The organism is Kribbella sp. NBC_01510 (genome assembly GCF_045040325.1).
GTDB lineage: Bacteria > Actinomycetota > Actinomycetes > Propionibacteriales > Kribbellaceae > Kribbella.
In genome coordinates this window covers 4,191,376-4,247,433 of sequence record NZ_CP109418.1, presented here as the reverse complement: position 1 = coordinate 4,247,433, position 56,058 = coordinate 4,191,376, and the positions used below count along the sequence as shown (strand labels likewise).

Here is a 56,058-nt window from a genome sequence, read left to right as displayed (position 1 = left end):
TGAGCAAGCGGCGGGTGACGTCGACCGATATCGCGAATGCGACCGGGGTCTCCCGGTCGGCGGTGTCGCTCGTGCTCAACGGTCGCGGCGACGGCATGGTCGACGCCGGGAAGCAGGCCCGGATCCGCGCGGTCGCCCGTGAACTCGGGTACGTGCCGAATGCCTCCGCGGTGAACCTGCGCCGCCAGCGGACAGCCACCATCGGTCTGGTCACCGACGCGATCGCGAGTGCCCCGTTCGCCGGGCCGCTGCTGTCGGCGGCCAGTGACGTGGCGCTCGAGGCCGGGTACATGATCCTGACCATCGACACCTGGCAGCACCCCGATTACGTCGATGGCGCGATGGCCACGCTGCGGGCCCGCGACGTCGACGGACTGATCTACGCCGACGCCGGTCTGCGTCAGATCGAAGGTCTCGAGGCACCACTGGGCATTCCGCTCGTCCTCGCCAACGCGTACGTCGCGGACGACTCGCTGCCGGCCTTCATCCCCGACGACGAAGGCGGCGGACGCGCCGCGGCCGAGCTCGTCCTGCGGGCCGGACACCGCCGCATCGCCTTCATCACCGGCAATCCCGACTCGCCTGCCACCGTGCAACGTGTCCGCGGGTTCACCGCCGCGCTGAACGACGCCGGCCTGCCGGTCGGCGACAGCATCGTCCCGGCCCTCTACAGCCTCAGCTCCAACCACGCGGCCGCGCTCGAACTGCTGCGCCGCCCGGACCGCCCGACCGCGATCCTCGCCGCCAACGACCGCGGCGCGACCGGGGTCATCCTCGCGGCCGCGTCGCTCGGCCTCTCCGTGCCGGGCGACCTCTCGGTGGTCGGGTACGACGACGAGCAGTTCTTCGCCGCCGAGGTCCCGCCAGGACTCACAACGATCGCGCTGCCGCACCGCGAGATGGGTCGGCGTGCCACCGCCGACCTCCTCGCCCGGATCGCGGGCGAGGACCGTCCGTACGGCGGCACCGAGCGCCTCCCCTGCGTCCCGGTGGTCCGCGGAACCGTCGCTCCACCGCCCGTCGCCTGAGCCCCGAGGCGGCTCTTGACAACGTTGACCTAACACCTGTTAGGTACTGCCCGGGGGCAAGCGGATGTCGGAGGATCACATGACTGACTGGGCGGCACTGACCCGATCTCCCGGCCGGCGCCGGAGCCGCTCGATCAACGCCGAGAACCCGACCGGCGCACCCGGACACGCCGCCACGACCGCCTCGGCCCTCGGCCCCTCCCGTAAGGGCCGCCCGGCCATCTCACTGGACTCGGGTGAGACGGCAACGCTCGCCGACATCGACGGCCCGGGCGTGATCCGGCACATCTGGATGACCGTGCCGGACAAGACGTCCGCCGGGCCTTGGGTACTGCGGGACCTCGTCCTGCGGATGTGGTGGGACGACGAGGAGCGGCCGGCTGTCGAAGTACCGCTCGGCGACTTCTTCTGCAACGGATTCGGCCGGCGGGCGCTCGTCACCTCGGAGCCGATCGTGGTCGCGCCGACCGGCGGGCTGAACTGCTACTTCCCGATGCCGTTCCGGCGGCACGCCAGGATCGAGCTGACCAACGAACACCCCGGGCCGGTCGGCGGGATCTACTACCAGCTCGACTACACGGTGGACGACGAGGTGGCCGACGACACGGCGCTGTTCCACGCGCACTGGCGCCGCAGCAACGCCTCGACGGCCTTGGGTGAGGACCATGTGATCCTCGACGGGATCGTTGGCAGTGGCAACTATGTTGGGACCTACATCGGACTGACCGCGCTGGAGCGGTTCTGGTGGGGCGAGGGCGAGGTCAAGTTCTACCTCGACGACGACGAGGAATACCCGACACAGTGCAGCACCGGACTGGAGGACTACGCCGGTGGCGCGTGGGCCTTCCAGGATGCGTTGCGCGTCAACCCGTCACCGGTGCCGTTGACCTTCAGTGCGCCGTACTGCGGGTATCCGTTCTACTCGGCGGAGGATCGCACGGGCCACTCGCCGTTCGTCACCGCCACACTGCAGTCGCATGCCATGTATCGGTGGCATCTGCCGGATCCGGTGATCTTCCATCAGCGACTGCGGATCACGCTGCAGCAGATCGGCGCCTGGGATCACGGGCACTTCGAACGCAGCGACGACATCTCCAGCGTCGCCTACTGGTATCAACTGCCCGGCGGCGGCAACGATCTGCCCGCCCTGCCGTCGCGCGAGTATCGCCGTCCCCGTTGAGAGGCTTCCGTGACCGACTACCACGAGACCAACCGCGGTCAGTTCCACTTCAGTCCCCGGCACGGGTGGATGAACGACCCGAACGGGATGCTGCACTACCGCGGCACCTACCACTTCTACTTCCAGCACGCCCCCGGCAGCCTGGTCTGGGACACGATGCACTGGGGGCACGCCACCAGCCCCGACATGGTCCACTGGACGCAGCAACCGATCGCCCTCGATCCCGCCGTACATCCGGGTGAGTTGTGGTCGGGCGGCGGTGTGGTCGACGTCGGCAACACCTCCGGGCTCAAGGACGGGGACCACGACCCGATCGCGGTCTTCACCGGCACGCAGGGCGTCCGGATGTTCTACAGCCTCGACGGTGGCATGACCTTCACGGCGTACGACGAGGGCCGGGTGATCGCGCAGCCGAGCGGTCACGAGAGCCGGGACCCGAAGGTGGTCTGGCACGAGCCCTCGCAGACCTGGGCGATGGTGGTGTGGTCGGACGAGAACGGAAACGGAACGGACATCTTCGTCTCGCCCGATCTGTGCACGTGGGAGCGGACCGATCGGTACGTCGGGGACTGGGTGTTCGAGTGCCCGGACTTCACGCCGATGGATCTCGACGGAACGCCGGTCTGGGTCCTGCGCGACGGACGCGGATCATACGTAGTCGGCGACTTCGACGGACGGGAGTTCCGTACGTCGTGGCCGGAGCCACGCACGGTCACCATGAACCCGGGTGGAGCGGCCGGTCACTACTACGCCGCGCAGTCCTTCGAGAACATGCCGGACGGCCGCGTGGTCACGATGGCGTGGCAGGGGCTCAACCGTGGCTCGACCTGGACCGGTAACGCGAGCTTCCCGGTGCAGCAGCGGTTGGTCTCGACGCCGGACGGCCCGCGGCTGTTCAGCCTGCCGGTCGACGAGCTGGCGTCTTTGCGCGAGTCGACGAAGTCGTGGGGCCCTGAGGAACTCACCCCGGAGTCCGCTCTCGTCCTCGACGACGCCGCCACGAGCTACGAACTCGAAGCAACCTTCGACCGTCCTGAGACTGGCACACTCGTCTTCCGCCTTCGGACCGGCGCCGACGGATCGTCCGCTCGTGACGTCGTCTACGACATCGGAGCCGGACTGCTCGACGGCCTGCCGCTGCCGGAACCCGATGGCACGCTCACGATCCGGCTCCTGGTGGACCGCGGTCAGCTCGCCGTCTTCGCCGCGGACGGCGCGTACTACACCTGCTACAACGTCGACTTCGACACGACCGCCACTGGCGAGGGTGTCCAACTCGTCACAACGACTCCCCTTCAACTGACGTCCCTCACCCTTCATCACCTGTCCTCCATCTGGCCGGCCGATACAGTCGCGCCATGACCCGAACTCTGCTGGTGGCGGCGCCGTCGTTCCGGGAGATGGTGTTCTCCGCGCGGAGTGTGTCGCGGCTGGAGCGTCTCGGGCAGCTCGTCGTACTCGACGATCCGGCGGATGCCGGCACGCTGATGGCTGCGCTACCGGAGACCGAGGTGCTGATCACGTCGTGGGGTGCGACGCCGCTCACCGCCGAGGTGCTGGATCACGCGGATCGGCTGCGGTTGATCGCGCACAGTGCCTCGTCGGTGAAGCATTTCGTCACCGACGAGGTGTTCCGGCGCGGCATCCGGATCACCCAGGCCGGACAGGCGATGGCCCGGCCGGTGGCCGAGGTTTCGCTGGCGTTCACGTTGGCGATGCTGCACCGGATCCACCGGTTCGACCACGCGCTGCATCGCCGGGCCGCGTGGAGGGACGCGATCGACGCGCCACCGCAGCACGGCATCGCCGGTTCCCGGATCGGGGTGGTCGGCGCCTCCCGGACGGGCGTCGAGTACATCGCGATGGTCGTTGCCCTCGGCGCCGATGTCGTTGTCTACGACCCCTACCTGACCGACGAGCGCGCGGCGGAGCTCGGCGTACGACGGATCGCCCTGGACGAACTGCTCCGGACCAGCGCCGTCGTCGCCCTGCACGCACCGACGTTGCCGGAGACCCACGAGCTGATCGGTGCGCACGAGCTGACGCTGATGCCGGACGGGTCGTCGCTGATCAACACCGCCCGATCCTGGCTGGTCGACTCGGACGCGTTGCTGGCCGAACTCCAGACCGGCCGGATCGACGCCGCGCTCGACGTCTTCGACGAAGAGCCGCTGCCGTTGGACAGCCCATTCCGCGGTCTGCCCAACGTCCTGCTCACCCCGCACCGCGCCGCCGGAACGGTCGAGTGCTACCTCGAGATGGGCGAGATCGTCGCGTCCGAGATCGAGCGCTACGCCTCCGGCTCGCCGCTGCAGTACGAACTGACCGAGGCCGCGCTCGCCCGCATGGCCTGACCCCACCCATCCGGTGACGGCGCGGCTCCGAAGGGTTGTTGTCAGCAACCACTTCGAGAAAGCGAACTCGTCATGCCCAAGAACCTTGTCCGCGTCGGCCTCGCCGTGTCCGCACTGGCCCTCGTCCTCGCGACGTCGGCGTGTGGCAGCGACGACAAGACCGCCTCCGACGGCTCCGCCCCGTCCACGACCACGAGCGCCGCTCCTTCGATGGACGCCGCCGCGGCCGGGCTCGTCGGCCCGGGCTGCGCCGACTACGCGAAGGCCAACCCGAGCGGCGCGGGTTCGATCGACGGCATGGCCGCCGCGCCGGTGGCCACCGCCGCGTCCGGCAACCCGTTGCTGACCACCCTGGTCTCCGCCGTGTCCGGGAAGCTGAACCCGAAGGTCGACCTGGTCTCCACCCTGAACGGCGGCGAGTTCACCGTCTTCGCCCCGGTCGACACAGCGTTCCAGAAGGTCCCGGCCGCCACTGTCACCACGCTGAAGACGAATGACGCACTACTCACCAAGATCCTCACTTACCACGTGGTCGCCGGCCAGCTCGACCCCACGGCCGTGGTCGGAACGCATCCGACCGTGGAGAAGCAGAACGTCACCGTGACCGGGTCCGGCGACAGCCTCAAGGTCAACGGCGCCAACGTCATCTGTGGGGGTGTGAAGACCGCCAACGCTACTGTGTATCTCATCGACTCTGTCCTGATGCCGCCGGCGAACTGACCGTGACCGATCCGACTTCACTGCCTTGGCCCACCGGGTCGCACCAGCGACCCGGTGAGGTCTCGGACGGCGAGCTGCTGGTGATGACCGCCGGTGGCGACACGGCCGCGTTCAGCGCCCTCTACGACCGGGTCACGCCCTCGGTGTTCGGCCTGGTCCGGCGGATCCTGCGCAACCCGGCCCAATCGGAGGAGGTGACGCAGGAGGTGATGGTCGATGTGTGGCGCACCGCGACCAGGTACGACGCCGGCCGCGGCTCGGCGCACGCGTGGATCCTCACCATCGCCCACCGCCGCGCCGTCGACCGCGTCCGCTCCGAACAGGCCGCGGCCGATCGCACCGAACTCGCCGGCATCCGGTCCGCCGAGGTCGACTTCGACCAGGTCGCCGACACGGTCAGCACGCGGCTCGAGGCGGAGCAGGTACGGCGCTGCCTCGGCGCGCTGACCGAGCTCCAGCGGGAGTCGATCGAGCTGGCGTACTACAACGGTTACACCTACCCCGAGGTCGCCCACCGGCTCGGGGCGAAACTGCCGACAGTCAAGGCGAGAATGCGCGACGGCCTGATCCGGCTCCGCGACTGCCTCGGAACCACCGAAGGGGGCGTACGCCATGACTGATCCAGACGTACACACTCTGACCGGGCCTTACGTCCTCGACGCCTTGCCGGAGGACGAACGAGCCGGCTTCGAGGCGCATCTCGCCGAGTGCGCGTTCTGCACCACAGAGGTCGCCGAACTGCGCGAGGCTGCCGTCAAGCTCGCCACCCCGGTCGCGACTCCGCCACCGCCAGCCCTCAAGGCGAACGTGCTGGCCGCGCTTGAGCACACCCGCCAACTGCCCCCGCTCGTACCCGGCCAGTCCCCGACCCCGGTCGTCCAGCGCCGGTTCAGCCGTCGATCCGTGCTAGCGCTGGCCGCGGCGGCTCTCGCGGTCGCCGGCGCCGGTGGTGTCGCCATCGACCAGTACCGCGAGAAGACCGACGCCGTCCAGGCCAACGAACGGATGGCCGCCGTACTCACGCAGCCCGACGCACGCACCGTCCGCGGTCCGGTCGCCGGCGGCGGTCAGGCCACGGTCGTCGCGTCCGCACAGGCCGACGCGGCAGTCGTCGTACTGCGGAATCTGCCGAAGCTCTCCGGCAACCGCACGTGGCAGCTCTGGATGATCGATCCGTCGCAGACCGCCCACTCCGTCGGTCTGGCCTCAGGTGACGAGGCACAGGTCCTCAACGGCGACGTCACCGGCATGGTCGCCTTCGGCCTCACCGTCGAACCGCCCGGCGGCTCGACCAAGCCGACCCTCCCCGCCGCAGCGCTGATCCCGATGACCTGAGGACGGGTACTGTCGCCCAAATGGAAGAGGCTTCCGCTGAGGTGCGGGCCCGGGTGCGGGCGAGCTTCGAGCGCCAGGGTCTGATGCACCACCTCGGCGCTCGCATCGCCCACATCGGCCCGGGCCGCGTGCACATCGTCCTGCCGAGCCGGCCCGAGGTCACCCAGCAACACGGCTACTTCCACGCGGGTGCGACGAGCGCGATCGCCGACAGCGCCGGCGGCTATGCGGCCTTCACGGTGTTCCGCGAGGACACTTCGGTCCTCACGGTCGAGTACAAGATCAACCTGCTCGCGCCGGCCGAGGGCGATCAGCTCGAGGCGATCGGGACGGTCCTGAAGTCCGGCCGCACCCTGACCGTCTGCACCCTCGAGGTCTATGCGAGCCAAGGCGCCGATCGAACCCTCGTCGCCAGCGGCCAGCAGACCCTGATCCAGATCCAGGCCCGTCCGGAACGGTGAGGAGGACCATGCGGGCGATCGTCATCCGGGGCAAGCTCGAACTCGTCGAGGCCGAGCTGCCCACTCCGGTCCCGCGGGCCGGCCAGGTCCGGCTGCGGATGGCGTACGGCGGGATCTGTGGCTCGGACCTGCACTACTACAACGACGGCGCGAACGGCGCGTACGTCGTCCGCGAACCGCTGGTGCCCGGACACGAACTCTCGGGCACCGTCGACCTCGACCCCTCCGGCGAGCTGGCGCCCGGCACTCCGGTGACCATCCACCCGGCCACCTTCGGCACGCCGGCGGCGGGGATCGAGGATCGCCCGCACCTGTGGCCGGACGGCGCCTACCTCGGCAGCGCGGGCACCTGGCCGCACACCCAGGGCGGCATGAGCGAGTTCGTTGTCGTGGGCAAGCACATGATCCGCACGCTGCCCACGACGCTGCCGCTGCGCCGCGCCACGCTCGCGGAACCACTCGGCGTGGCCCTGCACGCCGTCCACATCGCCGGTGGCGTCGAAGGGCGGCGGGTGCTGGTCTCGGGTTCGGGCGCGATCGGCCTGCTGGCGGCGGCCTCGGCGCTCTCCGCGGGCGCGACCGAAGTGGTGTCGACCGACGTTCTCCCAGGTCCGCTGCGGCGGGCCCGCGAGCTCGGTGTCCACGGCACAATCCAGGTCGGCACCGACGAGATCCCCTCGGAGTACTTCGACGTCGTCCTCGAGTGCACCGGCGTACCCGCGGCCATCACCGCCGCGCTCGACGCGGCCCGCCGGGCCGGCATCGTCGTCCTCGTCGGCGTCCCACCCAACGAGCCGCGCGGCGTGAACCTCTCCCCGTTGGTCTCCCGCGAACTCCAGCTCCGCGGCACCCTCCGCTTCAACGACGAGATCGACCGCGCGGTCCAGCTCCTCGACGCCGATCCGCGGCTCGAGCAGGTGATCACCCACGACTTCCCGGCCCAGCAGGCCGTCCGGGCGTTCACCACCGCCGCCGACTCGAACACCTCCGGCAAGGTCCTGATCTCCCTCTGGCCCTAGCCGTCCGGCTGCCTCGGTCGGTCACTTTGTGCACGAGATCCGTACCGCGCAAGGCCTCCGCGTACGGATCTGGTGCACAAAGTCGCTCTCTGCTGTGGCCGAAACCTATCCGCCGTACACCACCGGCTGGTGGGGTTGTAGTTCAGCCCTGGTTTCTTGCACCGGCCGAGCGTCGCAGCGGCTCGGTGCACAAACACAGGCGGGGCAGCCGACCCATGGGGTTGCCGCCCTTCCCGGAACATCCCGGCCACCTGGCGCTCTCTTGTTTCCGGAGACCGCCTGCGTCCCCACCGACCTCTTGACCGAGTGCGCCTGGTCCACGAAATTCGCACTCATCGCGGCGATGAGTTCGGCTGTCGCCGCTGGTCTGTACAGGTGAGAGCAATTTCCTGGAGGAACCTGTGCGGACGACAAGTGAACAACGATGGGTGCTGGGGCTGGCCTCGATCGGGTCGGTCATGGTGGCACTGGATGTGCTGGTGGTCGCGGCCGCGCTGACCACCATCCGGGCGGATCTCGGCGCCTCGGCCGAGCAGCTCGAGTGGACGGTGAACGCGTACGCCCTGAGCTTCGCGATGCTTCTGATGACGGCCGCCGCGATCGGTGACCGCCTGGGCCGGCGACGGACCTATGCCGGTGGCTTGGCGCTGTTCACCGCGGCGTCAGTGGGCTGTGCGCTGGCCACCTCGGTGCCCTGGCTGATCGCGGCCCGAGCCGTGCAAGGCGTCGGCGCCGCCGCGGTGATGCCGCTGGCGATGGGCCTGCTCGGGGCGGCGTTCCCGCCGGAGCGGCGCGGCTGGGCGACCGGCGTGTTCAGCGGGGTCACCGGCCTCGCCGTACTGGGCGGCCCGATGATCGGCGGAGCGGTGACGGAAGGGTTGTCCTGGCAGTGGATCTTCTGGATCAACGTGCCCATCGGCCTCATCGCGATCGCGCTGGTACTGCGCAAGATCCCCGAGAGCAAGGGTCCGTCGCGGCGGCTCGACCTGGTCGGTGCGATCCTGATCAGCCTCGCCGTACTCGGCCTGGTCTGGGGTGTCGTCCACGGTGAGACCGCCGGCTGGTCGAGCGCCGAGGTACTCGGCTCGTTCGCGGCCGGGGTCGTCCTGCTCGCCGCCTTCGCCGGCTGGGAGGGACGGACGGCGCACCCGATGATCCCGCTCGAATTCTTCCGGAACCGGACCTTCACCGCGGCGAACTCGGCCGGCTTCTTCCTCAGCGCGGCACTCTTCAGCGCTGTCTTCTTCCTGTCCCAGTACATGCAGGTCGTGTTCGGATCGGCGCCGTTGAAGGCGGGTCTGCAGCTGCTGCCGTGGACGGCGACCCTCTTCTTCGTCGGTCCGCTCGCCGGCCGGCTGATCGATCGGGTCGGCGAGCGCCCACTCGTGGTGATCGGGATGACACTGCAGACCATCGGCATGTTCTGGGTCAGCCGAAGCACCGGCCAGTACTACGAACTCGTCGCACCGCTCGTGGTCACCGGCTGCGGGATCTCGCTGGCGATGCCGGCCGCCCAGAGTGCGAGCATCGGTGCGCTGCCACGGGAGGCGGTGGGCATCGCGTCCGGGGTCTACGGCATGACCCGTCAACTCGGTGGCGCAGCCGGTGTCGCCGTCCTCGGATCGGTCTTCGTGTCCGCCGGTGGGTACGCGGGTCACGGCTTCACCCGGGCCCTCGCCGGGTGCGGCGTACTGTCGTTGCTCGCGGCGTTGTCGGGCCTCGGCATCACCGCACGGCGCCGTACCGCCCAGCCGGTCGCCACGAAGGTGGTGGAGGGAGTCGGATGAACCTGGAGGAGGAGTTCGCGCTGCATCGGGGTGGTCTGGTCGCGCACTGCTACCGGATGCTCGGGTCGCTGTACGACGCCGAGGACGCGGTGCAGGAGACCTACCTGCGGGCCTGGCGCGGACAGGCGGACTTCGAGCACCGTTCGACCGTCCGGACCTGGCTCTACCGGATCGCCACCAATGTCTGCCTCAACTTCCTGCAGCACAGCAGCCGGCGGATGGTCCCTTCCGCGCTGGGTGCCCCCGGCAACGATCCGGACGAGCTGCATCCACAGGCACTCGAGGTGCCGTGGCTGGAGCCGTTCCCGGACCAGTTGCTCGGCGCCGACCCGGCCACGGTGGTCGGCGATCGGCAGAGCCTCCGGCTGGCGGTGGTCGCCGCGATGCAGCACCTTCCACCGCGCCAGCGCGCCGTACTGATCCTGCGTGAGGTGCTGACCTGGCCGGCGGCCGAGGTCGCGACCTTGCTCGACACCACGACCGCGGCCGTCAACAGCTCGTTGCAGCGGGCGCGGGCCGAGCTGGCGCGGCTCCGGCCGAGCGAAGAGGACTTCAGCGAGCCGGACGAACCAGTCCGGCGGGCGGTGCTCGATCAGTTCTCGGCGGCCATGGAGAGCAAGGATCTGGTCACGTTGGAGGGACTGTTCACCGCGGACACCCGGTGGGAGATGCCGCCGATCCCGACCTGGTTCAGCGGACGTGGCGACGTACTGCGGCTCCTGGACGCGAAGATGCGGTCCGGTCCCGACCGACGGATCCTGGTCGAGACCTCGGCGAACGGGCAGCCGGCGTTCGCGCTCTACATCCGGGGCGAGGACGCGCTGTACCACGCGCATTCCGTCAAGGTCCTGACCCTGACCAAGGCCGGTATCTCGGCCGTTCTGTCCTTCCACCAGCCCGCGCTGTTCCCGGCGTTCGGACTGCCCATCATTCAATCCCGCTAAGACGGAGATACCCATGTCACTCGCAACCTCACTCCGCGCCCTGCACGTGCCCGGCACGCCCCTGGTCCTGCCCAACGCCTGGGACGCGGCCTCGGCCCGGATGGTCGAACAGGCCGGCTTCCCCGCCGTCGCGACCAGCAGCAACGCGACCGCCGCGATCCTCGGGTACGACGACGGCGAACAGGCACCGGTCGACGAGGTCCTCGCGGCAGCGGCCCAGGTCGCCCGCTCGGTGTCCGTCCCGGTCACGATCGACTTCGAGCGCGGCTACCGGCTCCCGCCGGGCGAACTCGTCGAACGCTTCACCGCGACCGGCGCCGTCGGCCTCAACCTGGAGGACTCGGATCCGGCCACCGGCGGCCTGGTCGATCCGGCCGAACAGGCGGACTTCCTGGCCGCGATCCGCGCCGCGGCCGGCACCGAACTGGTGATCAACGCCCGGATCGACGCGTTCCTGCGCAAAGCCGGCTCCCCCGAGGAACAACTCCGGACCGCGCTCGACCGGGCCGCCCGCTACCTGGCCGCGGGTGCGGACTGCGTCTATCCGATCGGCGTGGGCGATCTCGACCTGATCGGGACACTGGTCAAGGAGATCGGCGGCCCGGTGAACGTCGGCTACGGCCAGGGTGCCAACACGCTCGCCGACTACACAGCGCAGGGCGTCGCCCGGATCAGCTTCGGCCCGATGGTCCAGCGCCACCTGTACGGCAAGCTGGCCGGAACATTCCTCCCGGCGGTCGCCGGGGACCGGAATCCCTTTACCGAATGAACGCTGGGCCAACACGCCCACCGGCCCTTGTGTGTGATCGTCGCGATCGGGTACGAAGGGATAGGTAGTCCAAGGCAACCATCGAGAGAGACGGGGAAACGACGATGGGCATGTTCGACAACCTGAAGGACAAGGCGACGGAAGCCGTCGACGAGCACGGCGACAAGATCGGTGAGGGCCTGGACAAGGCCGGCGACTTCGCCGACGAGAAGACCGGCGGCCAGTACGGCGACAAGATCGACCAGGGCACCGACATGGCCAAGGACCAGCTCGACAACCTCGACGGCCAGGACGACGACATCGAGTAGCCGGACCCCGACCAGAACGCCGAGCGGCCGCAGGCACCACGCCCGCGGCCGCTCGCGGCCTGTGAGAGCACGATCGCGGCGAGCCGGTGAGGCAGTAGCGTCGGTGTATGAGTAGCGATCTTGGGTTCTTGCGGCAGGCGGTGGAGCTTGCGCGGGTGAACGGGGCCGCGGGGCAGTTGCCGTTCGGGGCGGTCATCGTTGATGGCGATGAAGTCGTCGCAACCGGAGTCAACACGGCACTGCGCGACAACGACCCCACGGCTCATGGCGAAGTGGTGGCGATTCGCGCCGCGTGCCGAGAGCTGGGCGCGATCACCCTGGCCGGTACGACGCTCTACTCCAGCTGTGAACCGTGCCCGATCTGCCACACCGTCGCGATCGTGGCGGAGGTGGACCGCGTCGTCTACGCCGCGCCGAAGGAATGGGTGCCGGACCTGCGTACGCCGTACGCTCCGATTCTCACCAAGATCCAGGCTGCCGCGCGTGAGCTCGACCCTGGACGGATCGAGCAGCTGGAGTTGCCCGAGGCCCGCGAGCCGTTCACCGTCTATCTCGAGCAGCTCAGGTGAAGCTCGGGCTGAGCCTGCTCAACTACGGCCCCGACACCACGCCCGAGCTGCTGCTGGCGTGGGCACGGTTCGCCGAGGAGTCCGGGTTCGCGCTCGCGATGATGTCCGACCACGTCGCCATGGCGCCCGAGGTGCAGGCGCTCTACCCGGTCCCGTTCTACGAGCCGTTCACCGCGATCACGTGGCTCGCCGCGCACACCACGCGGCTCTGGCTCGGCACCTCGGTCTCCGTCCTCCCCTACCGGCACCCGTTGCAGACTGCGCGCGTCGGCGCCAACCTCGCCGACCTCAGCCACGGCCGGTTCGTGCTCGGCGTCGGTTCGGGCTGGTCCCAGCAGGAGTACGCCGCACTCGGCGTACCGTTCGACCGCCGCGGCCCCATCACCGACGAGTATCTGGCCGCGATCACGCACGCCTGGACTCACGACATCACGTCGTCCCCCGGGCCTCATGCGCCGTACGACGAGATCCACACCGGACCGCCCTCGGCGCACCGGCCACCGATCTGGGTCGGCGGGGCCGGCCGGGCCGCGATCCGGCGGGCGATCCAGTACGGCGACGCCTGGCATCCCATCAACCCACATCCGCTCTGGCTGCGTGACAAAGGCATGCCGGCCCTGCGTTCCGCCGCAGCCAACGCGGGTGTCGCCGTACCCGCACTCTGTCCGCGCATCCGGGCTCATCCGACGACGCAGCTCGCCGACGACGACCGCGTGCTCGGCGAGGGGACACTCGACCAGATCCGGGCGGATCTGGAAGGTCTGGCCGAGCTGGGTGCGGAGTACGTCGTACTGGACACCTACATCAGCCCGGACGTGCGGCGCACCGCCGAGGAGGACTGGCGCATCCTGGAGCAGGTAGCCGCCCTCAAGCCCTAGCCCGCCTGGCGCGAACGCATCAGGTAGGGGACTCTTGGACTCATCGCCCAGTCGTCTCGTCACCAACCGGCGATGTTCTGGCCGCACCTTCAGGGGGGACGATGCCTGACCGGACGGATCTGCTGGTCGTCGGTGCAGGCCCCTACGCGTACTCTGCGGCCGCCTTTGCCCGTGACAACGGCATCGAGACCCGCATCGTCGGCCATCGGATGGATTTCTGGCGGAGGCACATGCCGGTTGAGATGTTCCTGCGTTCGGGCCCCGACTGGCATCTCGACGGACGCGGCGAGCACACGTTCGAGGCATTCTTCGAGGATCGGGGAATGCGACCCGCAGACTTCGAGCCGATCCCGATCTCGGTCTTCCTCGACTACACGGAGTGGTTCCGCGAGCGCAAGCGCCTCGACCTCGACGAGCGCCTCGTGACCGGCCTGACCACGTCGAACCCAGGCTTCGTGGCAACGATGGACGACGGTGCGACGATCACCGCGGACAAGGTCCTCGCCGCCCCCGGCATCGGCTACTTCCTCAACCTGCCGGAGTGGTACGCCGACGTCCCCGCGCCTCGCCGGTCGCATACCTGTGAGCTGGTCTCGTTCGACTCGTTCGCCGGAGCCCGGGTCGTGATCATCGGCGGCCGGCAGAGCGCCTACGAATGGGCGGCCTTGCTGTGTGACCACGACGCCGAGCACGTGGAGGTGGTGCATCGCCACAGCACGCCCAGGTTCGCCAAGGTGAGCTGGGGATTCGTCGACCAGTACGTCGACCAGACGCTGGCGCACCGGGGATGGTGGCGAGGACTCTCCGTCGAGCGGCGGCGAGCAATCGCTGCCGAGTTCTGGCAGGTCGGGCGTCTCACCCTGGAACCCTGGCTTGTGCCGCGGATCCCCGACACAGTCGTGACCAGTCATCCTGGGTGTGCGGTGGTCGACACGGCAGTCGGCGAACACGACGTGACGCTGACGCTCTCCGATGGCGAGGCGCTGACCGCCGATCATGTGGTCTTCGCTTCCGGTTACCGGGCTGACCTTGCTCGCGTGCCTTACCTGGGCGGTGTCGTGGATCGGGTCTCGCTGACCGAGGGGTTCCCCGACCTGACCGAGGGCCTCGAGACCTCCCTGGCCGGGCTGTACATGACAGGCTTCGCGTCGACCCGCGACTTCGGCCCCTTCTACGGGTTCACCAAGGGGTGCCCGTCCGCCGCCCGCATCGCCATCACCGACATGATGCGCTGACCGAACCCGAGCTCCTGCCGGAGCAGCTCGATCCGGCGGCTCATCGCTGCAGGTACTGGTCGGCTTGATGACTGTTGCCTCACGCAACGGACTGTCGCCGACCGGCACTGGCCCGACCGGGCCGCGTTTCCCTACGGCTCACTGGCGTCAGCGCCAGATGACGGCTTCGATCTCCCGGCGGCGCTCGGAGAACAAGCCGTTGTCGGCGGCCTTGGTCAGCAGGTCGCGAAGGTCGGCCTCGAAGGCGGCGAGGTCCGGGCCGAGCAGGTGGGGGGTCGAGCTGGACAGCGAGAACACGGACGCGACGATGTCGTCGACGCTGCGGTCCTCTATCTCGTTGCCGCCGACGACGATCCGGGTCGGGCCGCGGTAGCCGGCCGTGCGCATGACCTCCTCTTCGCCCCCGCGGGTGCCGGTCGGCAGCACGCTCTGACCGGCGCGGCGGACCGGGCCGAGGTAGCGGACGACGAGCTTGTCGATGTCGTCCCAGGGTGGACGTGGATGCGGGAGCTCGTCGGTGCCCTCCACGCCGCGATGAGTGGTGGCGCCGACATGCACCCAGGCACCGTCCGACGTCAGCATGCCGCGAGCCCGGTCGGCGACGAGCGCCTGATCCATCCAGTGGAAGGACTGCGCGAACGTGACCACCCGGAAGGTCCCGAGATCGGCCGGCAACTCCTCGGCTCGCAACTGCCGCCACCGCACGTTGGTCGACTCCGACCGACTCGCGGCCACCTCGAGCATCCCGCCGTCCGCGTCCACCCCGACCGCTTCGGCGAACAACGGCGCGAGCAAGAGCGTCAGCGACCCCGGACCACAGCCCACGTCCAGCAGCCGCCCGCTCCCGTCGAGCCCGAGCTCGTCCCGTACGGCGTCGGCCAACGCAGCCGGGTAGGCCATCCGCCCGACCGCGTAGTGCTCGGCGCTCCCGGCGTACAGGCTCGGATCCCACTGCCAGTTCCACTCGGTCGAGTCCATCCCGCGATGCTATCGACGGCTCCTGGTCTGCCGTCGACCGAATTTCCGGCGCACACTCGAGGTGGGGGAAGGAGCGTGTCATGTGGCAACCAGATGGATGGGATGTGCGGGCACGGATCGGCGTACTGACGCCGCACGGTGACGTCGGCCCCGAGTCGGAACTCCAGGCGATGGCTCCGGAGGGTGTTCGGGTGCATGCGACCCGTGTGCCGTTCGGGGGGATCAGGTCGGGCGGCCAGATGGACCCGACGATCCCCTTGGCGCCGGTGCAGGCGTTCGTCGAGCCGCCGGACATCGACGAAGCGACGGCCCTGCTGGCCGCCGCCCCACTGGGTGCCATCGGCATCGGATTCACCAGTTCGGCGTACGTGATCGGCGCCGACGGTGAACGCAAGGTCGTCGAGCGGCTGATGGAACACAGCGCCGGCATCCCCGTGGTGTCCACGTGCGCCGCGGCGGTGGCCGGACTGCGGACGCTGAACGTGCAGCGGCTCGCGCTCTTCAACCCGCCCTGGTTCGACGCGGAGCTGGACCGGCTCGGTGCCGGGTACTTCACCTCGCTGGACCTGGACGTCGTCGTCACGGACCCTGCGAGCTGCCGAGCAATCAGCGGAGCATCGGCCCGGCCGACCTGTTCGCGTGGATTGTTGCCCACACACCCGACAGCGCCGAAGCCGTCTTCATCGGTGGCAACGGCTTCCGCACGGTCGGCGTGATCTCCACCTTGGAAGCAGACCTGCAGCGCCCGGTCCTCACCGCCAACTCCGTCCTGCTCTGGGCGCTCCTCCACGCCGCCCGCACGGCCGCCCGCCCGACGAACTACGGCAGGTTGTTCGCGCTCTGAGACAGCCGGCCGAGCCATTGCCACCCGCAACTGGTCGATCAACCCGCCGGCTCCCCCAACCCGAAGGCGCTCGCGACCTCAGCAGCCGTCGGTACATGCATGGACCGACGCTGACACAAGTGTCCTGTAACAACCTCCGACTCTGAGTGTCTGCTGAGAACTCCGTGTGTGGTCAGGGGGTTGCGAGGGGTCAGAAACGCCGACAGGGGTTCGATCTGAGCACTTCACGACGTAGGCTGCTCCTGCATCGGGGGAACGGTGGGGCGCTGCAGGGGGGAACTGCATGATGCTGGACTTTGGCCTGCCCTTGGGCAGGTGCACGCGATGATTCCGTTGCGACGGATTCTGGTCTGGATCTCCGGTGCATCGGCCGGGCTCGGCGCCGCTCTGGCGGCGACCCTCCCGTTCGACGCGGAACTCGTCGACATCTCTCGCCGCGGCGGTACGCCGGGAGCCCACCACGTCGCGGTCGATCTGGCCGACCCGGACTCGTGGCCGGTGGTCGCGGCGGACTTCAGGCAGCGACTGGACGAGTACTCCCCGGAGATGGTGGTCTTCGTCCACAGCGCCGGCACGCTCACACCGCTGGGTCCGGCCGACCGCGTCGACACCGCGGAGTACACGCGCAACGTGCTGCTGAACTCGGCCGCGGCCCTGGTGCTCGGCCAGGCGTTCCTCAGTGCAGTCTCCGGCCGTGACTGCGAGCAGCACCTGATCATGATGTCGTCCGGTGCCGCCAGCCGACCGCACGAAGGCGAGTCGAGCTACTGCGCCGCCAAGGCCGCGATCGACCAGTGGGTCCGCACGGCCGGCCTCGAGCAACAGCGGCGAGATCCTGGCTGCCGGGTGATCTCGATATCACCGGGCGCGGTCGACACCGACATGCAGGCCGAGTTGCGCGCCTGCAACGACGACCAGGTGCCGGAGGCCAGCCGCTTCCGCGAGATGGACGCCCAAGGCCTGCTGTCCAAGGCGGAGGACATCGCCCGGACGATCTGGTCGACGCTCGACCGCGACCTCGACAACGGCAGCGTCCTACACATCCGCGATCTGACCTGAGCGCGCCAGCCGGTGGATCTGCGCACGAGTCGCCGGATACAGCTCCGTGTAGGTCTGGAAGAGCTCCCCGTACGTCGAAGCCGTCGACGGATCGGGACGGACCACGTGATCGGGTCGGGCCCAGTCGGTGTCCGGCGGGACCAGCCCGATCCCGATCGCCGCCAGCAGGGCATCGCCGTACGACGCTCCGATCGTCTGCGCAGGCACCTGCTGCTCCAGCCCGCACACGTCACTCACGATCTGCGTCCACAGCCCACCCTGCGTACCGCCGCCGACGGCAACGATCCGCTCCGGCCGCCCGGCCGCTTCCTCGAGAGCGCCGATGATCTGCCGCACCCCACAAGCGATTCCTTCGTACGCCGCTCGCAGCAGGTGACCACGCCCGTGCCGCAGCGTAAGTCCGGCGATCACACCACGGGCCAGCGGATCGTAGATCGGCGTACGCTCCCCGCTGAAGTACGGCAGCAGCACCAGCCCCTCACTACCAGCCGGAACGGCGGCCGCCTCCGCGACCAGCGTCTCGAACGGCACTCCACCGGTCAGATCCTGCAACCACGTGGTGATCGTCCCGGACGTCGCCATCCCGGCCGCCAGGGTGTGGGATGAGGGCTCGACGCCTGACGTCGTCCAGAGTCCACTGACACTGGTCGGTGCGGTCAGCACCTGGACGAAGAACATCGTCGAGCCGTACATCAGCATCAGGTCGCCAGGACGCCGCACCCCAACGCTGAAGGCTTCCGCCCAGGCGTCGACCGTGCCCGCAACCACCGGAGTCCCCTCGGCCAGTCCGGTCTCCGCAGCCGCGACGCCTCGCACCACGCCGACCTGCTCGGACGGCCACACCAACCGTGGCAGCGCCAGACCCGGCAGCACAGCTTCAACCCAGTCCGTGGCCCAGTCCTGCGTGCGGATGTCGTAGAAGGGATCGCACTGGCTCGCAGTGTGGTGATCGAGCACCCACTCACCGGTCAGCCGGGCCACGACGTACGTATGCGCACTGAACCATCGATCCTGCGGTTGCCAGTCCTCCCCTGCCTCCCGCCGCAACCACGCCAGCTTCGGTCCGATCGCCTGACTGGACAGGTCCTTGCCACAGCGTTCGAGGATCGCGTCCGCGCCGAGTTGCCCGGTGATCTCCTCGATCTCCCGGGTCGCGCGGGTGTCGACGCCGTACAGGATCGCCGGCCGCCGCGGCCGCAGCTCGGCATCGGTCTGTACGACGCATGGTCCGAGGCCCGAGACACAGACGGCGGCGATCTCCGCGTCCGGATGCGCAGACGTCAGCTCGGCGAGGACGTCCACGACGTCACCCCACCAGTCGCGGTCCGGGTCCATCTCGGCCCAGCCCGGCTGCGGCAGGCTCGGCGCGTGCTCGCGCCGGGCGACCACCCGCACCGTGCCGTCGAGCGTGGTCAGAACAGCCTTGGTACTGCCCGTGCCGATGTCGACCCCGATCACGAAGCTCATCCGGCAACCCTAGAGTCCGGCCGCCTGGTCACGGTTTGGACATCTGCCGGGCGAGGTCTTGTCACGGGTTATTCCAATGGTTAGTTTAACCGCCACTCTAATCATGCTGGGCTGGGCGGAAGAGGTGTGCGATGGGAACAGCGTTCTCGCGGCGGGGGTTTCTCGGGATGGGACTGGCGGCCGGCGTCATCACGCTGACGGCCTGCGGATCGGACAGTGACAAGAGCTCGTCATCGGGGAACGCCACCGCCGCCGACCTGGTGATGACGGTGTGGGGCGGGGAGAGCGACAAGACGGCGTACCAGAAGCGGATCGACCTGCTGGTGAAGAAGTTCCCCGAGCTGAAGGTGACGCTGCAGCTGATCCCGAACGACGGGTACGCCCAGAAGGTCCAGACGATGATTGCCGGCGGCAAAGGCCCGGACATCATGCAGGTCGCCGAGAGCGTCAACGTCTACTCGAGCAAGAACCAGATCCAGCCGCTCGACGACCTGGCGACCAAGGCCGGGATGGACCTGGAGAAGCGGTTCGGCGCGATCGGCAAGCTCTACTCGTACCAGGACAAGGTCTACGCGATCCCGGACCGCTCCGGCGCCATGATCGTCTTCTACAACAAGGCGCTGTTCGCAGCGAAGGGCATCAAGGCGCCGACCGCGGACTGGACCTGGGACGACGCGCTGTCGGCGTTCAAGGAGCTGTCCGTCCCCGGGAAGCAGTGGGGCTACGCAGGCGGTGGCTGGTGGGCGCAGTGGTGGAGCTTCGTGTACCAGAACGGCGGCCGGATCATCGACGACAGCGGCAAGCCCGCGGTCGCCACCGACGAGGTGATCGACGCGCTGCAGTGGACCGGCGACCTGATCTTCAAGCACGGCGTCGTACCGACCCAGAAGCAGTACGCCGACATGGGCGCGGACGTCGGCGGCGACCAGGCGTTCGCGAACGGCAAGGTCGCGGTCAACACCACCGGCTTCTGGGGCATCAGCGGCCTGACCAAGACCAAGATCGACTGGGACATCGCGCCACTGTGGCGAGGCAAGGAGCAGGCGGTGACCGCGTTCGGCAGCGGCCTGGCCATCTCCCGGACCGCGAAGAACCCGCAGGCGGCGTTCAAGGCGATCGACTTCCTCACCTCGCCGGAGGCGCAGCAGCAGATCATCGCCACCGGCCAGGACGTTCCGGCCAGCCTGGAGGTGCAGAAGAGCGACGCGTTCCTGAAGCCGGCCTGGATGACCAAGCCGGTGAACATGAACGTGTTCGGCGAGTCCAGCGACTTCATCTACCGGGCCCCGTTCATCCCGGCCTGGAACGAGATGCAGAAGGCGTTCGACGACGGGCTGGCCGACTTCTGGCTGGGCAAGCAGGACGCCCGCGCCGCGCTGACCGCGATCCAGCAGCGGCTCGAGTCGATCGTCAAGCCCGGCTGATGTCGACGCTGCGCCGCCGGGAGGCGCTGTGGTTCTACCTGTTCGCGTCACCGTGGATCATCGGGTTCGTCGTGTTCCTGCTCGGGCCGATGCTCGCGTCGGTCTACATCTCGCTGACCGACTGGGACTCGTTCACGCCGCCGAAGTGGGTCGGACTGCAGAACTACACCCGGCTGCTGACCGATGACTCGGTGTTCTGGAAGGCGTTGTGGAACACGTTCTACTACGCCGCGATCTCGGTGCCGCTCGGGCTCGGGATCGGCTTGTGGCTGGCGAACCTGCTGAACAAGCAGGTTCGCGCCCGCAAGGTGTTCCGGACGCTGATCTACCTGCCGACGCTGGTGCCGCTGGTGGCGACCGCGATGATCTTCAAGATGGTCCTCGCGCCGTCCGGCCCGCTGAACGACGTCCTGGGCTGGGCCGGGATCCCCGGGCCGTCCTGGTTGCTGGAGTCGGTCTGGGTGAAACCGGCCCTCATCCTGCTGTCCGTGTGGGGTGCCGGCGGCGCGACCGTACTGTTGCTCGCGGCAATGAAAGGCATCCCGCGGGAGCTGTACGAGGCGGCCGAGGTGGACGGCGCCGGGCCGGTCCGGCAGTTCTGGAGCATCACCGTCCCGCAGTTGACACCGATCATCTTCTTCAACCTGGTGATGGGACTGATCGGCGCGTTCCAGGTGTTCTCCCAGGTCTACATCCTGACCAAGGGCGGGCCGAACAACGCCAGCCAGATGATGGTGCCGCTGCTGTTCGACGAGGCGTTCTCGTTCTACCACCTTGGGTACGCGTCGGCGATCTCGTGGCTGTTGTTCGCGGTGATCCTGGTGTTCACCCTGCTCGCCTTCCGCACCGCCCGGCGCTGGGTGTTCTACGAGACCGAGGTGAAGTGATGGCCACCGCACTCTCCACCGCTGCCGCACCGGTGCGGGAACGAACCACACGCCGGGATCGGGTCGCGGGCGTGTTCCGAGCGACGCCGTTCAGCTATGCGACGCTGATCATCGTGTCCGCGGTGCTGTGCGTGCCGCTGGTGTTCGTGGTGTCGATCGCGCTGTCCAGCGATCAGACCGTCAACGCGAACACCTTCACGATCCTTCCGCGCGAGTTCCACTGGGACAACTTCACCCGGGTGTTCGGCACCGACCTGCCGATGCAGCGGTTCCTGCTGAACTCGGTGATCATCTCGGCCGGCGCGGTGCTCGGCCAGGTGCTGTCCAGCGGACTCGTCGGGTACGCGTTCGCGCGGCTGCGGGCGCCGGGCAAGAACGCGCTGTTCATCATCGTGATCGCGACGATGATGATCCCGGCCCAGATCACGATGATCCCGCAGTTCATCCTGTTCAAGGACCTCGGCTGGGTGAACACCTACCTCCCGCTGATCGTGCCGAACTTCTTCTCCAACGCCTTCAACGTGTTCCTGGTCCGGCAGTTCGTGTCCCGGCTGCCGAGCGAGGTCGACGAGGCGGCGATGGTGGACGGGCTGGGCTTCTTCGGCATCTACCGCCGGATCATGCTGCCGATGCTCGCGCCGGTGCTGATCGCGATCGGCATCTTCACGCTGACCGCGACCTGGGGTGACTTCATGGGCCCGCTGATCTACCTGAACGACGAGGCCAAGATGCCGCTGGCCCTGGGCGTGCAGTACATCACCAGTACGTCGGCCGCACTGCAGGCGCCACCGTGGAACCTGGTGATGGTCGGCTCGATCCTGCTCACTGTGCCGATGATCCTGGTCTACTACCTGGGTCAGCGGTATCTGTACGAGATGGACATCAACGGCGGTAGTGCGGGGGTCAAGTGAGTTCGGTTGCGTTGAACGGCCAGGGCATCGTCATCGACGGCAGGCCGCAGGTCGTGCTGTGCGCGTCGCTGTTCTACTTCCGGCTGCCCCGGGAGCAGTGGCGCGCACGGCTCGAGCAGGTCCGCCGGTCCGGCTATACCTGCGTCGACGTGTATCTGCCGTGGAACTTCCACGAGCTCGCGCCCGGGCAGTGGTCGTTCGACGGCCGTCGGGATGTGGCCGCGTTCCTGGACCTCGCGGCCGAGACCGGGTTGCACGTCATCGCCCGACCTGGGCCGTACATCTGCTCCGAGTGGGACGGCGGCGCGCTGCCGGCGTGGCTCGGGCTCGATCCCGCCGTGCGGGTCCGGCAGAACGAGCCGCGGTTCCTCGCGGCCGTGACGGCCTGGTTCGACCACGTGCTGCCGATGATCGCGGCTCGTCAGCACGGCGCGGGCGGCTCGGTGATCATGGTCCAGCTGGAGAACGAGCTGGACTTCTTCGACTGCGCGGACCGGCCCGGGTACCTCACCGCCCTGCGGGACCAGGCTGTTGCTCACGGCATCGACGTACCGCTGATCGCGTGTGCTGGGCAAGGAGATCTGTTCGGTGCCACCGGCGACGCCGAGGGCGTCGTACCGGCGTGCAACTTCTATCCGAACGACGATTCGCCGTTCATCGAGGAGGAGGTACGTCGCTATGCGGCACTGCTTGCGGACCGCGGGCTGCCGCTGCTGATCACCGAGACGAACCGGCGCCACCGGACCCTGCGGCGGCTGCTGGCCAGCGGTGCGTCGTTGATCGCGCCGTACCTGCAGTCTTCGGGGTGGAATTTCGGCTACACCCCGTCGAGCGGCAACTGGGGGAAGCCGGGCAACTTCATGAGCCACGGCTACGACTTCGGTGGTTATGTGTCGTCGACGGGTGCCGAGCGGCCGGAGTACGCCGAGGCCCAGCTCTTGACACGCGTGCTGGATGCGCTGGGTCCGCGGTTGGCGCTGGCGACACCGGGTGCAGCGGTCGAGGTGACGGCCGACTTCCCGACCAGTTCCGTTCCCTCGGTCCTCGACCTCGACGGTGGCGGGCGGGTGGTTGCCGTACCGAATCTGAACGACACCGACGGGCGTGCGGTCGTCAACGGTGTCTCGGTCGCCGTCGGTGCGGACTCGTGTCCGTTGATGCTGCTGGCTCTGCCGGTTGGCGACCAGACCTTGCGGCTGGCGTCGGCGGACTTGGTGTCGTTGGACGACGGGCTGGTGTTCTGCTCGTCCGTGCCGGTGACCGTTGTCATCGGCAACACGTCGGTGGAGATCGCGGTCGGTTCGTCGCTCGTGGTCGAGGGAGTCCAAGTCACCGTGGAACCACGATCGGAGGTCGTGGCTCCGCAGACGCCGGCGGCGGCGTCGGTCAGTCAGGTGCGGCGACGGTCCACTGTGCCCACGGAGAAACCGGCAGGTACCCATGACCTGCCACCCACGCTGGAATCGCTTGGTGTCTACCGCGGACGCGGCACCTACACGACGACCGCGGAGCTGACCGACGAACTGCTGCTCGTAGGTGCGGCCGACATCGTGGATCTCTCGGTCGGCGGCCGAGTGCGAACACTTGCCGGCTTCGGCGCCGTGGAGCGCATCGACGTCCGTGGCCTCAGCGGCGAGATCCACGCCACTGTGGAGATCTGGGGCCATGCGAACTTCGACGACGCCCGGTTGCCTCCGCTTCGCCTCGGAGCACTGCGCGGCCTCGGCACGCTGTGGACTGTCATCGAGACCCGGGACATCTCCGCATTGTGGACAGTCGACGGCCACTGGGCGGGCGATCCGGCACCGGTGCGCAGCCTGACCGGCTGGAGCAGCACCCGCATCGGTACGCCGGTCACGTACACGCGCCGCCTCGACACGGACACGCCGACCGCGCTGCATCTGGACGGCGTCCGCGAGCCGGTCACCGTGACGGTGGACGACGGCGAGCCGATCGTCGTCCACACCGAGGACCCATGGGCGCTGTTGCCCGCGGGCACCAAGCAGCTCTCCGTGACGATCCCCCACAATCCGAGTGGCGGCGGTCTCCGCGCCGAGTTGCTCACCCTGAATCCGGTGCGCGACTGGACGTGCGCCGTACAGGACGACGACATGCTGACCGCCTTCGCACAGGCCCGCGAACTAGGCGCCGGGATCGACCTTCCGCTGGCGCTGGCACCGGGTGAGGAGACCTGGCTCGACGTCGAGCTTCCAACGTTGGAGAATGGTGTCGTTCTCCGGCCGGAGGGGACCCAGCTGCGCGTCACCGGCTGGGCGTCCGGAGAGTGTTTGGGGCGGGTGTGGGTCGGCGACCGGCCCGCGTTCTCCGGTGGCGATCCCGACGTACTGTGGATTCCGCCGGGATGGTCCGGGCTGACGCTGCTGGTGCGGGGCGTCGACGGGCCGGCCACTCCGGAGCTACGTACGCTACGGCTGGAGCCGACCTAGAAGGGGGACAGAGTGCCGCGGCAGACATCCCGTGACCTGCGCAACGAGAGCCGGTTCGAGGTGCTGCACGCACTGTTCACCCTCGGGCCGTCGACCCGGCAGGAGATCGCCAAACACACCGGCCTGAGCACGGCGACCGTGGCCACCCTGGTGACCCAGTTCCTGGCCGAGGGCGTGCTGCGGATCGCGACCGTCGAGCAGAACACCGTCGGCCGCCCGTACGAGCGGCTCACCATCGACCCCGACCGCGGCCGCATCCTCGGCATCGACGTGGCCGAGACGTACGTCGACGCGACCGTGTACGACGTCACCCTCGGCCCGCTCGGCCAGAGCGAGGTCGCGCTCGACGAGCACCAGAACGGCCAGGCGTACGTCGTCGACGGCATCGTCCGCGCCATCGACGCGGCGGTCGAGGCCAGCGGCACCGACCGCAAGCGGATCATCGGGGCCGGCGTGAGCATGCCCGGCCAGGTCCAGCCGGACGCCGGCGTCTCCGTGTTCGCGCCGAACTGGGACTGGCACGACGTCAAGATCGAGGCCCTGCTCGAGGAACGCCTCGGCATGCCTGTGTACGTCGACAACCCGCTGAAGGCGGTCGCGCTGTCGGAGATGTGGTTCGGCGTCGGCCGGGTGACCAAGAGCATGGCCGTGGTCAACCTCGGCACCGGGGTCGGCGCCGGCATCGCGATCGACGGGTCGTTACTGCGCGGCGCGGCCAACAACGCGGGCGAGTGGGGACACACGCTGCTCCAGCTCGACGGCCGGCAGTGCCGCTGCGGCCGGCGCGGATGTGTCGAGGCATATCTCGGTGTGCACGGCCTCGAGACGACACTGGCGGAGATCGACCCGGATCACCCCGCGCTCCAGCAGCCGCAGCAGCGCGGGTTCGTCGAAGCGGTCGCGGTCGGTCTGGCCGGCGACGACCCGGCTCTGGTGGAGCTGGCCCGCCGTACGGCGCACTATCTCGCGGCGGGGCTCGGTGATCTGGTGAACCTGCTCAACATCCCTCACATCACCCTGACGGGCTGGACCACGGTCGCGCTGGGCGAGTGGCTGATCCCCGCCGTCACCGCCGAACTCCCCGACCACGTCCTGCCCGGCTCGCTGCCGGGCCTGACGGTCGAGGCCTCGCGGGTCGCGGGCAACCCCGTCGCCCTCGGGATGGCCGCGTTCACGCTCGAGCAGTTCCTCGGCGCCCTGGGCCTCGCCAGCCCGGCGAGCGCCCCGACCACGCGCCGGCGGCTCCGGTCGCCCGCTTAGGCTGCCTTCTCGAACTGGGTGGAGTAGAGGTCTGCGTACAGGCCGCCCTTGGCGAGGAGTTCCTCGTGGGTGCCGCGTTCGCGGATGCGGCCCTCGTCCAGGACGAGGATGACGTCGGCGTTGCGGACGGTCGACAACCGGTGCGCGATCACGAGCGACGTACGGCCGACGAGTGCGTTGGCGAGTGCTGCCTGGACAGCGGCCTCGGACTCGGAGTCCAGGTGCGCCGTGGCCTCGTCGAGGATCACGATCGACGGCGACTTGAGCAACAGCCGCGCGATTGCGAGTCGTTGACGCTCGCCACCGGACAACCGGTAACCGCGATCGCCGACGACGGTGTCGAGACCATCGGGCAGGGTGCCGACCAGCGTCGCGATCTGCGCGGCGACGAGTGCTTCGTGCAGCTCGGCGTCGGTCGCTTCCGGGTTGGCGAGCAGCAGGTTGGAGCGGATCGTGTCGTGGTACATATGCGAGTCCTGCGTGACCACGCCGATCACATCTCGCAAGGAGCGTTGGGTGACCTCGCGGACATCGCGGCCGCCGACGAGTACGGCGCCACCGGTCACGTCGTACATCCGGGAGACCAGCGACGACAGCGTCGTCTTGCCGGCGCCGGACGGGCCTACGACAGCGACCAACTGTCCGGGCTCGACGGTGAAACTGACGTCCTTGAGGACGTCCTCGCCGGTCTCGGCCGACAGGGTCGCGACCGACTCCAGCGAGGCGAGCGACACCTCCTCGGCGGACGGGTAGTGGAACGACACGTGGTCGAACTCGATCGACGGCTCGGCGTCGGCCGGCAGCTCCTTCGCGTCCTTGCGGTCGGCAACCATCGGCGGGAGGTCGAGCACCTCGAGCACCCGCTCGAAGCTGACCAGCGTCGTCATCACGTCGACCTGGATGTTGGACAGCGCGGTGAGCGGTCCGTACAGGCGGGTGAGGTACGCCGTGAGCGCGACGACCGTGCCGATCCCGAGCGTTCCCTCCACCGCGAACACGCCGCCGACGCCGTACACGAGGGCAACGGCCAGCGCGGCGACCAGGGTGAGCGAGACGCGGAAGATACTCGCGTACATCGCGGTGGTGACGCCGATGTCGCGGACCCGGGCCGCCTTGCCGGCGAACTCCTTCGACGAGTCCTGCGTGCGGCCGAAGACCTTGGCGAGGACGGCGCCGGCGACGTTGAAGCGCTCGGTCATCGTCTGCGCCATGGTCGCGTTCAGCTTGTAGGTCTCGGCGGTCAGCTCGCGCAACTTCCCGGCCATCAGCCGGGCGGGGATCACGAACAGCGGCAGGACCACGAGCGCGAGCAGAGTGATCTGCCACGACATCACGAACATCGCGCCGAGCACGAGGGTGACGCTGAGCACGTTGCTGACCACGTTCGACAGGGTCGAGGTGAAGGCCTGCTGGGCGCCGAGGACATCGCCGTTCAGGCGCTGGATAAGCGCGCCGGTCTGGGTGCGGCTGAAGAACGCGACCGGCATCTGCTGCACGTGGTCGAACACGGCGGTGCGCAGGTCGTAGACGAGTCCTTCGCCGATCCGCGCGGAGAACCAGCGCTCGCCCAGCGTGACCGCGCTGTTGACGACCGCGAGCAGCGCGACGACGAGGGCCAGCCACACGACCACGTCGGCGCGGCCCGGGACGATGCCGTCGTCGATGATCGCGCGGAACAGCAAGGGGGTGACGGCGCCGGTGCCGGCGTCGAGGGCGACGAGGACGAGGAAGAAGGCCAGGTAGCCGCGGTAGGGGCGGGCGAAGCCGAGGATGCGGCGGAGGGTGCCCGCGGTGAGCTTGTGGTGCCGGACGGAGGAGTCCTTCATCAGCGATCGCATCGCGCGACCGCCACCGCCTCCCCCACCCGGGAGTCCGGAGATCTGTGACATGCAGATACTTTCGGTCGGGGATCAGATATACTGAGCTTACCTCACTATGAGCTAACCTCACAAGATCCTCAACCACTAGGCTCTGGTCGTGCACGCTCCGGATGACTCCGCGGAACAGATCGCGGCCCTGCTCGACGGCATCGTCCGCCGGCAGCGGCGCGCGTCCAGGGAAGGGCTCGGCGAGAGCGTCACCCACGGCCAGTTCCGCGTCCTCCGCACCCTCGACCGCGCCGACCGCGCCCTGCGCCTGAGCGAACTGGCCGCGCAGCTCGGCATCGTCCCCCGCTCGGCCACCTCGGTCGTCGACGACCTCGAGGCCGCCGGCCTGGTCGCCCGTCACCCCGATCCCAACGACCGCCGCGCCACCCTCGTCACCCTCACCCCGGCCGGCACCCAGATCCTCACCACCCTCCGCCACAACCGCCGCGAAGCCATGGCCACCCAACTCACCCGCCTCACCCCCACCGAACAATCCACCCTCATCCACCTCCTCCAACGCCTCACCGACGACTGAGGGATAGCCGGCTCTACTGACATATCCGTGGGTGGTCCCGTTGTGCCGGGTGCCGCAGGGTGGGGAGGATCGGGATCCCGGATCGGGTGGGAGATCCTCCCCAGCCTGGACAGGGCTGCCTCGACCTGGGCGGACGTGGGGCACTCACCAACCCGGTCCGTCGGCCGCCGGGTGCTCGCGGTTGAGCGTGGCGCCTGTGGCGTCGCGTTGTTTGGTGAGTGGTGCGGGTCCGGTCAGTGGCCCGGCATCGCCAAACCGGCCACCGTCTCGGGGCCGGGTGTCGTGGACTTCCAGGCCATCACAGTCACCGAGCCGCTGCGACCGCCTGCGGGGGCGGCGTCGCGCGCGCCTCGTTGTGATGGCCTGGCGGACCGGCCGACGGTACCGGAAAACACCCACCGAACCGGCAAGAGAGCCGGATATGCCATCGAGCGCTGGGTCCTCACCGGCCTCGGTCTGGGGTAGCCGCGCTGAGGTGAGTCAGTACGGCGAGCACCCGGCGGTGACCGTCCTCGGTCTCGGGTAACGACAGCTTGGTGAACACGTGCCGGACGTGCGCCTCGACCGTTCGCTCGCTGAGGTAGAGCCGCTTGGCGATGCCACTGTTCGTCAGGCCTTCGGCCATCAGCTCGAGGACGTCGCGCTCGCGGTCCGTCAGCATGGCCAGCGGATCCCCAGCCCCACGCCGCGCCACCAACCCGGCCACCACCTGCGGATCCAGCGCCGACCCACCCCGCGCGACCCGCTCGGCCGCGGCCAGGAACTCGCCGACATCGAGCACCCGATCCTTCAGTAGATACCCGAACCCACCGAGCGACACGAGCTCGACCACGTGATGGGTCTCGATGTGCTGGGACAGCAGCAGTACGCCGATCTCCGGGTGCGCACTCTTCACCGCCTGAGCCGCCCGGGCACCCTCGTCGCCGAAGCCGGGCGGCATCCGGATGTCCGCCACGACCAGATCCGGCCGGTACGACGTGACCGCCGCGAGCAGCCCGTCCGTGTCGCCGAAGGTCGCCACCACCTCGTGCCCGCCGTCGACGAAGAGCATCTTCAGCCCTTCGCGGAGCAGGACCTGATCCTCGGCGATCACGACCCGCATGGCAGCTCCGCGACGAGCGTCGTACCGGTGCCGGGCCGGCTCTGGATGTGGAAGGTGCCGCCGAGCGCCGCGACCCGATCGGCCAGGCCGGTGAGCCCGGTGCCGCGACGGGCCGCGGCTCCACCCACGCCGTCGTCGACCACGCGCACGACCAGCCGCTCGAGGTCCTGGTCGGCGATCAGATCGACGCGCGTGGCGTTGGCATGCTTGACCGCGTTGGTGAGACCTTCACAGCAGATGAAGTACGCCGCGGCCTCGATGCCGGTGTCGAAACGCTGGTCGGGCATCCGCACCGACACCGGCAGCGGAGCACGACGCGCGAGTTCCTGACAGGCGGGGGCGAGACCGGCATCCAGTTGCGCGGGCGGCAGACCGCGAGCCAACTCGCGGAGCTCACCGATCGCCACGGTCGCCTCGGCGACCGCGCCGTCCAGCGTGACCCGGACGTCCGCGGGTGGCGCCGCTCCGAGTTGGTGCTGCGCGTGGCGGAGCGCGAGGCCGATAGACACCAGCCGCTGCTGGGCGCCGTCGTGCAGATCGCGTTCGATCCGGCGGCGTTCCGCGTGCCCGGCGGCAACGATCCGGGCCCGGGAGGCCTTCACCTCCACGAGTTGGACGTTGAGCTCGGCGCGCAGCCGCGCGACCTCTACGGCGAGACCACCGTCCTCGACAACCCGGCGCAGCAGGTCCGGGCCGATCCCGCCGGTGCCGTCGTACAGAACCACGCCGATCGGCTGGTCGCCGCGTTCGATCGCGATCCGGTGCCGGCCGTCGGCGTCGGCGCGGGTCGTGCCGGCCAGGTCGACGTACCGGCGGCTCTCCGGCAGGAAGACGAGGAGGTCGAGACCGGGGTCGCCGAGGATCTCGCGCAGGACGGCTTCGACGTCCTCCGGTGCGCGGCGGCCCGAGCGGACGTCTTCGAGGAAGCCGGCCATCCGCTGCAGGGCGTCGTACCGGGCCCGGTTGAAGCGGCGGTCGACGGCGTCCTGGATCCGGCCGCGCAACGGGCGGAACAGCACGGCGCACACCAGCGTCGCGATGGCTGTGGTCCAGGCCGAGCCCCGGCCGAGAAAGGCGCCCAGGGCAACGGTCACGACGGCGTACGCCGAAATCAGCAAGACCGTCAGGCCCGCGTACGCGACGGTCCGGCTGATGAACAGATCGATGTCGTAGAGCCGGTAGCGCAGGATCGCGGCACCGGCGGCGAGCGGCAGGCCCGAGAGTGCGAGGGCGGCGATGACGCCGGCCAAGGGGGTGACGTACCAGAGCAGGAAGGCCGTCGGCAGAGCCACGCCGGCGACGGACGCGGCGAGCACGAACCACTTGAGTTGCTGGCGTTCCAGGCCGGTCGAGCGCCGGAAGCGGACGGCAAGTGAGACGACCGCGCCGATCAGCGCGCCGAGGAACAGCGGCATTCCGATGGCGAGAAGGGCACCGGTCGGCAGCGACTCGACCGCCCACGGGTTGTGGCCACTACTGAAGTCCCGGCCCCTGGCTGGACTCAGCGACCAGGCGACCATGCTGAGCACCAGACCGGCCGCGGCGATCCACGGCAGCGGACGCCAGCGCCGGCTCGGCAGCTGGCCGGTCGGGAAGAGCAGGAAGGTGAGTGTCCAGCCGAAGCCGCTCGGCAACCAGCTGACAGCGGAGATCCCCTCGCCGACCGGACCGCCGGCCCAGCCTTCGGCGGCGGCCCGGAGTCCCCAGCCCTGGGCCAGGTCCGCGGCGAGTGCGTTGAGCAGTCCGAAGCCGCAGAACAGCCAGCCGATCGCGTTCTCCGGATGCCGCCGGGCGATCAACGCTCCCGCGCCGACGGTGGTCACACCGATCGCCGCGTACAGCAGCGTGTCGTAGACGGGTTCGAGCCGCCACGACAGGGCGATCGCGGCGATCTCCGCGACCACGGTCACTCCGAACAACACAGCCGGTAACGGCCGGCGCCCACGCACGCCACCATCGTGGCAGCGCCGGACGATCCCGCCAACAGTGCTGGCACTGACGCGGTTTCGCGCGCCGATCGGCGTACTGACGCCGATGCGCCGGGCAACCGCCGAAACCTAGCGTCGAAGCACACTTCGAAAGGTGGGAATCATGAACCGCAAACTCGCAGTCATCGGTCTCGTCGGCGCCGTCCTGACGACCCTGTCCGGCATCGCCGTGGAGGTGCTGGTCAAGCCGGCCTCCGACGTCTCCGACACGATGTGGAGCTACCCCTGGAGCAGCGACGCCATCGTTCCGGTCTCCATCCTGTACGCCGGGTTCCACCTGCTCGTTCTCCTCGGCATGCTCGCCGTGGTTCGCGCGATGGGGAGCCGCGGCGGCCGGATCGGCGCGATGCTCGCGGTGGCGGGGACCTTTGTCCTCCTCGTCGCGGAGCTCGCATCGATCCCGATCGCCGGCCAGCGGCTGGACGACACCGGCCCGCAGATCGTCGGCCCGGTGTTCGGCCTCGGGGTCGCGCTCACCGCGGTCGGGTTGCTCGTCGCCGGCGTGGCGGTGCTGCGCTCAGATGACTGGACGGGGTGGCGTCGTTACGCGCCGCTGGCCGCTGGCATCTGGTCCTTCCTGTTGATCGGCGTGAGCATGACCAGCGCCATCGCACTGGGCGTCGCTATCTACGGCGTCACGCTGTGCGTCCTGTTCGCAGCCGTCTACCCACACCAGTCGACCGTCTCCTCCGAACCTCAGCTCCGGGCCCGCATCGATCACTGAGGGGTGGTCCGCGCGGCGGCCAGTTCGTAGAGGAAAGTGTTGACCGGAGTGGGGACCCCGGACTCGCGTCCAAGGCGGACTACCGCTCCGGTCCACGCCTCCAGCTCGGAGGGCCGGCCGGCGATCAGGTCCCGTTGAAGAGACGTGGTGCCGTCAGCCGGCAGCTGGTCGATCCAGGCAAGGGTTCTGGGTACGACGTCCGCCGCGAGAGCGATGCCGCGTGCCAGGGCCACGTCGCGGATCTCGGTGGTTGCCTCGGTGAGGAGCCGGCGGGTGCCGGGTCGCGTGCGGAGGACGCCGTACCCGGCTCCGGTCGCCGTACCGAGGCCGCCGCTCGGAACGACGGACAGGAACTTGGTCCACAGGCCGGCCCAGATATCGTCAGGGACGGTCGCTTGGAGGCCGGCGTCGACGAAGGCGTCGCGCAGCCGCTCGGAGCGGGGTGTCGGCTGGTTGTCCCACTCGCCGAAGGTCAGCTTGCCGTTGCCGAGGTGGCGGATGATCCCCGGACCATCGACGTACGCGATCACCTCCGCGGCACCCGGCAGGACCGCGGCGCGGCCGTAGACCGCAGCCACCTGGTCCGGCGCCTCAACACCGTTCTGGACCGTGACGATCGGCGTCGCATCGCCGACCAGCGGACCGATCGTGGTGATCACCTCGGGCAGTTGCCAGGTCTTCACACAGACGAGCACATAGTCGGCCTCACCGAGCTCGGCCGGGTCGGCGGTGGCTCGCACCGGCGAGAGCTCCAGGTCACCGGCCGGACTCCGCACCACCAGCCCCTGGGACCGCAGCGCCTCCAGGTGCTTGCCGCGCGCAACAAAACCGACGTCCTGCCCGGCCGCGGCCAGCCGGGCACCGAAGTACCCACCGACGCCACCCGCTCCGACGATCGCGATCTTCACAACCCACTCCTCGGTTACCGGTTTATCTGGTAACACCGATGATAGACTAAGTCGCATGAGCTTCACCTGGGTGGGCGGCCGGCCGTCGGTCGACTTCACCGCGACCCTCGGCAAGCGCCGGCAGACCCCGTTCGAGCGAGTCCCGGGAGCTTCCGACCTGGGCCGCTGGTTCCACGCCGCCGGCCTCGCCGATCACCCCGTCGCGGTCTCGCCCCGCACGTTCACCCGGGCCCTCGCACTCCGCGAAGCCCTCTACCGCCTCTTCACCGGTACGACGCTCGCCGCGGACGTCGACCTGGTCAACCACTGCAGCGCCCGCCCGCTCCCCGGCCCCCGCCTCACCCGCGACCTTCGAGCCGAGAGCACCACGACAGACGCCGCCGGCCTCCTCAGCGTGCTCGCGCGGGACGCGGTCGACCTCCTGACCGGGCCTCTCGCAGACCGGATCCGCGCCTGCGCCGCCGACGACTGCTCCCTGCTGTTCGTCGACGAGAGCCGGGCCGGCCGGCGGCGCTGGTGCTCGATGAACACCTGCGGCGCCCGCGCGAAGATGGCGCACTATCGCGCGGCTCGGGTGGATTGACGACATTCTGCAGTCCAACCGGTAGACGACCCGCGGCATGGTTCAGTGGGCGCATGCGTACACCGAAGACTTCTCCGGTCGAGGCGGCACAGCTGCTCCGAACCGACCAGGAGCTCCTGCTGACCCGCATCGACGGACGGACCGAGGCCGAACTGCGAGCGCCGTACCGGGTGACGGCCGGCCCGCTCGGCCACTTCTGCGACTCGTTGCACGACCTGGTCGCGCACATCCTGATGTGGGACGAGATCACCCTCGCCGTACTCCGGGACGCCAACGCCGGTCGCCTGCACTGGAGCATCGACCCGCGCTGGGAGACGGCCGAGATCGGCAGCGCTCTCAACGTCGGCGGCGTCGAGGCCGGTCGCCACATCCCGTCCGACCTGCTCCGGCACCGCTTCGACAGCGTCGGCGCGGCACTCGTCGCCGAGATCGAGCAGTACGACGAGAAGTCGTGGTCGGACCCGTCGACGGGCGGCGGGTTCGACGGCGGCGTCGGCGCGCTGGCCGAGTACGCCTCCACTCCGCCCGACGGCATCGTGTTCGGCCACGCCGCCCGCCACCTCCAGCCGGCGCCGGTCTCCGCATGACGGCCGAGATCGTCGACAGCCCGCAGTTCGCGGCCGAGACCGACCAGCTGCTGAAATTCTTCGCGAACCAGCCCGGAGGCCCCGACCTCGACCCCTATCAGGCCCTGTTACTCGATCGCGAGGAGCTCCCGGACCCGGAGCTGGCCGGCGAGTGCGATCCGCGGACTCACCCCGAAGACCTCACCATCACCTTGCCGGACCGCCGCCTCGAGGCGCGCGTCTATCGTCCGCTCACCTCCGGTCCACGGCCAGTTGTGCTCTGGTTGCATGGTGGCGGTTTCATCGGTGGAGATCTTCGCGACATCGAGTACGCGACCTCGGGAATCGCTGTCGCAGGCAACGTTATCGTTGTCTCGCTCAACTATCGGCTGGCGCCCGAGAACCCTTATCCAGCAGGGCTTCACGACGTTCGCGACAGTCTCGACTGGCTCCGCGAGTACACAGCTGAGCTCAAAGGTGACGGCAGGATCGCGGTCGGCGGTCAGAGTGCGGGCGCCGCACTCGCCGCCGGCGCCTGCCTGCTCGCGCGCGACGAGGGCACTCCGCTCCCCGACCGGCAGATCCTCTGCTACCCATCCCTCGACCTGGACCAGGACACCGAGTCGTACCGGTCGTTCGACGGCACATTCCTGAGCATCGCCCCGGGTGGTTGGTCCTCGACGCAGTACTTCCCCGACGGCGACCTCCCCGCCGCGGCCGTACCGCTACGGGCAGCCACGGTCGCCGCCCTGCCGCCCGCACTCGTCCTCGCCGCCGGACGTGATCCGCTGCGTGACGATGCGCGCACCTATGCGAACCGGCTCGGGCAGGACGGCGTACCGGCGCGGCTGGTCGAGTACGCGGACACGATGCACGCGTTCCTCAACTTTCCCGCGGCCCTGTCGGCCGGGCGGCACGCGGTCGAGCTGATCGGCGCCGACCTGCGGACGACGTTCAACGGACCCCGCCCATGAGGCCGGGCCGCCAGGGCGAGCGCCCCACCTCAGCTGGTGTGCGGGATGAAGAACTTGGCCGGATCGCCGGCGGCTCTGGCCCCGGACTGGATCCAGGCGGCGAACGCGTCTGGACTGCGTCGCTCGAGCTCGTCGAGGTACGCGCGGCGGACGTCGGCCATCGCGGACCGGTGGTCGGCCGTCGAGGAACTCTGCAGCCGGGTGAAGCTCCGCCGCCACGCCAGGCAGATCTCCTCGTCACTCAGCTCGCACAGGCTGCGCGCCACCGCCGACAGATATCGAGGTGTGGGTAGCGGTGGTGGGGGCACGTCCTGCGACTGACGCTTCGGCTCGGCCGGCTGGCGGGCGGCAGGCCGCAGCCGGGCGAGCACCGGCGGCGACAAGGTGATGATCAGCCCGACCAGGACCAGCGTCTCCAGGCCCACCGCCGCGGCGAACCCACAGATCGCCAGCACCAGCAGACCGCCGAGAACGGCCAAGCGAGGTGTCGATCGGATCAAATCCGCCGACGGCAACTCCCGCGCGAGGCCGACCTGCAGAGCGGCCGCCCCGGCCACCGCGGCCGCGACCAGGAAGGCCACCAGGTTGGTCGACAGGCCGACGAACACGATCGCCGAGGCCAGCCCGATCGTGGCCAGCAGCACGACGGCCGCTCGCCAGATCCGGTCGTAACGCGATGCTAGGCGCTCCCGCATGCGGACCTAGTGCCCATTGCACCGGATCTCAACACGCCCTGCAACGCCTCGACGAAGGCCGTGGTGGCCGGCGGGTCCGGTGGGTCGCCGTACGTCGCGAGGTAGATCCGGCGTACGACGGACAGCTCGGTCGCCTGCACTCCGTCCAGATGGTGTGAGCGCAGCGCCAGACCCGGCATCGTGGTGACTCCGAGACCAGCCGCGACGAAGGCCTGCTTCACGATGATGTCGTCGCTGGTGTAGGCGATGCGCGGCGTGAACCCGGCGTCCGCGCAGTGCTGGAGCAGTTCCTGCCGGCAGTTCACGCACCCCGCGATCCAATCCGAGTCCCGGTGGTCGGTGAGGGTCTCTCCCGTACGGCGACTCAATAGCTGCACGGGATCGTCGAGGAGATAGGTGTACCGAAGCCCGTCGTCCGGGACGTCGTCGTCGTACCGAAACAAGATCGCAAGGTCGATGTCGCCCGCGCGCAGCTGTCGTGCCGCGACGACCGGGTGGGCGTCGGCCAACTCGAGCTCGAGGTTCGGATGCTCGCGGCGCAACTCAGCGGCGGCCGGCGGCACCAGGACGCTGAGCGCTGAGGAGAACGCCCCGACCCGGACGCGCCCGGACTGCAGACCGACCAACGAGGCGAGCTCCGCGTCGGCCGCATCGACGCGGCCGACGATCTCGGCCGCCCGACGCGCGAGCACCTCGCCTTCGGGCGTGAGCCGGATGCCACGGCCGACCCGCTGGACCAGCTTCGCGCCGGTCGCGGCCTCCAGCCGGGCGAGGTGATGACTGACGGTGGGCTGGGTGTAGTGCAAGGCCTCGGCCGCCGCGGTCACCGAACCGTGGGCGGCGACCGCGGCCAGCACGCGCAGCCGGACGAGATCGAGCATGGATCGATGGTATCTATGCGTTCGAGCCGAGATTGGCATTAGACGCATGCACTTCCGGACCGGCAGGGTGGTGGTCGAACGAGAGGAGAACAGCATGACCGGCAAGGTTGTCTGGCACATGACGATGTCCCTCGACGGCTTCATCGGCGACCGGGACGACAAGCTGGACTGGAGCTTCGGCGTGAACGAGCCGTCCGAACTGGCGGCCGAGGTCATCCGGACCACGGGCGCGTTCCTGTGCGGCGGGCGACTCGTCGACGCGGTCGGCGACAACCGACCGTACGGCGGTGTGTGGACGGGCCCGGTCCTGATCTACACCCACAAGGACGCGGCGACCAATCCGGTCCCGGAGTTCACCTACGTCTCCGGCGACATCCGCGACGTCATCGCCAACGGCCTGAAAGCCGCCGACGGCAAGAACCTGGTCGTCACCGGCGGAGCCGTCCCCCGCCTGACCCTGGACGCCGGCCTGGTCGACGAGATCGTCCTGCACATCGTCCCCGTCCTCCTCGGCGAAGGCGTCCGTTTCTACGACAGCCCCGGCGTCGAACCGACCAACCTCAAAGTCCTGACCACCGAACGCACCAACTTCCGCTTCGAGGTCATCAAGTAGATGGTCCAGCGCTTCGTCGTCCTCGATGCCATGGGCGTCCTGTACCGGCACGGCAACGTGGTGAGCGGCGTCCTCATCCCGTACCTCCACCGGCACGACTGCCCGCGCACCGAGGCCGAGATCCGCGACGTGTACCGCCGTTGCACCCTCGGCCAACTGTCCACAGACGAGTTCTGGGCGGCGGTGGGCGTCGGCCGGACAGCGTCCGACAGCGACTACTGCCGCAACCATCAGTTGACGGTTGGCACAGTCGACATGCTGCGGGGTCTCCACGAAGCCGGTGTCACGGTGTTGGTGCTCACGAACGATGCCGGGCCATGGTCCGCCCACCTCCGGCGACGCTTCGGCCTCGAGCCGTACGTCGACCACTGGTACGTCAGCGCCGAGATCGGTGCCCGCAAACCCGACGCGGCCGCGTACGACGCCGTACTGGCGCACCCCGGCCTCGACCCGGCTCACACGGTCATGGTCGACGACCGGCCGACCAACCTGGCCGCAGCCCGGGCCGCGGGTTTGTGCCCTGTTCTCTTCCACAGCGAGGACACCGCCGCCAATCCGGCTCCCGACCTCGATGTGGCCGGTGCCCGCAACATGCCGGAGCTGCTCAAGCTTCTGCTCGCGGACGGCTGATGCGGTGGCGGTAGGTCGCCTGGGTTGGACTCACAGAGTTGGGGTCTGGCGCGTTCCCTGGGTATGGACAGATACGCGCAGCGAGTGGCGAAAGCCGACTGGGACGCCGTGACCGCCGAGGTGAACGATCTCGGGTGCGCGCTGCTGCCCCGGCTGCTCACGCCCGCCGAGGCGGCCGGCATCGCCCGGCTCTATGACGACGTGAGCCGGTTCCGGGCCACGATCGACATGGCCCGGCATCGCTTCGGCGAGGGACAGTACCGGTACTTCGATCGTCCGTTCCCCGAGGCGATCGAGGCGTTGCGGCAGGCGCTCTACCCACGATTGTTGCCGATAGCACGCGATTGGTACGCCAAGCTCGGCCGCGACGCGGAGTGGCCGGACACGCTCGACGAGTGGCTCGAGATGTGTCACCGTGCCGGCCAGACACGTCCCACGCCGATTCTCCTGCGGTACGGCGCGGGCGACTGGAACGCACTCCATCGGGACCTGTATGGCGACAAGGTGTTCCCACTCCAGGTCGTGATCAACCTCAACGACCCCGGCGTCGACCACACCGGCGGCGAATTCCTGCTGGTCGAACAACGCCCCCGAGCCCAGTCCCGCGGCACCTCCACCCTCATCCCCCAGGGCCACGGCCTCGTCTTCACCACCCGAGACCGCCCCGTCCCCTCAACCCGAGGCTGGTCCGCCTCCCCCGTCCGCCACGGCGTCTCGACCATCCGCACCGGCCACCGCCACACCCTCGGCCTCGTCTTCCACGACGCGAAGTAGCCGGTGGGGCAACTTCAGGGGAGAACCTCGCAGATGCACCCTTCTACCTACCGCATCCCCGTGGTGAAGGGTCCAGATCAGGGGTGAACCCCTGATCTGGCCGCCGGGCCGGCTTCGGGGTGGGTGGCACTCCGGATTCCCCCAACCTTGCTTGACGCTGCGAAGGCGGTGTCCTTCTACTCGGCGGAGGCCAGTTGTTCGCAGATGTTCCAGGCGGATCGGCGGAGGAGGGCTGCGGTGTCAGCAGGCAGGCCCTTGACTGGTACGTCGGTGCCGACTGGGTCCTCGTTCAGTAAGGCGATGAGGAAGACGCAGGCCGCGAGGTAGCTGCCGGCGAGCGCGGGGTGACTGTTGTCCGCGTCGTGGAGGACGGGTTCGTCGTACTGCGCCAGGAAGCGTTCCCAGACCATCCCGACCGGTACGAGCGTCGCACCCAGCTCCACCGCGCTAGCGGCGTACGCGTCGGTGAGGGCCTGTTGGGTCTCCGGGGCGTTCCGCCTCGCCCAGGTCTGGTAGAGGGCGGTCCGGAGGCCGGCGGCCGAGATCGCGGCGTGGAAGTCGCGGGCGCTGTCCCGGAAGCGCGCCGGGCTCTTGATCGGGAGCGTGCTCTGCTCCTGCAGTACGACGGTGTCGAAGTCGCCGGTCGCGATCGCCTCGAGGGCCTTCCCGGCGTTGAGGTGCTGGCGCAGGGACGCACCGCCGGCCGAGATCAGCTTGTGCTCGAGATCGATCCCCCGGGCGCCGGCCAGACCCTTGAGCAGGCCGGGCAGATTGTTCCGGGCCGTGAAGCTGTTACCGACAAAGAGAATCCGCACACCCGGACGCTACTACGCTGGGGAAGTGACTGAACTTCGGATCGTGCCGGTGACGGACGACGCGACGGTGCTGGACTGGCAGCGGGTGCACAACGAGATCATCCCGACCGCGCCGCTGTCGGTGGACGACATCCGCGAGCGCGCCACCCGCAACGTGCTCGAGGTCGCGTACGCCGGCGACGTACTGGTCGGCTGCTCGACCGTGCGGCCGCCCTCGGAGGAGACCGAGGCGGTCACGGTGATCGCCCGCATCCTGCCCGAGCACCGGCGGAAGGGGTACGGCGAGACGCTCTACCAGCACTGTCTCGCGAAGGGCCAAGAGCTCGGCGGGAAGGGCGTCGAGACCCACATCCTCGCCACCAACGAGGATGGCGTGCGGTTCGCCAAGGCCCACGGCTTCACCGAGGTCGAGAGCTACCTCCTCCCCGGCGATACGGTCCCGTTCATCGAACTCCACCTCGCCTGAGTGTGAAATGACGTCAAGCGGCAGGACCAGCGAGACCGGACACCGGTACGGCGTGCTCGCCGCGAGCGCGGTCGTGGTCGTGGCCGGGACGCTCGGGCTGATCGTCCTGGCCGACGCGGCGACCGAATCCGACGGGTTGGCGGCGTTCGATCCCGAGCTGACGGCAGATGCCGTGTCACACCGGACGACGGTCCTCACCGCGATCGCCCGCACGTTGACCTTCATCGGCAGCGCGGCGGTCCTCATTCCCCTGACAGTTGTCGCGGCGCTGGTCCTGTGGCGCTGGACCCGATCATTGCGAGCCCCGGCCGTGCTGGTCCTCGCGATGATCGGCTCGACAGTCTTGACGAGTGTGTTGAAGGCGCTGATCGGGCGTGCGCGACCCGATGCCGCGCTCGTCCTGGGTCCTGTCACCGAGACGTTCGCGTTCCCGTCCGGCCACACCCTGAACTCGACGGTCTTCTACCTCACCCTGGCCGCGCTGGTGTGCGAGAGAATCGACTCGCGCCGGACCCGGACCGCCGTTCTCGGGGTCGCGGTGGTGATAAGCATCGGCATCGGCCTGAGCCGTGTCTACCTCGGCTACCACTGGGCCACCGACGTAGTCGCCGGCTGGACCGTCGCGATCGTCTGGCTGGTGATCGTCCTGAACGCCGCCGCCTTCATCCGCAACCGTCTCGACCAACGCCGCGACGGGCCTGCGCCCGCGGCGGAAGGTTCACCCCCGCACTGACCGCAGTCGTCCGGCTCCTGCGGTGGCAAGTCGATTGCCCGGGCCCAGCGCGATGGGTGAGGATGCTGGGGTGCGCTTTTCGATCAATGTGCCGAACTTCGGGGACTTCGCTGACGCTCGTACGGTCGCGCGGGTGGCTGCCTCGGCTGAGGAGGCGGGGTGGGACGGGCTGTTCGTGTGGGATCACGTGGTGCACAGCAAGGAGCAGCGGCGGGGGCAGGCGTTCGGCGATCCGTGGATGTTGCTGACCGCGGCCGCGCTGGCGTCGTCGCGGATCACGGTGGGGCCGTTGGTGACGCCGGTCGCGCGGCGGCGGCCGGAGCAGCTGGCGCGCCAGGTGGCGACGCTGGATGCCCTCAGCGGTGGACGGGTCATCTTCAGCGCGGGGCTCGGTGGGCCGATCGCGGACGAGTTCGGCAGCTTCGGCGACGTGACCGATCCGAAGGTGCTGGCCGAGAAGCTCGACGAGGGGCTCGACCTGCTGGCGGCGTACTGGTCCGGTGAGACCGTGAACCACGCCGGCAAGCACTACCGGGTCGACGACGTGACATTGCTGCCGGCAACGGTTCAGCGGCCGCGGCCGCCGGTGTGGATCGCGGGCTACTGGCCGCGGAAGGCACCGATGCGCCGGGCCGCGCGGTGGGACGGCGCCGTACCGCTGTTCCAGAACGCCAACCACGGCGAGGCTCCGCCGGTCGACGAGCTGCGTGACCTCGTCGGCTTCCTCCGTGACCAGGGTGGTGACCGGAGTACGCCGTACGACGTGATCGTCGGCGGCATCAGTCCGGGCGATTCCGCGAAGGCCCGGGCTCTGATCGAGCCGCTCGCGGAAGCCGGCGCGACCTGGTGGGACGAACGCCAGCTGATCATCGGCACCGACTTCTACCGCCTGGAGCCGGTCCTCCGCCGCATCGAGCAGGGCCCGCCCAGCCTCGGATGACCGACCGGGACTCGATCACGCCGGGCCTGCGACTGGCAGATCGTCGTCTACCTCAACCATCAGGAGCTGCGGTTACTCGCGTCAGCGTGACTTGAGAGATCCTGGAGGTATGAGCGACGAGCATCCGTCCTGTTGTGCCCCACCGCGACCGGTGGCTGAGGCCTCGACTCCGCCGCCCGTGTCTTCGGAGACCGGGCAGCACGGGGTGGAACAGGTTGTGCTCGACGGTGGCGAGTTCGCCATGGGTGACGGGACCGGGGACGGGAACGCCGGAGATGGCGAGACACCGGTTCATCGGGTCCGGCTGGCGCCGTACAGTATCGATGCGTCGAGCGTGACGAATGCGGACTTCGACCGATTCGTCGAGGCGACCGGGTATCGGACGGAGGCGGAGATCTTCGGCTTCTCTGCCGTCTTCCACCTCGCGTTGGCGGCCGAGCCGGACGAGGTGATGGGGCCGGCGGCGGGTACGCCGTGGTGGGCCGGGGTGCGAGGCGCGGACTGGCGTCACCCGGGTGGGTCCCAGTCCGACCTCGACGGACTCGACGACCATCCCGTCGTCCATGTGAGCTGGAACGACGCGGTCGCGTACTGCCGGTGGGCCGGACGCCGCCTGCCGACAGAGGCTGAGTGGGAGTTCGCGTCCCGGGGCGGCCTCGAGGGCGCGCGGTATCCGTGGGGCGACGACCTTCGTGACGACGGGGCTTGGCGCTGCAACATCTGGCAGGGCCAGTTCCCGGGCGTGAACACAGAAGACGACGGTTACCTCACCACTGCGCCGGTCCGCAGCTTCGAGCCGAACGGATTCGGCCTGTGGCAGACGGTCGGCAACGTCTGGGAGTGGTGCGCCGACTGGTTCGGCCCGCGGTACTACAAGTTCTCCCCCGATGCGGACCCGCAGGGCCCGTCGCTCGGCGCGGCCCGGGTGATGCGCGGTGGTTCGTACCTGTGCCACGACTCGTACTGCAACCGCTACCGCAACTCCGCCCGTTCCTCCAACACCCCCGAGTCGTCGATGGGCAACACCGGCTTCCGCACCGTCGCTCTCAGCTGATCCGTTCGTGGTAGTTCCCGACCTTGAGGCGCGTCCGGTGCCGGCAGCCGGCCGCCAGCACGAGCGCGCCGGCCAGTGTGAGCCAGAGATAGGCGTTGCCCGCCACCTGCTGGCCGAACGACCAGCCGAGCTCGCGGTTGTTCGATCGCGGTGGCCACCAGATCGGCGCGACCACGAAGGCGGCGTACCAGGCGCTCGCGACGACGATCCGGGCGCGGCCGTCCAGCACGCGGGCCAAGGCGATGCCGCAGGGCAGGGTCCAGACCCAGTGGTGACTCCAGGACACCGGTGAGCAGAACAGGCTGATCAGGCCGCAGACGGAGGCGGCCGCCAGACGTTGCCCGCGCAACCAGAGCATCCGCGACAGCCACAGGCCGGCGCCGGTGGTGAGTACGACGAGCACCAACCAGGCCGGCCCGCCACCTGCGAGATCACCGGACCGTCGGATCAGGAAACCGTTCCAGGATTGGTTGCCCGCGTACGCCAGTCCGCCGATCCGGGTCGTCTCGCCCAGCAGGTGGGTCCAGTAGTGCAGCGCGGTGCCCGGGGCGACCAGGAAGCCGAGCACGACCGTACCCAGGAACGTCGCCGCGGCGTTCGCGAGCGCCCGGCGCTGCCGGGTGACGAGCAGCAGGCCGAGGAACACCAACGGCGTGAGCTTGATGCCGGCCGCGATCCCGATCCAGAGCCCCCGGTGCCTGTGCTTGCCGTCCAGGAGGTCGTACAGGATGACCGCGCAGAGGATCAGATTGATCTGACCGTAGGACAAGGTCTCGCGGACCGGCTCCAGCAGCAGCGACGCGGCCACCAGCATTACCAGGACGGGGGGATGCGGTTTCGCGGTGAACGAGCGCAGGCAGAGCCGCCAGATCGCGGTCAGCGCGACCCCGGAGGCGACGATCGAGGCGGCGTACGCGAGCGGCCAGGTCAGCACCGCGAACGGGATCATCACCAGCGCGCCGAACACCGGGTAGGTGAACGGCATCGCGATGTGCGGCAGCCGGGCGTCGTACAACGCCGGCGGATCGGTCAGCATCGTCCAGCCGCCGAGCCGATACACCTTCAGGTCGGCCCCGGTGTGGTCCCAGAGCAACGGCAACAACGCGCCCACCGTGACCACCACTGCCACGGCCAGCCACCACAGGACCGCCGTCCCCCTTTTCCACTGCACCAGTCCACGTTCTCACGCGACCTGGTGCGGATCCGGACTATGCCGCTGGCAGCTTCCGGCCAGAGGTAACTGGTGCCCGCAGCAACGACCGGGCCAGGACGCCGGCTACGGCGAGCGCGGCGATCAGGTAAGCGTTCCCCAGAACCTGCTCGCCGGCCGACCAGCCGAGCTCGCGGTTGTCGTGATCGGGCGGCCACCAGATCGGGCTGATCGTGAACACACCGAACCAGGCAAGGCCGGCGAGCACCCGCCACCGCGGTACCACGACCTGGAGCAGAGCCACCCCGAGCGGGATCACCCAAACCCAGTGGTGGCTCCACGAGACCGGCGAACAGAGCAGGCCGATCAGCCCGCAGATCGACACGGCGGCGAGTCGTTGATCGCGCAACCACAGAACCCGGCACAGCCACAGCCCACCGAGCCCGGTGAGCAGTACGAGGACGTACCAGAGCGGCCCTCCGCCGTCGAGGTCCCCGGTCAGCCTGATCAGGAAGGCGTTCCACGACTGGTTGCTCGCGAACGCCAGACCACCGGTCCGCGTCGGGTCGGATATCAGCGAGGTCCAGTACTGCCGCGACGCGTGCGGCGCGATCAGGAAGCCCAGGACGACCGTCGCCAGGAAGCCGGCCGACGCGTGCGCCAACGCCCGCCACTGCCGGGTGACGGCGAGGAACGCGAGGAAGACGAGTGGGGTCAGCTTGATGCCGGCGGCTACACCGATCCAGAGTCCACGGCGATGATGCGTTCGATCCAGGACGTCGTACAGGATCAAGGCGCACAGCATCAGGTTGATCTGGCCGAAGCCGAGTGTCTCCCGGACCGGCTCGAGCAGCAGCGACCCCGCGACGACAGCCAGCAGGAGCGCGGAGGACAGCGGAACCGACAGCCGCCAGATCGCGACCAGGCTCAGCACCGTGCCGAGCGTCCAGACGACCGCTGCGACCGGCCACGGCAGCAAGGCGAACGGGACCATCAGGATCGCCGCGAAGGGCGGGTAGGTGAACGGCAGTACGGTCCCGGCGAGCTGTACGTCGTACAGCCTGGACGGATCGTGCAGCAGGGTGCTGCCACCCAGACGGTAGACCTTCAGATCGACCAGGGAGTGCTGCCACAACATCGGCAGCACGATGCTCGCGATGATGCAGACCCCGATGGCGGCTGCCCAGAGACCCGTCGTCCCGCGCTTCCCCATAACTCCAGATCCTGGCACAGGCCCGGTCAACCGCGTGGAGCAGGCCCGACCGACTCGGCGCCGACGCGCAGGCCGGGAGTAGTGACGGCGACGGTGGCGACCGCGGCGATGCAGAGGATGGCACCCGAAGCGAGGGCCGTGACCGGTGAGGTGAGCTGGGCGACCAGACCGCCGCGGAGGTTGCCCAGGTCAGGCCCGGCCTGACCGACGATCTGCTCGGCGGCGCTGACCCGGCCGAGGAGTTCGCTCGGCGTGTGAAGCTGGATGATCGTGCTCCGGGAGACGACCGCCACCGTGTCCGCGGCGCCGGCCACCCCGAGGAACACCAACGCCAGCCAAGGCACCGGCGAGAACGTGAACAGAACAAGGGCGATCCCCCACCCCGCGGATCCAGCGAGCATCACCACGCCGTGTCGTGGCAGCCGGGTGAACGCACCGGACAGCACGGACGCCGTGACGCCACCCACCGCGATCGCGGTCAGGAACAGGCCGAGCGTCCGCGGATCGTTGCCGAATCGCTCCGCGTTGATCACCGGGAACAGGCTGATCGGCATCGACAGCACGGTCGCCGCGAGATCTGTGATCAACGCGCCACGGATCACCGGCGTCGCCACGACGAACGCCAGCCCGTCCCGCACTCCCCGCAGCCCCGGCTTGGCGACCGCCTCGACCCGCAGGCGCGGGAGTCCGAGTACGCCGTACAGCGCGGCCAGGAAACTGAGACAGTCGATCAGGTAGCAGGCGCCTGCACCCCAGACACTCACCACCAGACCGCCGATGGCGGGACCGAGCAGCATCGCCGCCTGGAAGGCGATCCGGTTGAGGGCGATCCCGGCGGCGAGGAGCTCCCGGGGCAGCAACTGCGGCAGGACGGTCCGCGCGACCGGCCCGGCCGCGGCCGCGAACGACGCCTGCGCCGCGACGAGCCCGAGCAGTACGCCGACCGGCACCGCACCGATCACCAATTGGCTCGCCATCACGGCCGAGGTGATCAACTGCCCGCACGTGGTGATCAGATAGAACCGCCGTCGCTCGACCCGATCGACGAGCACACCCGCGAACAGCCCGAGCAGGATCAACGGCAACGCCTGCGACAACCCGACCGCGCCGGTCCACGCCGTACTCTGCGTCTGGTCCCACACCTGGAACATCACGGCGACGAATGCCAACTGGCCGCCGAACGTCGACAACAACTGCCCGACCCACAACCGCCGGAACACCGGAGCGGCCCGCAACGGCTCCAGGTCGATCAGCGCATGCTTGACGCTCACTGCTCCGGCTCGACGCGGTCGAGCTTCTCCGCGATCCGGTCGTGGAAGCTCTTGCGGGCCAGGGCTTCCTCGACGTCCCGGACCACCTGCGTCATCGGATACGGAAGCTCCGCTTCCAGCTCGGTGATCGCGGCCTCGGTCGCCCGCCACTCGGCCGCCAGCAGCTCGACGATCTTCTTCGCCTTCGCGGTCAGCGCGACCTTCTTGCTCCGGGCATCGGTCCCCGGCACGGTCCGCACCAGCCCCGCGGTCCGCATCGCCGACACCTTCTGACTGAGCGCGGAATGCGTCCGCCCGACCGACTCGGCCAGCTCGGTGATCGTCATCGGGCCCTTGGCGTGCAACCGCAACAGCTCCATCACGAAGCTCGGCTTCAGCCCCTTGATCTGCCGGTCGGTGTAGATGCGCCCGATGTCGGCGTCCATCCGGGTCTGCAACTGGTGCAGGCCTCGCCACTGACTCTGCTCCGTCGGATCGTCCATGGCAAAATCATAACAGCACTTATATAAGTCCTGTCGGGCCGAGCCCGGCGGATCCAGCTGAGGGCCAGTACGGCGGCCAGCACGCTGATGGTGACCAGGGTCGCGAAGCCGTACCGGGTGTCGGTGCGTCCGGTGACGATCGAGGTCACCAGCATGACGACGACGGTGGCGGCGAGACCGTAGCCGTTGGCGACCCCGAACGCGTGCCCGACCCGCGACTGGTCGACCGACGTCATCAGCAAGGACCGGGCCGCGATCCGCGCCTGCCCGAACACGAACGCGCCGACCAGCACCAACCCCATCAGCGCACCGACCCCGAACAGCGGCTGCAGGACAAGCAACGCGTTACAGGCCAGGAACCCCACCACGGCAACCCGAAGATCACCGAACCGTACGGCGGACCGCCGATAGGCGACCGCGGCGAGCAGGAACCCGGCGCCCCCGAGCGCGTCCACAACACCAAGGACGGCCGGACCACGATGCCACTCACCGACGAGGAGCACCGGCAGCAATGCGTTGAACACCGTGACCACCACAAGCCCCTGTCCGAACAGCAGTGCTAGCGGGCCAAGTGGCAAAACCGCTCCTCCGACGGACCGCACAGTCGGCACAGGATCACCGCCGGCATCCGCCACGGGCCGGCGGCGCGCGCCGACAGCGGCGACAAACAGCGCAGAGGCAACGAACGTGATCCCGTTGAACACGAACAGCGGCGTAGAACCGAAGTACTGCAAGGCGAATCCGCCAACCGATGCCGACAGCAACATCCCGCTCTGCAGCGCGATCTCGTAGTTCCCGTTGAACCGCCGCAAGTCCGCCACCGGCACGCGTTCCCGCACCAGCGCCGCACTCGCCGGCACGAACAGCGCGGCAACGACCGCGAGCGCGAAGTTGCTCCCGTACACGAGCACCTGCTGCGGTCCACCGAGCGCCAGCCCGACCGGCAGACACAGCGCCGCGACGGCACTCACCACATCACACCCGATCCACAGCCGGCGCCGATCGAACCGGTCCGCGAGCCGGCCGAAGTACGGCGAGAGCACCGCCTGTGGCACCGCGACCGCGATGAACAGCCAGCCGACGTCCAGCATCGATCCCTGCGCGCGGACGAGCAGCAGCGCGGCGCCGATCAGCTGGATGTTGTTTCCGAGGGACGTGATGAAGGCTGCCGGCAACAGCAGCTTGTGTCTGCGCATCCCACCACGGTCGCATCGAACACTGACAGTCGATGTCAGCGATTCTCTTCCGCTACCGCAGTTGCGTAAATCGACCGGCCGCGCTAACCTTTCTTTCCGACACCGTAGTAGCGAAAAGAGGACGGCGATGGTGGGACGAGGGCGGCCGCGGGATGCCGGGGTGGAGGGACGAGTACTGCAGGCCGCCATGGCCGAGATGCGCGCCCGCGGGTACGACGGGATGTCGGTCGACCGGGTCGCGGAGCGGGCCGGGGTGGCGAAGACCACGATCTACCGGCGCTGGCCGACCAAGGCCGAGCTGGTGATCGCGATGATCGCCGGGCTGCGTGACACCGTGCCGTTCGAGCCGACCCCGGACACGCGGCGCGACCTGACCGACCTGGTTACTGCGATCGTCGCGACTCTCACCACGCTGCCGGTCACGCTCATCGCCGACCTCGCCGCCGCCGCGGCCCGGGAGCCGCGAGTCGGAGAGAGTGTCCGGGCCCTCTGGACCGAGCGGCATCGCGCCGTCACCGCGGTCCTTGCGCAGGCCCAGGCGGACGGCCGCGTCCGCAGCCATGCGTCGCCCGCCGTGCTGGTCGACCAGCTCATCGGGCCGCTGTACTACCGGCTCCTCGTCACCGGCGAGCCGATCACGTCCGTCTACGCGAGGGAGCTGGTCGACAGCGTCCTCGGCCCCGATCTGGAGCAGTCATGAAGAAGAGAAAGAAGCTTTTCATTGCCCTCGGCACCTTTGTGGTGCTGCTCGCCGGCTACACGGTCGTCACGATCGTGCGGCCGCTCGTCCTGCACACCGAGCTCGTCGTCGACGCGACCCCCGAGCAGGTCTGGAAGGTGCTCGCCGACCGGCAGGCCTACCCGGAGTGGAATCCGTTCATCGTCTCCTCGACCGGTGACCTGACCACGGGCGGCACGATCACCAACGTGCTCCGCGACACGAAGGGCTCGGAGACCAGGTTCACCCCCAAGTTGCTCGCGGTCGAGCCGAACAAGGAGCTCCGCTGGATCGGCAAGGTCCCGCCCGGCGGGATCTTCGACGGTGAGCATTCCTTCCGCCTCGAGGCGCTCCCGGACGGCCGCACCCGTCTGATCCAGGAGGAGAAGTTCCGCGGCGTGGCAATCCCGTTCACCCGATCGTGGCTCACCAAGACCATCGAGCCGCAGTTCGTCGCGATGAACCACGCCCTGGCCGCCCGTGCCACGGGCTACTGATGCTCATACGCCGTACGCATCGAATGCCGGTAAAAGATGCATTGGACGGATGAGCGAGCCGCTGATTGGGTTGAGGTATGGAGATGCGCACGTTGGGACGAGTAGGGATCGAGGTCAGCCCGGTCGGATTCGGGTGCTGGGCGATCGGCGGTCCGTTCAGCAATCCGGCCGGCGAGCCGTTGGGATGGGGCGAGGTCGACGACGACGAGTCGGTGCGGGCGATCCGGCGGGCCGTCGAGCTCGGGGTGACGTTCTTCGACACCGCTGATGTGTACGGCGCCGGCCACAGCGAACGCGTGCTCGGCAAGGCACTGGCCGGGATCCGTGACCAGGTGGTCATCGCGACCAAGTGGGGCAACACGTTCGACGAGTCGACCCGGGTCATGCACCACCAGGACGACTCGGTCGAGTACGTCCACAAGGCCGTCCGGGCCTCCCTGGACAGGCTCGGCACCGACTACCTCGACCTCTACCAGTTGCACTTCGACACCACCGACGAGATCGCACTGCCGTTGCGCGAGGCGTGCGAAGACCTCGTCCGTGAAGGGCTGATCCGCAGCTACGCCTGGAGCACCGACACGCTGCACAGCGCGGAGCTCTTCGCCGCAGGTGAGCACTGCTCGGCGGTCCAGCACGAGGCCAGCGTTCTGCACGACGCTTCGGACTTCTTCGCGCTGTGCGAGCGGGCCGACCTGGCGAGCGTCAACCGGACGCCGTTGGGGATGGGGATCCTCGGCCGGCGGACCGCGGACCGGCCGGCGACCGGTGCGGACATCCGCACGCTGCCGCCGTCGTGGCTCCGGTTCTTCGACGAGGGAGGCGTACCGGCACCGGAGTGGTGGGACAAGGTGTCGGCGATCCGCGACGTACTGGAGAGCGACGGGCGGTCGCTGGCGCAGGGCGCGCTGGCCTGGCTGTGGGCGCGGAGCCCGCGGACGGTGCCGATCCCGGGCTTCCGCACGGTCGCGCAGGCGGAGGAGAACGCCAGCGCGATGCAGCTCGGCCCGCTCAGCGATGACCAGATGAAGGAGATCGCCGCACTGCTTGCGTGAGCCTCGATCGACTGGGTACTGCGATTGGTAAGCGATCTTCTTCGAGGACGGTGAGAGAGGATGCGACTGATCAGGAGTGCCGGGCTGGCCGCTGCAGGTGTGTGCACTGGAATGATGGCCGAGTACCTGCTCGACCCGGACCGCGGGAAGGCACGACGCGCCCGGATGCGCGACAGAACCGCGCACCGGGCAAATGACCTGACCGACGGTGTGCGCGGCTTGTCGCGCGACGTGTCGAACCGCGGCCGCGGGATGGCGATGGCGACGCGCTACCGGGTCACCGGGCGGTCGGCGGACGACGCCGTACTGCACGACCGGGTGCGGGCCGAGCTCGGGCGGCTGGTCAGTCATCCCCACGCGATCCAGGTCCGGGTGAACGGGCGGACCGTAACGTTGGTCGGTGATGTGCTGGCCGACGAGGACAAGCAGGCCCGGCAAGCCATCAAACGCATCCCGGGCGTGAAGAGCGTGGACAGCCAGTGGACGGTGCACGAGGAACCGGGCAGCGTGCCGACGCTGCAGGGCAAGGGGCGCTCGCACGTCGGCGCCAAGCGTTCCCAGCCGATGCACTGACCCTTCCCAGAGACCAGCCCGGCGCTTTCACCACAAGGTGGTGGCGCCGGGCTGAGCCACGAAAAGACCGCAGCCAAGGTCCTCCGACCTGCGTGGGAGGTGTCGGCTTTACTCAGCGGCTCACGAAAGACCTCGAAGAAAGCTTGCAGACAGCCAGGTTTATCGATATATCTCTGAGGAACGCCCATCCTTCCGGGGGTCCTGATGAGGTCTGTGCTGCGGTCAGCCGGTGGGTTTCGTCGTACCGCGCTGGATCAGCCGGGCCGGCACGATCAGCTCCTGCGGGTCGCCGGTCGGGCCGCCGGTGATCTGGGCGATCAGCAGCGACGTAATGGCGTCGGCCATCTCTCCGTGGCCCGGGTTGACCGAGGACAGCGACGGAACCAGATACGGCGCTTCGTCGATGTCGTCGAAGCCCACCACCTGGACGCCGTCCGGCACCCGCAGCCCGGCATCGGCCAGCGCCCGGAGCGCACCCATCGCGGTCACGTCGGTCAGCGCGAAGACGGCATCGAAGGTGATGCCGCGATCGAGCAACGACCGGATCGCGGCGTACCCCGCTTCGAGCGTGAACTGGCACCGAACCGTCAGCTCCGGATCCATCGGTACGCCGGCCTCGGTGTGCGCGAGCGCGTAGCCCTCGGCCCGCAGGGCCGGCATGTTCGCGGTCGAGTCGGGGTTGCCGCCGAGCATGGCGACCCGCCGGGCGCCGGTGGCGAGCAGGTGCGCGGTCGCCTGCCGCGCGCCGTCGACGTTGTCCATCATCACGTGGTCGAAGCGCGACGGCAGCGCCCGCTCCCCGATCATCACCACCGGTGCGTCGGTGCGGATCTGGGCCAACTCGGCCGGGTCGATATCGACCACGCTGAGGATCAGGCCGTCGTACATCCGCAGCCGGGAGAAGGCAACCGCGTCCAGCTCGCCCTCGCGGCTGGCTCCGGTGCGTTCCATCACGATCCGCAGCCCGTGCCCCTCGAACCGGTCCGCGAGCCGTGCGGCGAGCTGTGCGAAGTACGGGCGCTCGAGCTCGGGGACCGCGAGGCCGACCACGCCGGTGCGGCCGGCGCGCAGGTGCCGGGCGGCCAGATTGACCTGGTAACCGAGCTCGCTGATCGTCGCCAGCACCCGTTCCCGGGTCACGGCGCCGACCCGCGGCCGCCCGTTGATCACGTTCGACACGGTCATCGTGGAGACCCCCGCGGACCGCGCCACATCAGCCATCGTCACCACGGTGGATGCTCGTTTGCCGGCTTCCCCGCCCCACCGCCCAGGTCGCGTCATATCCCCACCCTACGTAAGGATCCACGCCTTCCGGCCCGCCCCCGTGGCCGTCCTGCCCGATCCGCTGACGCCAACTCCGGCGGTGGCGCTCCTGATGGTGGGGAAAGAATTCGTCGCCGGATGCAAACTTCTGTCCCCACCGACCGGGATGAGCCGGGCGTGCGGGCGGACCGCGTTCCTCCGGTCGCCCTCAGCATCGGCCGTACTGCCCGAAACCCCTCGAAACAAGGAGAATGTGGTGTCCATAGCATCTGCTGCCCGCGTCGTGATCGATCTCGACGTACCAGGACCGACCATCAGCCGGCATCTGTACGGGCACTTCGCCGAGCACCTCGGCCGGTGCATCTACGGCGGCTTTTACGTCGGTGAGGATTCGGAGCTCCCGCATGAGGGCGGCATCCGGCTCGACGTGGTCGAGGCGCTGCGGGCGTTGCAGATCCCGAACCTGCGCTGGCCGGGCGGCTGCTTCGCCGATGAGTACCACTGGCAGGACGGGATCGGGCCGAAGGCGGACCGGCCGTCGATGATCAACACCCACTGGGGCAACGTCGAGGAGAACAACCACTTCGGCACCCATGAGTTCATGGCGCTGTGCGAGTTGCTCGGCGCGGATCCGTACGTGAACGGGAACGTCGGCAGTGGGACCGTGCAGGAGATGAGCGAGTGGGTCGAGTACCTGACCCGCGACGGCGACAGCCCGATGGTCCGCCGGCGCAAGGCCAACGGCCGCGACGAGCCGTGGAAGGTCCCGTTCTGGGGTATCGGCAACGAGGCCTGGGGCTGCGGCGGGAACATGCGCGCCGAGGCGTACGCCGATCTCGCCCGAAGGTACGCGACGTTCTGCCGGGACCACGGCGACAACAAGCTCTACCGGATCGCTGCCGGCGCCGCCGATGACGACCTGGCCTGGACCGAGGCACTGATGAAGGCGATCAGCTGCCTGGGCTGCGGCCGCGACCCGAAGAACATCTTCCAAGCGGTCTCGTTCCACTACTACACGGTGGCCGGGACCTGGGAGAACAAGGGCAGCGCGACCGACTTCGACCTCGACGACTACTACCGGACGATCATCAAGGCGCAGGACATCGAGCGGGTGATCCGCGGCCACTCCGCGGTGATGGACGCGTACGACCCGGAGCGCAAGGTCGGCCTGGTGCTGGACGAGTGGGGCACCTGGTGGGATGGCGAGCCGGGCACGAATCCCGGGTTCCTGTTCCAGCAGAACGCGATGCGCGACGCGCTGGTGGCGAGCCTGCACTTCGACGTGTTCCACCGGCACGCGGAGCGGCTGGTGATGGCCAACATCGCGCAGACGGTCAACGTGCTGCAGGCGATGCTGCTCACCGACGACGACGGCGGTCTGGTGCGGACCCCGACGTACCACGTCTTCGAGATGAACAAGGGGCACCACGACGCGGTGGCCGTGCCGGTCCACGTCGTCGAGCAGCCGGCGCCGTACGAACTGGATGGCGAGACGATGGAACTGGTGTCGGCCTCAGCTTCGGTGAAGGACGGGCGGGGGCTGATCTCGATCAGCAATCTGGATCCTGTTGCGTCGCTGGACGTCGTACTCGATCTGCGCGGTGCCGAGATCCGGGAGCCGTCCGGACGGTTGCTGACGGCATCGAAACCGCAGGCGTACAACACGGTCGGCGAACCCGGCGCGGTGGCTCCGGTTCGGCTCAGAGTGGAACCGGAGCCCCGCGGCCTGCGGGTCACGCTGCCGCCGCACTCCTTCGCGACGGTCAGTTCGGCCGTTTAGTTCGGCTTGGTGACCGGGATCTGGAACTCGTGCACCCAGTTGGCCGGGTTGTCCATGTCGAACTGGAGCGTGACCTCACGGGCGTACCCGTGACTGCGGTAGCCGTTGTCCTCGATCCAGCGGGCCAGCGTCTGCATGCTGCGGTCGGCTTCCATCATGTCGCCCTTGTGCACGATGGTTGCTGCCTGCGTGAGTTCGGGAAGATCGACGAGGTCGACACCGGCGGCCGTGCCGGTGTCGACGGGTACGGCGGCGTGGACACGGACCGTGTCCCCGTCGGCGTCCTCGTAGTACGCGACCGGCGAACCGCACGGGTTCACGCCGGCCTCGCCGAGGCGCTCGAACAGCTGGCCGAACAACGGCTGCAGCACCGGTCCGATGTCCTCGCCGTCGTAGCTGGGTGAGATCGCGGACAGCTCCGCGACCCGGGTCGGGGCGATGCGTTTCAGAACGACGTCGTCAGTGGGCATGTGGCCTTCCTTCTCGATCAGCCGGAGCCTCGCCTCGACACTGACCAACCGCGACGCGCCCCGCGCCAGCTCCGCCTCGAGCTGGGCCTGCCGCAACCGCAGCATCCCGCGCAGCTCCTCGGCGGACAGCTTGGCGTCGACGATCTCCGCGACCTGCTGCAGACTGAAGCCCAGATCCTTCAGGGCGATGATCCGGTTCAGCCTGCGCAGCTGGTCGGCCGAGTAGAAGCGGTACCCGCTCTCCGGGTCGACCACCGCGGGCCGGAGCAGTCCGATCGCGTCGTAGTGCCGCAACATCCGGGCCGATACCTGCCCGAACGCCGCGAAGTCTCCGATGGTGAACATGCCCCCACCTTCCGGCTTGACACTGTGTGAAGGTCAAGCCTGCCCGCCGCGAACGGTCAGGAGGTGACGCCGGCCCGGCGGTCGCGGACGGCGGCGACGGCGAAACCGGTGAGCAGGACCGCGACGCCGCCGGCGCCGAGACCGGTGACGAGGTCGCTTCGGCTGCCCAGCCGGGCGTCGCACTGCATCGGCGTGATGCCCTTCTCGGGCTGGAAGACCGAACCGCAGGCCTCGCCGTTGACATGGACCGGCCGTACGGCGAACACCACCCCGGCGATCAGCAGGACCACACCTACCGCGCCGAGAACCTTGCTCAGCACTGCCCGTCTCGCAGCGCGATGCCAGCCGCAAGGACCGACCACACCTGCCTGGTCAGATCCCGCATCGGCGCTCACGCTCCCTGGTAGCTCGGCAAGATTTGATCAAATCTAACGCAGCTAGCAGCTACCGCTGAAGCCAGGAACCGGCCCCGGATCGAATCTTCACTCAGTTCTAACGATCTCCGGGCCGGAACCGTTCACCCGGGAGCACGGCCACCAGCGAACCACTGGCCCGACCGTGGGCGACGTCTGCCAGCGCCCGATCGACCGCGGCGAACGGGACCGCGGTGATGTGGGCGCTGACGGGCAGCCGGGCGACGAGGCGGAAGAGTTCCTCGCCGTCGCGGCGGGTGTTGGAGGTGACGCTGCGCAGGTCGCGTTCGTGGAAGAGATAGCGCTCGTAGTTCAGCGCCGGTACGTCGCTCAGGTAGATCCCGGCGACCGCCACAGTTCCACCGGGCTTGAGCGCTTCGAGGGCGTACGGGACCACGTCGCCGGCCGGAGCGAACACGATCGCCGAGTCCAGTGGCACGGGCGGTCGGTCGGCGGTCTCCCCGACGTACGCGGCACCCAGGGAGCGGGCCAGCTCCCGGTTCTGTTCGCCACGGGTCATGACGAACAGCTCGGCGCCCTGGGCGGTTGCGATCTGGGCGGTGAGGTGGGCGCTGGAGCCGAACCCGTAGATCCCGAGGCGGCCGCCCGGCGGGAGGTTCGCCCGCAGGAGTGACCGGTAGCCGATGATCCCGGCGCACAGGAACGGCGCGAGCTCCTCCGCGGGACGGTCGGCCGGCAGCGCGTACGCGTAGTCCTGCGGTACGACGGCGTACTCGGCGAATCCGCCGTCCGCGTCCCAGCCCGTGTACGACGACAGCGGGCAGAGGTTCTCGGCTCCGGCGCGGCAGAACTCGCAGACCCCACAGGTGCGCCGGAGCCACGCGATCCCGACCCGATCTCCGATCTCGAACCTCTCGGCCTGTGGTCCGCGATCGACCACCGCACCCACGACCTGATGCCC

Annotated in this window: 59 protein-coding genes (2 of these 59 cut by a window edge); 41 read left to right on the top strand and 18 right to left on the bottom strand. The window is 69.0% G+C overall.

From position 1 onward, the window contains the following. The 16 genes from OG558_RS21235 to OG558_RS21160 form a co-directional block, all read left to right on the top strand. Nucleotides 1-1,028, top strand: the 3' portion of a protein-coding gene (locus OG558_RS21235) for a LacI family DNA-binding transcriptional regulator (protein WP_405071804.1). The gene continues 1 nt to the left of window position 1, outside the view; only the last 1,028 of its 1,029 coding nucleotides appear in the window; the start codon is cut by the window's left edge — 2 of its three bases fall inside, at nt 1-2; the stop codon is at nt 1,026-1,028. Nucleotides 1,029-1,107: 79 nt separating this feature from the next. Further along, nucleotides 1,108-2,208: a glycoside hydrolase family 172 protein gene (locus OG558_RS21230; protein WP_405071803.1), complete on the top strand. Its 1,101-nt coding sequence runs from the start codon at nt 1,108-1,110 to the stop codon at nt 2,206-2,208. A gap of 9 nt (nt 2,209-2,217) precedes the next feature. Continuing rightward, nucleotides 2,218-3,570 carry a glycoside hydrolase family 32 protein gene (locus tag OG558_RS21225; protein WP_405071802.1) on the top strand — a complete coding sequence of 451 codons (1,353 nt, stop codon included), beginning with the start codon at nt 2,218-2,220 and terminating at the stop codon, nt 3,568-3,570. Further along, nucleotides 3,567-4,562 (top strand): hydroxyacid dehydrogenase, encoded by a 996-nt coding sequence (locus OG558_RS21220; protein WP_405071801.1) that lies wholly within the window; start codon nt 3,567-3,569, stop codon nt 4,560-4,562. The genes OG558_RS21225 and OG558_RS21220 overlap by 4 nt, the downstream gene beginning before the upstream one ends. Nucleotides 4,563-4,634: 72 nt before the next feature. Beyond that, nucleotides 4,635-5,282: a fasciclin domain-containing protein gene (locus OG558_RS21215; RefSeq protein ID WP_405071800.1), complete on the top strand. Its 648-nt coding sequence runs from the start codon at nt 4,635-4,637 to the stop codon at nt 5,280-5,282. 2 nt (nt 5,283-5,284) lie between these two features. After that, on the top strand, nt 5,285-5,902 hold the full coding sequence (gene sigK, locus OG558_RS21210; protein WP_405071799.1) for an ECF RNA polymerase sigma factor SigK: 618 nt from the start codon (nt 5,285-5,287) through the stop codon (nt 5,900-5,902). Further along, nucleotides 5,895-6,617 (top strand): anti-sigma factor domain-containing protein, encoded by a 723-nt coding sequence (locus tag OG558_RS21205; RefSeq protein ID WP_405071798.1) that lies wholly within the window; start codon nt 5,895-5,897, stop codon nt 6,615-6,617. The genes sigK and OG558_RS21205 overlap by 8 nt, the downstream gene beginning before the upstream one ends. A gap of 20 nt (nt 6,618-6,637) precedes the next feature. Continuing rightward, nucleotides 6,638-7,078: a PaaI family thioesterase gene (locus OG558_RS21200; RefSeq protein ID WP_405071796.1), complete on the top strand. Its 441-nt coding sequence runs from the start codon at nt 6,638-6,640 to the stop codon at nt 7,076-7,078. Nucleotides 7,079-7,086: 8 nt separating this feature from the next. Then, a complete protein-coding gene (locus tag OG558_RS21195; protein WP_405071795.1) occupies nt 7,087-8,097 on the top strand; it encodes a zinc-binding dehydrogenase in 1,011 nt (336 codons plus the stop codon). Nucleotides 8,098-8,498: 401 nt separating this feature from the next. Beyond that, on the top strand, nt 8,499-9,884 hold the full coding sequence (locus tag OG558_RS21190; RefSeq protein WP_405071794.1) for a DHA2 family efflux MFS transporter permease subunit: 1,386 nt from the start codon (nt 8,499-8,501) through the stop codon (nt 9,882-9,884). After that, nucleotides 9,881-10,828 carry a sigma-70 family RNA polymerase sigma factor gene (locus tag OG558_RS21185; RefSeq protein WP_405071793.1) on the top strand — a complete coding sequence of 316 codons (948 nt, stop codon included), beginning with the start codon at nt 9,881-9,883 and terminating at the stop codon, nt 10,826-10,828. Before OG558_RS21190 ends, OG558_RS21185 begins: the two co-directional genes overlap by 4 nt. Before the next feature lie 13 nt (nt 10,829-10,841). Next, nucleotides 10,842-11,597, top strand: a complete 756-nt coding sequence (locus tag OG558_RS21180; RefSeq protein WP_405071792.1) for an isocitrate lyase/phosphoenolpyruvate mutase family protein — start codon at nt 10,842-10,844, stop codon at nt 11,595-11,597. 104 nt (nt 11,598-11,701) lie between these two features. Further along, on the top strand, nt 11,702-11,905 hold the full coding sequence (locus OG558_RS21175) for an antitoxin (protein ID WP_329474650.1): 204 nt from the start codon (nt 11,702-11,704) through the stop codon (nt 11,903-11,905). Nucleotides 11,906-12,012: 107 nt separating this feature from the next. Then, nucleotides 12,013-12,474, top strand: a complete 462-nt coding sequence (locus tag OG558_RS21170) for a nucleoside deaminase (RefSeq protein WP_405071790.1) — start codon at nt 12,013-12,015, stop codon at nt 12,472-12,474. Continuing rightward, complete coding sequence (locus OG558_RS21165) at nt 12,471-13,352, top strand: TIGR03619 family F420-dependent LLM class oxidoreductase (protein ID WP_405071789.1); 882 nt, start codon at nt 12,471-12,473, stop codon at nt 13,350-13,352. The genes OG558_RS21170 and OG558_RS21165 overlap by 4 nt, the downstream gene beginning before the upstream one ends. A gap of 101 nt (nt 13,353-13,453) precedes the next feature. Further along, entirely contained in the window at nt 13,454-14,587 is a 1,134-nt protein-coding gene (locus tag OG558_RS21160; protein WP_405071788.1) for an FAD-dependent oxidoreductase, read from the top strand. Nucleotides 14,588-14,734: 147 nt separating this feature from the next. Here OG558_RS21160 and OG558_RS21155 read toward each other — a convergent pair whose 3' ends face one another. Then, a complete protein-coding gene (locus OG558_RS21155) occupies nt 14,735-15,565 on the bottom strand; it encodes a class I SAM-dependent methyltransferase (protein WP_405071787.1) in 831 nt (276 codons plus the stop codon). 80 nt (nt 15,566-15,645) lie between these two features. Between OG558_RS21155 and OG558_RS21150 the strand changes: the two genes are divergently transcribed. The 3 genes from OG558_RS21150 to OG558_RS21140 all read left to right on the top strand — a co-directional run bounded on the left by OG558_RS21150 (nt 15,646) and on the right by OG558_RS21140 (nt 17,468). Then, entirely contained in the window at nt 15,646-16,281 is a 636-nt protein-coding gene (locus tag OG558_RS21150; protein ID WP_405071786.1) for a hypothetical protein, read from the top strand. Further along, nucleotides 16,278-16,409, top strand: a complete 132-nt coding sequence (locus OG558_RS21145; protein WP_405071785.1) for a hypothetical protein — start codon at nt 16,278-16,280, stop codon at nt 16,407-16,409. Before OG558_RS21150 ends, OG558_RS21145 begins: the two co-directional genes overlap by 4 nt. 324 nt (nt 16,410-16,733) lie before the next feature. Next, nucleotides 16,734-17,468, top strand: a complete 735-nt coding sequence (locus tag OG558_RS21140) for an SDR family NAD(P)-dependent oxidoreductase (protein ID WP_405071784.1) — start codon at nt 16,734-16,736, stop codon at nt 17,466-17,468. Here the strand turns inward: OG558_RS21140 and OG558_RS21135 are convergent. Continuing rightward, a complete protein-coding gene (locus tag OG558_RS21135) occupies nt 17,445-18,935 on the bottom strand; it encodes an FGGY-family carbohydrate kinase (protein ID WP_405071782.1) in 1,491 nt (496 codons plus the stop codon). The two genes, OG558_RS21140 and OG558_RS21135, sit on opposite strands and share 24 nt — an antisense overlap. Nucleotides 18,936-19,066: 131 nt before the next feature. Between OG558_RS21135 and OG558_RS21130 the strand changes: the two genes are divergently transcribed. From OG558_RS21130 to OG558_RS21110, 5 genes are read left to right on the top strand one after another with little or no spacing between them, the layout of a single operon-like run. Beyond that, on the top strand, nt 19,067-20,359 hold the full coding sequence (locus OG558_RS21130) for a sugar ABC transporter substrate-binding protein (protein ID WP_329474642.1): 1,293 nt from the start codon (nt 19,067-19,069) through the stop codon (nt 20,357-20,359). Continuing rightward, nucleotides 20,359-21,246, top strand: coding sequence for a carbohydrate ABC transporter permease (locus tag OG558_RS21125; protein WP_405071781.1), 888 nt, complete (start codon nt 20,359-20,361; stop codon nt 21,244-21,246). The genes OG558_RS21130 and OG558_RS21125 overlap by 1 nt, the downstream gene beginning before the upstream one ends. Then, nucleotides 21,246-22,157 carry a carbohydrate ABC transporter permease gene (locus tag OG558_RS21120; RefSeq protein WP_405071780.1) on the top strand — a complete coding sequence of 304 codons (912 nt, stop codon included), beginning with the start codon at nt 21,246-21,248 and terminating at the stop codon, nt 22,155-22,157. Before OG558_RS21125 ends, OG558_RS21120 begins: the two co-directional genes overlap by 1 nt. Beyond that, entirely contained in the window at nt 22,154-24,604 is a 2,451-nt protein-coding gene (locus OG558_RS21115) for a beta-galactosidase (RefSeq protein ID WP_405071779.1), read from the top strand. The genes OG558_RS21120 and OG558_RS21115 overlap by 4 nt, the downstream gene beginning before the upstream one ends. Before the next feature lie 12 nt (nt 24,605-24,616). Then, the gene (locus tag OG558_RS21110) at nt 24,617-25,864 is read left to right on the top strand and encodes an ROK family protein (protein ID WP_405071778.1); all 1,248 of its coding nucleotides are present in this window, start codon (nt 24,617-24,619) and stop codon (nt 25,862-25,864) included. Here the strand turns inward: OG558_RS21110 and OG558_RS21105 are convergent. Next, nucleotides 25,861-27,753: an ABC transporter ATP-binding protein gene (locus OG558_RS21105; protein WP_405071777.1), complete on the bottom strand. Its 1,893-nt coding sequence runs from the start codon at nt 27,751-27,753 to the stop codon at nt 25,861-25,863. The two genes, OG558_RS21110 and OG558_RS21105, sit on opposite strands and share 4 nt — an antisense overlap. An 88-nt stretch (nt 27,754-27,841) precedes the next feature. Here OG558_RS21105 and OG558_RS21100 point away from each other — a divergent pair, with 88 nt between their 5' ends. Next, on the top strand, nt 27,842-28,267 hold the full coding sequence (locus tag OG558_RS21100; protein ID WP_329474636.1) for a MarR family transcriptional regulator: 426 nt from the start codon (nt 27,842-27,844) through the stop codon (nt 28,265-28,267). A 442-nt stretch (nt 28,268-28,709) separates the two neighbouring features. On the opposite strand, the gene OG558_RS21095 is transcribed toward OG558_RS21100, so the two are convergent. Both OG558_RS21095 and OG558_RS21090 read right to left on the bottom strand, forming a co-directional pair. Continuing rightward, nucleotides 28,710-29,369 carry a LuxR C-terminal-related transcriptional regulator gene (locus tag OG558_RS21095; protein ID WP_405071776.1) on the bottom strand — a complete coding sequence of 220 codons (660 nt, stop codon included), beginning with the start codon at nt 29,367-29,369 and terminating at the stop codon, nt 28,710-28,712. Next, entirely contained in the window at nt 29,357-31,318 is a 1,962-nt protein-coding gene (locus OG558_RS21090; RefSeq protein WP_405071775.1) for a histidine kinase, read from the bottom strand. Before OG558_RS21090 ends, OG558_RS21095 begins: the two co-directional genes overlap by 13 nt. Nucleotides 31,319-31,460: 142 nt before the next feature. Here OG558_RS21090 and OG558_RS21085 point away from each other — a divergent pair, with 142 nt between their 5' ends. Continuing rightward, nucleotides 31,461-32,081 (top strand): hypothetical protein, encoded by a 621-nt coding sequence (locus OG558_RS21085; RefSeq protein ID WP_405071774.1) that lies wholly within the window; start codon nt 31,461-31,463, stop codon nt 32,079-32,081. Here OG558_RS21085 and OG558_RS21080 read toward each other — a convergent pair. After that, nucleotides 32,075-32,989: a 2-dehydropantoate 2-reductase gene (locus OG558_RS21080; protein WP_405071773.1), complete on the bottom strand. Its 915-nt coding sequence runs from the start codon at nt 32,987-32,989 to the stop codon at nt 32,075-32,077. The two genes, OG558_RS21085 and OG558_RS21080, sit on opposite strands and share 7 nt — an antisense overlap. 55 nt (nt 32,990-33,044) lie before the next feature. Between OG558_RS21080 and OG558_RS21075 the strand changes: the two genes are divergently transcribed. From OG558_RS21075 to OG558_RS21065, 3 genes are read left to right on the top strand one after another with little or no spacing between them, the layout of a single operon-like run. Then, on the top strand, nt 33,045-33,572 hold the full coding sequence (locus OG558_RS21075) for a CGNR zinc finger domain-containing protein (RefSeq protein ID WP_405071772.1): 528 nt from the start codon (nt 33,045-33,047) through the stop codon (nt 33,570-33,572). Nucleotides 33,573-33,625: 53 nt separating this feature from the next. Next, on the top strand, nt 33,626-34,159 hold the full coding sequence (locus tag OG558_RS21070) for a hypothetical protein (protein ID WP_405071771.1): 534 nt from the start codon (nt 33,626-33,628) through the stop codon (nt 34,157-34,159). Then, nucleotides 34,156-35,112 (top strand): alpha/beta hydrolase, encoded by a 957-nt coding sequence (locus OG558_RS21065; RefSeq protein ID WP_405071770.1) that lies wholly within the window; start codon nt 34,156-34,158, stop codon nt 35,110-35,112. The genes OG558_RS21070 and OG558_RS21065 overlap by 4 nt, the downstream gene beginning before the upstream one ends. A gap of 29 nt (nt 35,113-35,141) precedes the next feature. Here OG558_RS21065 and OG558_RS21060 read toward each other — a convergent pair whose 3' ends face one another. Together OG558_RS21060 and OG558_RS21055 are read right to left on the bottom strand one after the other, a co-directional pair. Further along, entirely contained in the window at nt 35,142-35,807 is a 666-nt protein-coding gene (locus OG558_RS21060; RefSeq protein ID WP_329474629.1) for a hypothetical protein, read from the bottom strand. Then, a complete protein-coding gene (locus OG558_RS21055) occupies nt 35,792-36,688 on the bottom strand; it encodes a LysR family transcriptional regulator (protein WP_405071769.1) in 897 nt (298 codons plus the stop codon). The genes OG558_RS21060 and OG558_RS21055 overlap by 16 nt, the downstream gene beginning before the upstream one ends. Before the next feature lie 94 nt (nt 36,689-36,782). Between OG558_RS21055 and OG558_RS21050 the strand changes: the two genes are divergently transcribed. The 3 genes from OG558_RS21050 to OG558_RS21040 all read left to right on the top strand — a co-directional run bounded on the left by OG558_RS21050 (nt 36,783) and on the right by OG558_RS21040 (nt 38,705). Continuing rightward, nucleotides 36,783-37,301 (top strand): dihydrofolate reductase family protein, encoded by a 519-nt coding sequence (locus OG558_RS21050; protein WP_405071768.1) that lies wholly within the window; start codon nt 36,783-36,785, stop codon nt 37,299-37,301. Beyond that, nucleotides 37,302-37,931 (top strand): HAD family hydrolase, encoded by a 630-nt coding sequence (locus tag OG558_RS21045; protein ID WP_405071767.1) that lies wholly within the window; start codon nt 37,302-37,304, stop codon nt 37,929-37,931. 84 nt (nt 37,932-38,015) lie between these two features. Then, on the top strand, nt 38,016-38,705 hold the full coding sequence (locus OG558_RS21040; protein ID WP_405071766.1) for a 2OG-Fe(II) oxygenase: 690 nt from the start codon (nt 38,016-38,018) through the stop codon (nt 38,703-38,705). 176 nt (nt 38,706-38,881) lie between these two features. Here OG558_RS21040 and OG558_RS21035 read toward each other — a convergent pair whose 3' ends face one another. Next, on the bottom strand, nt 38,882-39,520 hold the full coding sequence (locus OG558_RS21035) for a hypothetical protein (protein WP_405071765.1): 639 nt from the start codon (nt 39,518-39,520) through the stop codon (nt 38,882-38,884). A 25-nt stretch (nt 39,521-39,545) separates the two neighbouring features. Here OG558_RS21035 and OG558_RS21030 point away from each other — a divergent pair, with 25 nt between their 5' ends. The 4 genes from OG558_RS21030 (at nt 39,546) to OG558_RS21015 (ending at nt 42,713) form a co-directional block, all read left to right on the top strand. Further along, on the top strand, nt 39,546-39,986 hold the full coding sequence (locus OG558_RS21030; RefSeq protein WP_405071764.1) for a GNAT family N-acetyltransferase: 441 nt from the start codon (nt 39,546-39,548) through the stop codon (nt 39,984-39,986). 7 nt (nt 39,987-39,993) lie between these two features. Then, on the top strand, nt 39,994-40,719 hold the full coding sequence (locus OG558_RS21025; RefSeq protein WP_405071763.1) for a phosphatase PAP2 family protein: 726 nt from the start codon (nt 39,994-39,996) through the stop codon (nt 40,717-40,719). A gap of 70 nt (nt 40,720-40,789) precedes the next feature. Beyond that, nucleotides 40,790-41,659 (top strand): LLM class flavin-dependent oxidoreductase, encoded by an 870-nt coding sequence (locus OG558_RS21020; RefSeq protein WP_405071762.1) that lies wholly within the window; start codon nt 40,790-40,792, stop codon nt 41,657-41,659. 205 nt (nt 41,660-41,864) lie between these two features. Then, the gene (locus OG558_RS21015) at nt 41,865-42,713 is read left to right on the top strand and encodes a formylglycine-generating enzyme family protein (RefSeq protein ID WP_405071761.1); all 849 of its coding nucleotides are present in this window, start codon (nt 41,865-41,867) and stop codon (nt 42,711-42,713) included. Here the strand turns inward: OG558_RS21015 and OG558_RS21010 are convergent. The 5 genes from OG558_RS21010 to OG558_RS20990 are packed head-to-tail and all read right to left on the bottom strand — an operon-like array spanning nt 42,706 to nt 48,025. Continuing rightward, nucleotides 42,706-43,884 carry a glycosyltransferase 87 family protein gene (locus OG558_RS21010; RefSeq protein ID WP_405071760.1) on the bottom strand — a complete coding sequence of 393 codons (1,179 nt, stop codon included), beginning with the start codon at nt 43,882-43,884 and terminating at the stop codon, nt 42,706-42,708. The genes OG558_RS21015 and OG558_RS21010 overlap by 8 nt on opposite strands. Nucleotides 43,885-43,921: 37 nt before the next feature. Next, nucleotides 43,922-45,076 carry a glycosyltransferase 87 family protein gene (locus tag OG558_RS21005; protein WP_405071759.1) on the bottom strand — a complete coding sequence of 385 codons (1,155 nt, stop codon included), beginning with the start codon at nt 45,074-45,076 and terminating at the stop codon, nt 43,922-43,924. Between the two features lie 26 nt (nt 45,077-45,102). Next, nucleotides 45,103-46,347 (bottom strand): MFS transporter, encoded by a 1,245-nt coding sequence (locus OG558_RS21000; protein ID WP_405071758.1) that lies wholly within the window; start codon nt 46,345-46,347, stop codon nt 45,103-45,105. Further along, nucleotides 46,344-46,772, bottom strand: coding sequence for a MarR family winged helix-turn-helix transcriptional regulator (locus OG558_RS20995; protein WP_405071757.1), 429 nt, complete (start codon nt 46,770-46,772; stop codon nt 46,344-46,346). The genes OG558_RS21000 and OG558_RS20995 overlap by 4 nt, the downstream gene beginning before the upstream one ends. Continuing rightward, on the bottom strand, nt 46,721-48,025 hold the full coding sequence (locus tag OG558_RS20990) for an MFS transporter (RefSeq protein WP_405071756.1): 1,305 nt from the start codon (nt 48,023-48,025) through the stop codon (nt 46,721-46,723). Before OG558_RS20990 ends, OG558_RS20995 begins: the two co-directional genes overlap by 52 nt. Before the next feature lie 127 nt (nt 48,026-48,152). On the opposite strand from OG558_RS20990, the gene OG558_RS20985 reads away from it, so the two are divergent. From OG558_RS20985 to OG558_RS20970, 4 genes are all read left to right on the top strand, one after another. Continuing rightward, entirely contained in the window at nt 48,153-48,725 is a 573-nt protein-coding gene (locus OG558_RS20985) for a TetR/AcrR family transcriptional regulator (RefSeq protein ID WP_329474614.1), read from the top strand. Next, the gene (locus tag OG558_RS20980) at nt 48,722-49,240 is read left to right on the top strand and encodes an SRPBCC family protein (protein WP_405071755.1); all 519 of its coding nucleotides are present in this window, start codon (nt 48,722-48,724) and stop codon (nt 49,238-49,240) included. The genes OG558_RS20985 and OG558_RS20980 overlap by 4 nt, the downstream gene beginning before the upstream one ends. A gap of 83 nt (nt 49,241-49,323) precedes the next feature. Next, the gene (locus tag OG558_RS20975) at nt 49,324-50,292 is read left to right on the top strand and encodes an aldo/keto reductase (protein WP_405071754.1); all 969 of its coding nucleotides are present in this window, start codon (nt 49,324-49,326) and stop codon (nt 50,290-50,292) included. A 60-nt stretch (nt 50,293-50,352) separates the two neighbouring features. Continuing rightward, entirely contained in the window at nt 50,353-50,865 is a 513-nt protein-coding gene (locus OG558_RS20970) for a BON domain-containing protein (protein ID WP_405071753.1), read from the top strand. A 222-nt stretch (nt 50,866-51,087) separates the two neighbouring features. Here OG558_RS20970 and OG558_RS20965 read toward each other — a convergent pair whose 3' ends face one another. Further along, entirely contained in the window at nt 51,088-52,146 is a 1,059-nt protein-coding gene (locus OG558_RS20965; RefSeq protein WP_405071752.1) for a LacI family DNA-binding transcriptional regulator, read from the bottom strand. 238 nt (nt 52,147-52,384) lie between these two features. Here OG558_RS20965 and OG558_RS20960 point away from each other — a divergent pair, with 238 nt between their 5' ends. Beyond that, nucleotides 52,385-53,908 (top strand): alpha-N-arabinofuranosidase, encoded by a 1,524-nt coding sequence (locus OG558_RS20960; RefSeq protein WP_405071751.1) that lies wholly within the window; start codon nt 52,385-52,387, stop codon nt 53,906-53,908. Here OG558_RS20960 and OG558_RS20955 read toward each other — a convergent pair. The 3 genes from OG558_RS20955 to OG558_RS20945 form a co-directional block, all read right to left on the bottom strand. After that, entirely contained in the window at nt 53,905-54,723 is an 819-nt protein-coding gene (locus OG558_RS20955) for a MerR family transcriptional regulator (protein ID WP_405071750.1), read from the bottom strand. The genes OG558_RS20960 and OG558_RS20955 overlap by 4 nt on opposite strands. A gap of 56 nt (nt 54,724-54,779) precedes the next feature. After that, entirely contained in the window at nt 54,780-55,043 is a 264-nt protein-coding gene (locus OG558_RS20950) for a hypothetical protein (RefSeq protein WP_329474607.1), read from the bottom strand. A gap of 172 nt (nt 55,044-55,215) precedes the next feature. Then, nucleotides 55,216-56,058, bottom strand: the 3' portion of a protein-coding gene (locus OG558_RS20945) for a zinc-dependent alcohol dehydrogenase family protein (RefSeq protein ID WP_405071749.1). It continues 198 nt past the right edge of the window; the window shows 843 of its 1,041 coding nt (coding positions 199-1,041); the start codon falls outside the window, past its right edge; the stop codon is at nt 55,216-55,218.

What these genes read in the sequence shown, in the direction of transcription:
- OG558_RS21150 (WP_405071786.1), top strand. Translation starts at nt 15,646, where the DNA reads ATGTGGCAACCAGATGGATGGGATGTGCGGGCACGGATCGGCGTACTG.
- OG558_RS20970 (WP_405071753.1), top strand. Translation starts at nt 50,353, where the DNA reads ATGCGACTGATCAGGAGTGCCGGGCTGGCCGCTGCAGGTGTGTGCACT.
- OG558_RS20990 (WP_405071756.1), bottom strand. Translation starts at nt 48,025, where the DNA reads ATGCGCAGACACAAGCTGCTGTTGCCGGCAGCCTTCATCACGTCCCTC.
- OG558_RS20995 (WP_405071757.1), bottom strand. Translation starts at nt 46,772, where the DNA reads ATGGACGCCGACATCGGGCGCATCTACACCGACCGGCAGATCAAGGGG.
- OG558_RS21140 (WP_405071784.1), top strand. Translation starts at nt 16,734, where the DNA reads ATGATTCCGTTGCGACGGATTCTGGTCTGGATCTCCGGTGCATCGGCC.
- OG558_RS20985 (WP_329474614.1), top strand. Translation starts at nt 48,153, where the DNA reads ATGGTGGGACGAGGGCGGCCGCGGGATGCCGGGGTGGAGGGACGAGTA.
- OG558_RS21025 (WP_405071763.1), top strand. Translation starts at nt 39,994, where the DNA reads ATGACGTCAAGCGGCAGGACCAGCGAGACCGGACACCGGTACGGCGTG.
- OG558_RS21065 (WP_405071770.1), top strand. Translation starts at nt 34,156, where the DNA reads ATGACGGCCGAGATCGTCGACAGCCCGCAGTTCGCGGCCGAGACCGAC.
- OG558_RS21170 (WP_405071790.1), top strand. Translation starts at nt 12,013, where the DNA reads ATGAGTAGCGATCTTGGGTTCTTGCGGCAGGCGGTGGAGCTTGCGCGG.
- OG558_RS21045 (WP_405071767.1), top strand. Translation starts at nt 37,302, where the DNA reads ATGGTCCAGCGCTTCGTCGTCCTCGATGCCATGGGCGTCCTGTACCGG.
- OG558_RS21205 (WP_405071798.1), top strand. Translation starts at nt 5,895, where the DNA reads ATGACTGATCCAGACGTACACACTCTGACCGGGCCTTACGTCCTCGAC.
- OG558_RS20980 (WP_405071755.1), top strand. Translation starts at nt 48,722, where the DNA reads ATGAAGAAGAGAAAGAAGCTTTTCATTGCCCTCGGCACCTTTGTGGTG.
- OG558_RS20965 (WP_405071752.1), bottom strand. Translation starts at nt 52,146, where the DNA reads ATGACGCGACCTGGGCGGTGGGGCGGGGAAGCCGGCAAACGAGCATCC.
- OG558_RS21070 (WP_405071771.1), top strand. Translation starts at nt 33,626, where the DNA reads ATGCGTACACCGAAGACTTCTCCGGTCGAGGCGGCACAGCTGCTCCGA.
- OG558_RS21195 (WP_405071795.1), top strand. Translation starts at nt 7,087, where the DNA reads ATGCGGGCGATCGTCATCCGGGGCAAGCTCGAACTCGTCGAGGCCGAG.
- OG558_RS21105 (WP_405071777.1), bottom strand. Translation starts at nt 27,753, where the DNA reads ATGTCACAGATCTCCGGACTCCCGGGTGGGGGAGGCGGTGGCGGTCGC.
- OG558_RS21060 (WP_329474629.1), bottom strand. Translation starts at nt 35,807, where the DNA reads ATGCGGGAGCGCCTAGCATCGCGTTACGACCGGATCTGGCGAGCGGCC.
- OG558_RS21055 (WP_405071769.1), bottom strand. Translation starts at nt 36,688, where the DNA reads ATGCTCGATCTCGTCCGGCTGCGCGTGCTGGCCGCGGTCGCCGCCCAC.
- OG558_RS21160 (WP_405071788.1), top strand. Translation starts at nt 13,454, where the DNA reads ATGCCTGACCGGACGGATCTGCTGGTCGTCGGTGCAGGCCCCTACGCG.
- OG558_RS21075 (WP_405071772.1), top strand. Translation starts at nt 33,045, where the DNA reads ATGAGCTTCACCTGGGTGGGCGGCCGGCCGTCGGTCGACTTCACCGCG.
- OG558_RS21200 (WP_405071796.1), top strand. Translation starts at nt 6,638, where the DNA reads ATGGAAGAGGCTTCCGCTGAGGTGCGGGCCCGGGTGCGGGCGAGCTTC.
- OG558_RS21120 (WP_405071780.1), top strand. Translation starts at nt 21,246, where the DNA reads ATGGCCACCGCACTCTCCACCGCTGCCGCACCGGTGCGGGAACGAACC.
- OG558_RS21050 (WP_405071768.1), top strand. Translation starts at nt 36,783, where the DNA reads ATGACCGGCAAGGTTGTCTGGCACATGACGATGTCCCTCGACGGCTTC.
- OG558_RS21135 (WP_405071782.1), bottom strand. Translation starts at nt 18,935, where the DNA reads ATGAGCTTCGTGATCGGGGTCGACATCGGCACGGGCAGTACCAAGGCT.
- OG558_RS21220 (WP_405071801.1), top strand. Translation starts at nt 3,567, where the DNA reads ATGACCCGAACTCTGCTGGTGGCGGCGCCGTCGTTCCGGGAGATGGTG.
- OG558_RS21185 (WP_405071793.1), top strand. Translation starts at nt 9,881, where the DNA reads ATGAACCTGGAGGAGGAGTTCGCGCTGCATCGGGGTGGTCTGGTCGCG.
- OG558_RS21130 (WP_329474642.1), top strand. Translation starts at nt 19,067, where the DNA reads ATGGGAACAGCGTTCTCGCGGCGGGGGTTTCTCGGGATGGGACTGGCG.
- OG558_RS21215 (WP_405071800.1), top strand. Translation starts at nt 4,635, where the DNA reads ATGCCCAAGAACCTTGTCCGCGTCGGCCTCGCCGTGTCCGCACTGGCC.
- OG558_RS21005 (WP_405071759.1), bottom strand. Translation starts at nt 45,076, where the DNA reads ATGGGGAAGCGCGGGACGACGGGTCTCTGGGCAGCCGCCATCGGGGTC.
- OG558_RS20975 (WP_405071754.1), top strand. Translation starts at nt 49,324, where the DNA reads ATGCGCACGTTGGGACGAGTAGGGATCGAGGTCAGCCCGGTCGGATTC.
- OG558_RS21180 (WP_405071792.1), top strand. Translation starts at nt 10,842, where the DNA reads ATGTCACTCGCAACCTCACTCCGCGCCCTGCACGTGCCCGGCACGCCC.
- OG558_RS21125 (WP_405071781.1), top strand. Translation starts at nt 20,359, where the DNA reads ATGTCGACGCTGCGCCGCCGGGAGGCGCTGTGGTTCTACCTGTTCGCG.
- OG558_RS21095 (WP_405071776.1), bottom strand. Translation starts at nt 29,369, where the DNA reads ATGCGGGTCGTGATCGCCGAGGATCAGGTCCTGCTCCGCGAAGGGCTG.
- OG558_RS21175 (WP_329474650.1), top strand. Translation starts at nt 11,702, where the DNA reads ATGGGCATGTTCGACAACCTGAAGGACAAGGCGACGGAAGCCGTCGAC.
- OG558_RS20955 (WP_405071750.1), bottom strand. Translation starts at nt 54,723, where the DNA reads ATGTTCACCATCGGAGACTTCGCGGCGTTCGGGCAGGTATCGGCCCGG.
- OG558_RS21155 (WP_405071787.1), bottom strand. Translation starts at nt 15,565, where the DNA reads ATGGACTCGACCGAGTGGAACTGGCAGTGGGATCCGAGCCTGTACGCC.
- OG558_RS21230 (WP_405071803.1), top strand. Translation starts at nt 1,108, where the DNA reads ATGACTGACTGGGCGGCACTGACCCGATCTCCCGGCCGGCGCCGGAGC.
- OG558_RS21085 (WP_405071774.1), top strand. Translation starts at nt 31,461, where the DNA reads ATGAACCGCAAACTCGCAGTCATCGGTCTCGTCGGCGCCGTCCTGACG.